45 protein-coding genes (2 of these 45 only partly in view) are annotated in these 57,671 nt (G+C 40.1%); 21 read left to right on the top strand and 24 right to left on the bottom strand.

Translation table 11 applies throughout. The annotated features are described in order from the left end of the window. The 3 genes from ATK78_RS03550 to ATK78_RS03560 form a co-directional block, all read right to left on the bottom strand. Positions 1–899, bottom strand: partial view of a sugar kinase gene (locus tag ATK78_RS03550; RefSeq protein WP_133574673.1) — the 5' portion only. It extends 97 nt beyond the left edge of the window; 899 of the gene's 996 nt are visible here — the first part of the coding sequence; it begins with the start codon at positions 897–899; the stop codon falls past the left edge of the window. A gap of 106 nt (positions 900–1,005) precedes the next feature. Beyond that, a complete protein-coding gene (locus ATK78_RS03555) occupies positions 1,006–2,037 on the bottom strand; it encodes a LacI family DNA-binding transcriptional regulator (RefSeq protein ID WP_133574674.1) in 1,032 nt (343 codons plus the stop codon). An 84-nt stretch (positions 2,038–2,121) separates the two neighbouring features. Next, on the bottom strand, positions 2,122–2,586 hold the full coding sequence (locus ATK78_RS03560) for an Lrp/AsnC family transcriptional regulator (protein ID WP_133575267.1): 465 nt from the start codon (positions 2,584–2,586) through the stop codon (positions 2,122–2,124). A gap of 193 nt (positions 2,587–2,779) precedes the next feature. On the opposite strand from ATK78_RS03560, the gene ATK78_RS03565 reads away from it, so the two are divergent. The 5 genes from ATK78_RS03565 (at position 2,780) to ATK78_RS03585 (ending at position 9,277) form a co-directional block, all read left to right on the top strand. Then, positions 2,780–3,829, top strand: coding sequence for a PLP-dependent cysteine synthase family protein (locus tag ATK78_RS03565; RefSeq protein ID WP_133574675.1), 1,050 nt, complete (start codon positions 2,780–2,782; stop codon positions 3,827–3,829). Between the two features lie 53 nt (positions 3,830–3,882). Continuing rightward, on the top strand, positions 3,883–4,329 hold the full coding sequence (locus ATK78_RS03570; RefSeq protein ID WP_133574676.1) for a protein-disulfide reductase DsbD domain-containing protein: 447 nt from the start codon (positions 3,883–3,885) through the stop codon (positions 4,327–4,329). 5 nt (positions 4,330–4,334) lie between these two features. Beyond that, positions 4,335–6,026 carry a protein-disulfide reductase DsbD family protein gene (locus ATK78_RS03575; RefSeq protein WP_133575268.1) on the top strand — a complete coding sequence of 564 codons (1,692 nt, stop codon included), beginning with the start codon at positions 4,335–4,337 and terminating at the stop codon, positions 6,024–6,026. A 121-nt stretch (positions 6,027–6,147) separates the two neighbouring features. Continuing rightward, positions 6,148–8,685, top strand: coding sequence for a zinc-dependent metalloprotease (locus ATK78_RS03580; protein ID WP_133574677.1), 2,538 nt, complete (start codon positions 6,148–6,150; stop codon positions 8,683–8,685). A 256-nt stretch (positions 8,686–8,941) separates the two neighbouring features. Beyond that, positions 8,942–9,277, top strand: coding sequence for a cupin domain-containing protein (locus ATK78_RS03585; protein WP_133574678.1), 336 nt, complete (start codon positions 8,942–8,944; stop codon positions 9,275–9,277). A gap of 81 nt (positions 9,278–9,358) precedes the next feature. Here the strand turns inward: ATK78_RS03585 and ATK78_RS03590 are convergent, their stop codons facing one another. Then, positions 9,359–10,081, bottom strand: coding sequence for a class I SAM-dependent methyltransferase (locus tag ATK78_RS03590; RefSeq protein WP_133574679.1), 723 nt, complete (start codon positions 10,079–10,081; stop codon positions 9,359–9,361). Between the two features lie 160 nt (positions 10,082–10,241). Here ATK78_RS03590 and ATK78_RS03595 point away from each other — a divergent pair, with 160 nt between their 5' ends. From ATK78_RS03595 to ATK78_RS03605, 3 genes are all read left to right on the top strand, one after another. Next, a complete protein-coding gene (locus tag ATK78_RS03595) occupies positions 10,242–11,612 on the top strand; it encodes a M16 family metallopeptidase (protein WP_133574680.1) in 1,371 nt (456 codons plus the stop codon). A 5-nt stretch (positions 11,613–11,617) separates the two neighbouring features. Then, positions 11,618–12,901 carry a M16 family metallopeptidase gene (locus ATK78_RS03600; RefSeq protein ID WP_133574681.1) on the top strand — a complete coding sequence of 428 codons (1,284 nt, stop codon included), beginning with the start codon at positions 11,618–11,620 and terminating at the stop codon, positions 12,899–12,901. Positions 12,902–13,038: 137 nt separating this feature from the next. After that, positions 13,039–14,814: an alpha-L-fucosidase gene (locus ATK78_RS03605; protein WP_133574682.1), complete on the top strand. Its 1,776-nt coding sequence runs from the start codon at positions 13,039–13,041 to the stop codon at positions 14,812–14,814. A 16-nt stretch (positions 14,815–14,830) separates the two neighbouring features. On the opposite strand, the gene ATK78_RS03610 is transcribed toward ATK78_RS03605, so the two are convergent. The 6 genes from ATK78_RS03610 to dinB all read right to left on the bottom strand — a co-directional run bounded on the left by ATK78_RS03610 (position 14,831) and on the right by dinB (position 23,730). Then, positions 14,831–15,457, bottom strand: coding sequence for a phosphatase PAP2-related protein (locus tag ATK78_RS03610; protein WP_133574683.1), 627 nt, complete (start codon positions 15,455–15,457; stop codon positions 14,831–14,833). Positions 15,458–15,534: 77 nt separating this feature from the next. Then, on the bottom strand, positions 15,535–16,674 hold the full coding sequence (locus tag ATK78_RS03615; RefSeq protein ID WP_133574684.1) for a cytochrome-c peroxidase: 1,140 nt from the start codon (positions 16,672–16,674) through the stop codon (positions 15,535–15,537). 6 nt (positions 16,675–16,680) lie between these two features. Continuing rightward, a complete protein-coding gene (locus tag ATK78_RS03620) occupies positions 16,681–18,213 on the bottom strand; it encodes a DUF6850 family outer membrane beta-barrel protein (protein WP_133574685.1) in 1,533 nt (510 codons plus the stop codon). After that, positions 18,213–19,547, bottom strand: coding sequence for a DUF4876 domain-containing protein (locus ATK78_RS03625; RefSeq protein ID WP_133574686.1), 1,335 nt, complete (start codon positions 19,545–19,547; stop codon positions 18,213–18,215). The genes ATK78_RS03620 and ATK78_RS03625 overlap by 1 nt, the downstream gene beginning before the upstream one ends. Before the next feature lie 10 nt (positions 19,548–19,557). Beyond that, positions 19,558–22,215, bottom strand: coding sequence for a TonB-dependent receptor (locus ATK78_RS03630; RefSeq protein ID WP_133574687.1), 2,658 nt, complete (start codon positions 22,213–22,215; stop codon positions 19,558–19,560). A 459-nt stretch (positions 22,216–22,674) separates the two neighbouring features. Beyond that, complete coding sequence (gene dinB / locus ATK78_RS03635) at positions 22,675–23,730, bottom strand: DNA polymerase IV (protein WP_133575269.1); 1,056 nt, start codon at positions 23,728–23,730, stop codon at positions 22,675–22,677. A gap of 121 nt (positions 23,731–23,851) precedes the next feature. Between dinB and ATK78_RS03640 the strand changes: the two genes are divergently transcribed. After that, entirely contained in the window at positions 23,852–24,106 is a 255-nt protein-coding gene (locus tag ATK78_RS03640) for a hypothetical protein (RefSeq protein ID WP_133574688.1), read from the top strand. 178 nt (positions 24,107–24,284) lie between these two features. Here the strand turns inward: ATK78_RS03640 and ATK78_RS03645 are convergent, their stop codons facing one another. Together ATK78_RS03645 and ATK78_RS03650 are read right to left on the bottom strand one after the other, a co-directional pair. Continuing rightward, positions 24,285–24,947: an HAD family hydrolase gene (locus ATK78_RS03645; RefSeq protein WP_133574689.1), complete on the bottom strand. Its 663-nt coding sequence runs from the start codon at positions 24,945–24,947 to the stop codon at positions 24,285–24,287. 353 nt (positions 24,948–25,300) lie between these two features. Beyond that, positions 25,301–27,085, bottom strand: a complete 1,785-nt coding sequence (locus ATK78_RS03650) for a glycoside hydrolase family 15 protein (RefSeq protein WP_133574690.1) — start codon at positions 27,083–27,085, stop codon at positions 25,301–25,303. Positions 27,086–27,354: 269 nt separating this feature from the next. Between ATK78_RS03650 and ATK78_RS03655 the strand changes: the two genes are divergently transcribed. Next, complete coding sequence (locus tag ATK78_RS03655; protein WP_133574691.1) at positions 27,355–28,260, top strand: prohibitin family protein; 906 nt, start codon at positions 27,355–27,357, stop codon at positions 28,258–28,260. Between the two features lie 184 nt (positions 28,261–28,444). Here the strand turns inward: ATK78_RS03655 and ATK78_RS03660 are convergent, their stop codons facing one another. Next, positions 28,445–30,646: a bifunctional alpha,alpha-trehalose-phosphate synthase (UDP-forming)/trehalose-phosphatase gene (locus tag ATK78_RS03660; protein WP_133574692.1), complete on the bottom strand. Its 2,202-nt coding sequence runs from the start codon at positions 30,644–30,646 to the stop codon at positions 28,445–28,447. A gap of 197 nt (positions 30,647–30,843) precedes the next feature. Between ATK78_RS03660 and ATK78_RS03665 the strand changes: the two genes are divergently transcribed. Then, the gene (locus ATK78_RS03665) at positions 30,844–31,587 is read left to right on the top strand and encodes a hypothetical protein (protein ID WP_133574693.1); all 744 of its coding nucleotides are present in this window, start codon (positions 30,844–30,846) and stop codon (positions 31,585–31,587) included. A gap of 1 nt (position 31,588) precedes the next feature. On the opposite strand, the gene ATK78_RS03670 is transcribed toward ATK78_RS03665, so the two are convergent. Next, entirely contained in the window at positions 31,589–34,303 is a 2,715-nt protein-coding gene (locus tag ATK78_RS03670; protein ID WP_166664812.1) for a PQQ-dependent sugar dehydrogenase, read from the bottom strand. Positions 34,304–34,487: 184 nt separating this feature from the next. Here ATK78_RS03670 and ATK78_RS03675 point away from each other — a divergent pair, with 184 nt between their 5' ends. From ATK78_RS03675 to ATK78_RS03690, 4 genes are all read left to right on the top strand, one after another. Next, positions 34,488–35,042, top strand: coding sequence for a thioredoxin family protein (locus ATK78_RS03675; protein WP_166664813.1), 555 nt, complete (start codon positions 34,488–34,490; stop codon positions 35,040–35,042). 213 nt (positions 35,043–35,255) lie between these two features. Then, a complete protein-coding gene (locus ATK78_RS03680) occupies positions 35,256–36,698 on the top strand; it encodes a 3-keto-disaccharide hydrolase (protein ID WP_133574696.1) in 1,443 nt (480 codons plus the stop codon). Between the two features lie 7 nt (positions 36,699–36,705). Further along, positions 36,706–38,691, top strand: a complete 1,986-nt coding sequence (locus ATK78_RS03685) for a hypothetical protein (RefSeq protein WP_243732427.1) — start codon at positions 36,706–36,708, stop codon at positions 38,689–38,691. Between the two features lie 121 nt (positions 38,692–38,812). Beyond that, on the top strand, positions 38,813–40,498 hold the full coding sequence (locus ATK78_RS03690; protein WP_208112312.1) for a sodium/sugar symporter: 1,686 nt from the start codon (positions 38,813–38,815) through the stop codon (positions 40,496–40,498). A gap of 219 nt (positions 40,499–40,717) precedes the next feature. Here the strand turns inward: ATK78_RS03690 and ATK78_RS03695 are convergent, their stop codons facing one another. The 3 genes from ATK78_RS03695 to ATK78_RS03705 form a co-directional block, all read right to left on the bottom strand. Further along, positions 40,718–42,076, bottom strand: a complete 1,359-nt coding sequence (locus ATK78_RS03695) for a Gfo/Idh/MocA family protein (RefSeq protein WP_133574698.1) — start codon at positions 42,074–42,076, stop codon at positions 40,718–40,720. 12 nt (positions 42,077–42,088) lie between these two features. Beyond that, positions 42,089–43,450, bottom strand: a complete 1,362-nt coding sequence (locus ATK78_RS03700) for a 3-keto-disaccharide hydrolase (RefSeq protein ID WP_133574699.1) — start codon at positions 43,448–43,450, stop codon at positions 42,089–42,091. Between the two features lie 196 nt (positions 43,451–43,646). After that, positions 43,647–44,681: a DUF6807 domain-containing protein gene (locus tag ATK78_RS03705; RefSeq protein WP_243732428.1), complete on the bottom strand. Its 1,035-nt coding sequence runs from the start codon at positions 44,679–44,681 to the stop codon at positions 43,647–43,649. Positions 44,682–44,861: 180 nt separating this feature from the next. Between ATK78_RS03705 and ATK78_RS03710 the strand changes: the two genes are divergently transcribed. Genes ATK78_RS03710 through xseB form a run of 3 tightly spaced genes read left to right on the top strand, consistent with a single transcriptional unit; the run spans position 44,862 to position 47,431 of the window. Further along, positions 44,862–45,887, top strand: a complete 1,026-nt coding sequence (locus tag ATK78_RS03710; protein WP_133574700.1) for a S66 peptidase family protein — start codon at positions 44,862–44,864, stop codon at positions 45,885–45,887. Further along, entirely contained in the window at positions 45,856–47,253 is a 1,398-nt protein-coding gene (xseA, locus tag ATK78_RS03715) for an exodeoxyribonuclease VII large subunit (RefSeq protein ID WP_243732429.1), read from the top strand. Before ATK78_RS03710 ends, xseA begins: the two co-directional genes overlap by 32 nt. Continuing rightward, positions 47,231–47,431, top strand: coding sequence for an exodeoxyribonuclease VII small subunit (xseB, locus tag ATK78_RS03720; RefSeq protein ID WP_133574701.1), 201 nt, complete (start codon positions 47,231–47,233; stop codon positions 47,429–47,431). The genes xseA and xseB overlap by 23 nt, the downstream gene beginning before the upstream one ends. Here xseB and ATK78_RS03725 read toward each other — a convergent pair whose 3' ends face one another. The 5 genes from ATK78_RS03725 to ATK78_RS03745 all read right to left on the bottom strand — a co-directional run bounded on the left by ATK78_RS03725 (position 47,432) and on the right by ATK78_RS03745 (position 54,066). Continuing rightward, positions 47,432–48,421 (bottom strand): NAD-dependent epimerase/dehydratase family protein, encoded by a 990-nt coding sequence (locus ATK78_RS03725; protein ID WP_133574702.1) that lies wholly within the window; start codon positions 48,419–48,421, stop codon positions 47,432–47,434. It lies immediately after the preceding gene. After that, positions 48,418–49,536, bottom strand: a complete 1,119-nt coding sequence (locus tag ATK78_RS03730; RefSeq protein ID WP_133574703.1) for a hypothetical protein — start codon at positions 49,534–49,536, stop codon at positions 48,418–48,420. Before ATK78_RS03730 ends, ATK78_RS03725 begins: the two co-directional genes overlap by 4 nt. 104 nt (positions 49,537–49,640) lie before the next feature. Then, positions 49,641–50,846, bottom strand: coding sequence for a serine palmitoyltransferase (spt, locus tag ATK78_RS03735; RefSeq protein WP_133574704.1), 1,206 nt, complete (start codon positions 50,844–50,846; stop codon positions 49,641–49,643). A gap of 568 nt (positions 50,847–51,414) precedes the next feature. After that, on the bottom strand, positions 51,415–53,565 hold the full coding sequence (locus tag ATK78_RS03740) for a multicopper oxidase domain-containing protein (protein ID WP_133574705.1): 2,151 nt from the start codon (positions 53,563–53,565) through the stop codon (positions 51,415–51,417). A 12-nt stretch (positions 53,566–53,577) separates the two neighbouring features. Then, entirely contained in the window at positions 53,578–54,066 is a 489-nt protein-coding gene (locus tag ATK78_RS03745) for a DUF3347 domain-containing protein (protein ID WP_166664814.1), read from the bottom strand. Between the two features lie 169 nt (positions 54,067–54,235). Here ATK78_RS03745 and ATK78_RS03750 point away from each other — a divergent pair, with 169 nt between their 5' ends. Both ATK78_RS03750 and ATK78_RS03755 read left to right on the top strand, forming a co-directional pair. Further along, complete coding sequence (locus ATK78_RS03750; protein ID WP_133574707.1) at positions 54,236–55,087, top strand: dienelactone hydrolase family protein; 852 nt, start codon at positions 54,236–54,238, stop codon at positions 55,085–55,087. A gap of 162 nt (positions 55,088–55,249) precedes the next feature. Next, positions 55,250–55,558, top strand: a complete 309-nt coding sequence (locus tag ATK78_RS03755; RefSeq protein ID WP_133574708.1) for an RNA recognition motif domain-containing protein — start codon at positions 55,250–55,252, stop codon at positions 55,556–55,558. An 88-nt stretch (positions 55,559–55,646) separates the two neighbouring features. On the opposite strand, the gene ATK78_RS03760 is transcribed toward ATK78_RS03755, so the two are convergent. After that, the gene (locus ATK78_RS03760) at positions 55,647–56,243 is read right to left on the bottom strand and encodes a hypothetical protein (RefSeq protein WP_208112290.1); all 597 of its coding nucleotides are present in this window, start codon (positions 56,241–56,243) and stop codon (positions 55,647–55,649) included. 263 nt (positions 56,244–56,506) lie between these two features. Here ATK78_RS03760 and ATK78_RS03765 point away from each other — a divergent pair, with 263 nt between their 5' ends. Beyond that, complete coding sequence (locus ATK78_RS03765; RefSeq protein ID WP_133574710.1) at positions 56,507–57,235, top strand: lysoplasmalogenase; 729 nt, start codon at positions 56,507–56,509, stop codon at positions 57,233–57,235. Here the strand turns inward: ATK78_RS03765 and pbpC are convergent. Next, positions 57,232–57,671: the final stretch of a penicillin-binding protein 1C gene (pbpC, locus tag ATK78_RS03770; RefSeq protein ID WP_243732430.1), read on the bottom strand. It continues 2,134 nt past the right edge of the window; 440 of the gene's 2,574 nt are visible here — the last part of the coding sequence; its start codon lies off the right edge, out of view — the gene reads right to left on this strand; the stop codon is at positions 57,232–57,234. The genes ATK78_RS03765 and pbpC overlap by 4 nt on opposite strands.

The raw sequence follows: 57,671 nt of genomic DNA on the forward strand, positions 1-57,671 counted from the left end.
ACCAATCCATAGATCAAACCGGCCATAAACGCATCTCCGCTTCCAATACGGTCGATGACTTCCTGGGTTTCATAGATTTTTGAAACATAATGATCATCCCTGGTATGGTAGGTACCATAAAACAGGTTATGGCTTGGATTGTCCATGAACCTGAAAGTATTGGCTACATGATTACATTGGGGAAATTTTGCAAATATTTCATTCGCACTTCCTGCTGCATGTTCTATATACGCTTCAACGGATGTGTTTCTGTTTAGTGAAGGATCGACCCCGGTTCCCAACATTTTGTTTGCCGCCCAAATATTACCCATGATCACATCGCATTGTGCAGCCAATTGCGGCATGACATGGATGGGCTCAACGCCATAATCCCAAAGCCTGTTTCTATAATTTAGATCTACGGATACGGTTAGTCCCTTTCTTTTGGCTGCTGTTACTGCTTCCAGGCAAAGTGCCGCAGTATGTTCATTTAGGGCAGGGGTAAGGGCTGTAAAATGAAACCAGGTATGTCCCTCAAGCACCTGGTCCCAATCAATTGTGCCTGGTTTTAATGTGCTGAATGAAGAGAACTTACGATCATACACGACCTCTCCGCTGCTCAATCCATTGGCTGATAATAAAAAATACAATCCAATTCTTGATCCGTTATACCAGATTTTCGAGACGTCAACCCCGAGTCCGGACAATTCGTCAACTGCTGTTTTCACCAGCACATTTTCAGGTACTGCAGTTAAATAGGTTACAGGCAATTCCCATTGGGCCAGGGAAGCAGAAACATTGGCCTCTGATCCTCCTGTAAATACCGATAATACATTGGAGTTATCTGCTAACCGGGCTGATGCTGCGCTTAGCCGGATCAATAATTCTCCAAATACAAGGATACTGTTCTTTTGCTGCATGAAATTTATATCAATTGCAATTATAATAGATATATTATGAATTTGCTTTACAACTTAAATATATAAAAACGCAAACGATTGCGTGAATCTCAGCGGCACAAAACTTTTATTTCTGTGTAGAGGCCCTTACATTCACCTTGGTTTCGAGCATGATCGTTTCAAATTCCGTTACCGGAATTTTGGCTTCTATCAGTGAGATCAACTTACTTGCGGCAATCTGTCCCATTTCAAATGCCGGCTGGTTCACGGTACTTAACGCTGGATTTAACGCATCTGCAAGATCGGTATTGGTAAATCCTATTAATGCAACGTCGCCAGGAACGTGATAGCCCATCTTATTCAATAGGGCCAAACACCGGGTACTGATCTGATCGGTAGCCGTAAATATGGCATCCGGCCGAACCTCTAAACTCATATAATAATGAATGGCTGCCTCGAGATCCTGGTGCAGCTTTTTAGGGTTTGAATAATCACAAGAACGCAACAACTCTGGACGGTAGGTTATGTTACGGTCGTACAGTGCCTGTTTATATCCGTTTAACCGCTCTGTAGCAATGCTTAGGATGGTGTTTGTATTTAAATGGGCAATGTTTTTATATCCATTATCTATCAAGTGTACGGTGGCATCATATGCTCCGCGAAAATTATCAGCACCAACTTTATGGGTATCAATGTGATCACTGAGCCTGTCGAACAGCACCACAGGTAATCCAGCTTTTTGTAATGTAACGAGATAACTAAAATCTACCGTTTGAGAAGCGGGAGAAATGAGGATCCCATCAACACCGCCCGCATACAGCAGATCCAGACACGCAATTTCCTGCTGTGCGGATTCTTTACTTTGCATGATAATGATCTGGTAGGACTTATTACTGCTGTAACTATCGATTCCATCCAGCATTTGTGCTACAAAATTATTTTCCAGCGAGCATACGACTACCCCAATAGACCTGCTTTTACCTTCTTTAAGCCCTTTAGCCATTCTATTTGGAGAATAATGATGGTACTTGGCATAGCTTAACACCTTTTTCTTGGTGTCTTCACTAATTTCATAACTATCATTTAAAGCCTTAGATATAGTTGAAATCGACAAATTTAATGCCTTGGCTATATCTTTTAAGGTTACAATTTTATTCATATGATTAATATCCGGTAGGTCAAAGGTATCATTAAATAGCTTATCAGCCATCCTGAACTGTTATGTTAACTGTTAATTATTGAATTATAGCGGGTATGCTGTATCACTTTTTGTTTCTGAAAGCACAAAGAAGCTCTGTACCGTACTTATATTTGGCAGCGTAGCTAATTTATTGCGTAGAAAGATGTGATACGTATCCATGTCACTTGTGGCAATCCGCAGGATAAAATCGAATGCCCCCGTCATTTGAAAGCATTCCATCACTTCACTAAACTTAGCTACCTCGTTCTCAAATTCTACCAGCGTGGTTGCGGTATGTTCTTTAAGTAATACCTGCGAAAATGCAATCAGGTTCCTGTTGATCTTTTTCCGGTCCAGTATGGCCACTACACGTTTAATGTATCCTTGTTCCTTTAACCTCCGGATTCGCTCATGAATGGTAGCAATGGATTTTTTCAGTTTAAAGGATAGTTCTTTATTGGTGAGGGTTGCATCAATCTGCAGCAGTTTTAAAATTTCTACATCAGTAGGATCCAGGTTGGCGGGCATATTCATAAGCGTATCATGTGATGAAGATTGAAAAAAGAACAACTAACAAGTTCTATTGAGTGATCAAACTGTAAAATAAGTAAAAAATATCCGATTATTCCATAAAATTTACGGTTATAATGACCACCATTGTTATTATAATTTATAATATTGAGTTTTATCAATTATTTATCAACGGTAATAATTGAAACTTATGCTTACAGATACCAAACAGGAGAGCGGTTTAACTACTGAACTTGCGAGTAAATTTGAACATTTATGGCATGTTGTTGGAAATACGCCCATGCTTGAGCTGTATTACGAATACCATGGAAAACCAGGAACGATATATGTTAAATGCGAACACTATAATTTAACGGGAAGCGTTAAAGACAGGATGGCTTTAAATATTATGCAGGAGGCTTACCGTACCGGTTCTGTTAAGCCTGGTGATACCATTATTGAAGCGACAAGCGGGAATACGGGTATTGCATTTGCTGCAATAGGAAAAGCATTGGGACATACGGTAAAGATCATTATGCCCAACTGGCTTAGCCAGGAACGTATAGATATTATCAGGAGCATGGGTGCTGAAGTGATTTTAATCAGTAAAGAAGAAGGCGGCTTTATCGGCAGCATCAGGTTATCTGAAGATTTGGCGGCCAATGGCGGTGTGTTTTTACCCAGACAGTTTGAAAACAGGTACAATGAAGAAGCCCATGAAAAAACCACGGGAATGGAAATCTGGAAACAGCTGGAGATGGAAGGCTTAAAACCAGATGCTTTTGTGGCAGGTGTAGGTACCGGAGGAACAGTAATGGGCGTTGGTAAATACCTTAAGGATCAAGACAAAACAATTAAGATACACCCTTTGGAGCCTGCAGAAAGTCCGACTTTAACAACCGGATACAAAGTTGGCAGTCACCGAATCCAAGGTATATCAGATGAATTTATTCCTCAAATCGTTAAACTTTCCGAGCTGGACGAAGTCATACAAGCAAATGACGGGGATGCGATCATCATGGCACAAAAACTGGCGAAGGAGCTTGGCCTGGCTGTAGGGATCTCTTCCGGTGCGAATGTGATTGGTGCAATTAAAATTAAGGAAGAAATGGGTGATCAGGCGGTAGTAGTCACGCTTCTATGTGACAGCAATAAGAAATACTTAAGTACGGATCTGGTAAAAGACGAGCCGGTTAAATCTTCGTATATCTCAAGTAATGTCACATTTACGGGTTATCAACCAATTTGTCGTTTAAAATAACAAGAATATATACAATAATACATAAGTTTGTCAACGCATAAATAACTAAACACATGAAATATCTATTTTTATTTACGGTTGGTTTGCTATTCAGCATCTCGGCCAGCAGCCAGATTTTAAACCCAGTGAAATGGAGTTATATGGCAAAAAAGACTTCTAAAACGGAAGCAACAGTAGTAATCAGAGCTACAGTAGATGAGGGATGGCATTTATACTCCCAATACATGGCTGATGGCGGTCCGATTAAAACAACCTTTACTTTTGCACCATCAAAAGCGTATAAATTAAACGGCAAAACCATCGAGCCTAAACCAATCGTGAAGTTTGAAAAAACGTTTGATATGAATGTAAGCTATTTTGAGAAAGTAGTTACTTTTCAACAAAAAGTAAAAATAACAGGTGCTAATCCAGTAGTTAAGGGAACAGTTGAATTTATGGTTTGTGACGATACACAATGTCTTCCGCCATCATCAATTGATTTCACTATCCCTGTTAAATAATGACAATGATCTTCATGAATTATAAGGCCAGTCTTAAAATGCTGGCCTTAGCACTATTTATATTTTTCAGTACTACTGTTGCGGCGTTTGCCCAGGAACCGGATACGACATTTGATGATCTGGAATTTACAGAGATCGTGCCCGATACCACTACTCCGGATTCTTTAGTACAGGCTAAGGATACCACGGTAACAGATACTGTAGTTAAAGCTGCGATAACTGCTCCGGTTAAATCAGATCAGGCTGAAAAAGAAAAAACCCTATGGGAAACTTTTATTGCCGGGTTGGTAGGTGGATTTCTGGCTTTTATTATGCCATGTATCTTTCCAATGGTTCCATTGACCATTAGCTATTTTACGAAGCGGGCGGGCAGCAGGAAAAAAGGCATTACCCAGGCCTTAATTTATGGCTTATCCATTATTGTAATTTATGTTGCTTTTGGGCTATTGATCACTGTTATTTTTGGATCTGCCGGCCTAAATGCACTTAGCAGCAGTGCCTGGTTTAATCTGTTTTTCTTTCTGTTATTGGTTGTATTTGCGATCTCCTTTTTTGGTGCGTTTGAAATTACACTACCAAGTTCTTTTGTGAACAAAATTGATGCTAAAGCCGATAATAGTAAGGGGCTAGGTGGAATTTTCTTTATGGCTGCTTCACTGGCGCTGGTATCTTTTTCTTGTACCGGGCCAATTATAGGAACTTTATTGGTTCAGGCAAGTTCTAAAGGGGAATTACTGGCCCCTGCAGTGGGCATGTTTGGATTTGCACTGGCACTTTCACTTCCTTTCACTTTATCTGCAATATTTCCTGGATTTTTAAGCAGCATGCCCAAATCTGGCGGATGGTTAAACAGTGTAAAGGTATGTCTTGGCTTTATCGAGCTTGCCCTGGCCTTAAAATTCCTTTCGGCAGCAGACCTGGTTTGGCATTGGCAATGGTTTGACAGAGAGGTTTTCCTTTCTTTATGGATCATCATCTTTGTTTTAATGGGCCTGTATATTTTAGGAAAAATCAAGTTCTCTCACGACAGTGATGTTCCTTATGTTTCTGTACCCAGATTATTTTTTGCCATCACTTCATTATCGTTTGCCATATATCTTGTGCCCGGATTATGGGGTGCTCCAGTGAATATTCTTAGTGGTATTGCACCACCGATGAATACGCAGGATTTTATATTAAGCGGAAATGGTTCATCTGCAAATGCAGCACCTACAGGTTTTCCAGCTAAAGTCAAGTACAGCGAATATTTGGAGCCACCAGTTGGTTTTCATGCATTCTTTGAACTGGAAGAAGGTTTGGCATATGCCAAAGAAGTAAATAAGCCTGTATTGATCGATTTTACCGGCCATGCGTGTGTTAATTGCCGTGGAATGGAAGATAAGGTATGGATCGACAAAGAAGTTGGCAGATTGATTAAAGAAGAATATGTATTGATTCAACTTTATGTAGATGAAAGAAATGCAAAAATGCCTAAATCAAAAATTCATTACTCTAAGATCTTAAGACATCAAACAGATGATCTGGGCTGGTGGAATGGTGATTTTCAAGCCACTAAATACAATATCAATTCTCAGCCGTTTTATGTCCTTGCCAATTCTGATTTGGTAACACTGGTTAAACCTCAGGGCGCGGAATTTGATGCTGCAAAGTATGCTGCATATCTTCAAAGCGGATTAGACGCTTTCAAAAAGCAATAATTTAACAATTAAATAAAAAAATAAGGCCGGCTAACCGGCCTTATTTTTTTATTGATGTAATAATACGACTAAACATTGATCTAACAATCTTATACAAATAACCACCACTGTAAACAAACAAATGAAGAAAGTAAGTTTAATTACGCTCTGCCTTTTAGGTATGACTACGTATGGGTTTGCACAAAAGAAAAACCCTAAGACCACAACGCCCGCTCCGGTAACTGCCCCAACACCGAACCCAAATGCAATGAACCGCCCTCAGGGTCCAACTACAGGACCTAAACCTTACAAAGAGGTAATCACCGCAAAAGCAAAAACTGACATCGGACTTTTTAAGGTCCACAGTCTGGAAGACCGCTATTTCTTTGAAATTCCTGATTCTTTATTAAGCAGGGACATCTTAACTGTAAACCGCATCAGCAAAGCTGCTGCCGGAAAAAGAGCCTCTATGCTTGGATATGGTGGTGACCAAATTGGTGACAACGTAATCAGCTTTGAAAAAGGCCCAAACAACAAGATCTTTTTGAAAAGCATTTCTTTTAGTGAGCGTTCAACAGATACAACAGAACAAGGTTTATATAAGTCATTAATGGCTTCGAATGTTCAGCCTCTTGTTGCTTCTTTTGAAATTAAAGCGATCTATACCGATTCAATTTCTAAAGCAAAAGCTTCAGTTATTGACGTTACGGATTATATGAATGGCGACAATGAAATCTTCTTCTTCAACCCACAGGTAAAGAAAATGTTATCTCTTGGCGGTATCATGCCGGATCGCAGTTACATTAAAGAGATCAAGGCGTATCCGATGAATATCGAAGTTCGTACTTTAAAAACGTATTCGGTATCTCCTTCGCCGGCAATGATGGCTATGGGTGCTGCTGCAAGCTCCATTCCGTTAACGTACGAGCTAAACAGTTCCATTGTTCTTTTGCCATCTAAACAGATGTCTGCCCGTTATTTTGATCCAAGGGTTGGTTATTTTGCAACCGGTTTTGTTGATTTTGATGCGAACCCGCAAGGCGTTAAAGAACTGGCTTTAATTACCAGATGGAGATTAGAGCCTAAAGCCGAGGATGTAGAAAAATACAAAAGAGGCGAACTGGTTGAGCCTAAAAAACAAATTATCTATTACATTGATCCTGCAACCCCCAAAAAATGGGTTCCATATTTGATCCAGGGTGTTAACGACTGGCAGATTGCGTTTGAAAAAGCAGGTTTTAAAAATGCGATCGTAGCTAAAGAAGCACCAAATGATCCAACCTGGAGCATTGATGATGCCCGTCATAATGTGATCGTTTACAAACCTTCGGATATTCCAAATGCAAGCGGACCGCATGTTCATGATCCACGTACTGGTGAGATCTTAGAAACGCATGTAAACTGGTACCACAACATCATGGAGCTGTTAAGAAACTGGTATTTTATCCAGGCATCTGCAGTTGATCCGGCAGCCCGTAAAATGAAGTTTGATGATAAATTAATGGGAGAACTGATTCGTTTTGTTTCTTCTCATGAAGTAGGCCATACTTTAGGTTTACGTCATAACTTTGGTTCGTCTGCTACGGTTCCGGTAGAGAAATTAAGAGACAAACAATGGGTAGAGAAAAATGGTCACACGCCATCGATCATGGATTATGCACGTTTTAATTATGTAGCACAACCAGAAGACAACATCAGTTCTAAAGGTATGTTCCCAAGAATAGGTGATTACGATCTATGGGCTATTGAATGGGGTTACAAATGGACACCTCAGTTCAGCACACCAGAAGCAGAATTGCCTTCTTCTAACCAAACGATCATTTCAAGAATTGGTGCAAACAAACGCTTAACTTTTGGTACTGAAATGGATCCGAATGATCCGCGCAACCAGAGTGAAGATTTAGGCGATAACTCCATGACAGCTTCTGCCTATGGAATTAAAAACTTAAAACGGATCCTTCCAAATATCTTAACCTGGAGTAAAGAAGCCAATGAGGACTACTCAAACGCAAGAACACTTTACAGTGAGGTTATTGGACAATACAGCCGTTATATGGGCCATGTGGTAAAAAATGTTGCCGGTATTTATTCAACGCCAAGAACGGTTGAAGAAACTGGTGCATCGTACCAGGCTGTTTCTTTTGCTAAACAAAAAGAAGCCATGACCTTCCTGAACAATCAATTGTTTGCTACACCGTTATGGTTGATCAACAAACCATTAATGGAGCGTACCGGGATGAACCCGGTTGATGTTTTCGGAAACGTACAGAAATCTATCCTGTCAAGACTTCAGAATACCTCTACCATTGGTAAACTGATCAATGCAGAAGCGATGTCTGGAAACAAAGCCTATACTTCTATGAATTTATTTGGTGATCTTAAAACCGGTATCTGGTCTGAACTTTACAGCCATAAAGCAATTGATGTATACAGAAGAAATCTTCAGAAAGCCTATGTAGACAATTTAAGCAGATTGCTTATTGCGCCAGCAGCCATTCCAGGATCTACCTTCAGACCATCTGATCCTACAAGTACAGATGTTTCCAGTATCACAAGAGCTCATTTGGCTGGTTTAGCTAAAGATATCCGTGCGGCAATTCCTGCTGCCACTGGCCTCAGCAAATACCATTTACAAGATCTATTGGTACGTGTAAATAACATACTTAATCCTAAATCGTAATTAGCTGATTTTAAGATTCGGTTTATCTAAAAAAAGCCTCCAAAAAGTTAAATACTTTTTGGAGGCTTTTTTATAGTACGTTTTTTATTATGCACATACAGATTCCTTATGATGCAAACATTTAAGTCAGCCTTATTAGACCTGTACCCATCTTTTAATAAGTTATGACAGATCAGCGTGGTCATTGAAAATCAGATATGCCAAATGTATTTGGTAACTTTAAACCACAATCAATAACTTAATACATTCAATCCATATGCAAAGTGACCTTTTTCAAATTGAACGTGAAACACCCTGGGAAGACCTTGGTAACGGAATTCAGCGCCAGATCTTTGGTTACGACGAACGCATTATGCTGGTAAAAGCAAAATTTGAAACCGGTGCTGTCGGTGTGCTTCACGAGCACCACAATACGCAGGTAACCTATGTTGACAGTGGTATTTTTGAAATGACCATTGGTGTTGAAACTAAGATCCTGAAAAAAGGAGACGGCTACTACGTTCCGCCTCACGTAATTCATGGTTGTGTTTGCCTGGAGGCCGGAACATTGATTGATTCGTTTACGCCACACCGCGAAGACTTTATCAAATAGCTTCAATATTCGCTGTCAGAATATTCGCTTATAAAGGCAGCAATTACTTATCCCAAGAAATCAACTGAGTTACGACAAACATTACTTAACACCTCCAAAGGCTGCAAAGCATAAATTTTTATGCAGCACTTCAACGTCTTTGAACCCAATTCGCTGCATCAGACTAAGCTGAAAGTTTATTGATCTTGGGGTATCTTCATATTCAATGTAATCGAATACCTTCTGACGATATTCCGGACCGCCTAAAGTTTCCAGGTAATCGCCATACTGCTTTTTAAACAACTTATTTAATGGTTCTGAATCATGCGTGATCAGATCAGAGATCCAAAAGCATCCCCCTGGTTTTAAGGCCCTGTAAAGCTTAGTAAAAACATGTTCCCAATCAGAATCTTCTCTAAGGTGATGCAGGGTGGCAGCAGCAAGAATGATATCATATTTTCCTGCTTCCAGGTCGAGCTCACGCATATCCAGCTGAATGGTTGTGACCGTTCCATTGGTTTTTCCGCCCACACGTTCCCGCGCTTTACTCAGCATTGGTCCGCTCAAATCATTAAGCGTACAGTTGAGGTTTGGAATCTTACTCAGCATTTTTAACGTATAATTTCCTGCTCCACAACCGATATCCAGTAACTCTGTGGCCTGCGGCACAATGAATTGTGCGGCATCGGTGCACAGTTCCATGGTTAATGGTGCATCAAGGGTAGTTAATTGTCCGGTATCCAGGTTAGAGAAACGCTCAACATCATTGTCAAACCGGGTTTCAATTTCATCATTTGTCGCTTTATTGGAATAATCTATGCTCATACCTCATTATGTTCTGTATTCTTCAAAATTAACTTTGTTTGGAACAATTAAAGAATTTACTGACCTAAATAAATCGTTTAAATAATAACAATTTTACTTGTTTTAATAAAAGATTTAGACTTAATTGTCGGACAAAATATACGGTTCTAATTTTATAACTATGCGCTTAAGATCATTTTTAATCCTGCTATTTATATGCGGTTTCAGTGCTGCTTTTTCACAGCAGAAACCGGGTGGGAATTTACATTTCAAGAAGCTTCCAAACGGGCTCGAAGTTATTGTGGTAGTGGACAATACGGTTCCATTGGTAACCATTGAAACCGCTTGCCGGAATGGTTCATTTACCGAAACAGATGAATATAATGGGTTGAGTCACCTGTATGAACATTTATTTTTTAAGGCCAACAAGGATTATCCAACTTATGAGAGTTTTACGAATAAAAGCAATGAACTGGACATTACTTCGAATGCAACTACCCGTGAAGAGGTAGTCAATTACTTTTTTACACTTCCTGCCGCCAACCTTAAACCGGGATTAAAATTCATGAATTCTGCCATCCGCTATCCTAAGTTCATCAAGGAAGATATGGTTATGGAAAATGAAATTGTAAATGCAGAGTTTACACGCCATGAATCCAGCCCCGTGTTTGCCCTGATTGAAGCAAATTCCAGGCACATGTGGGGATCAAATTATTCCAGAAAGAATGTGATTGGAAATCACGATGTGATCCTGTCTGCAACACCCGAAAAGATGGATTCCATTAAGAACAAATACTACTGGCCAAATAATTCAGTTTTGGTTATTGCAGGTGATGTGAAAGTTGAGGAAGCATTTAGTGCGGCAGAAAGTATCTTTGGAAATTGGAAAGCATCTCCGTTTGATCCTTTTAAGAAATGGCCAATACCTGAATTTAAACCACTGACTAAAAACGATTATTATATTGTGGAGTCAACCAATTCTCCGGTTCCGTACATGTTGTTAAGCTGGCACGGTCCGGATACCCGGAATGATGTTAAAGGAACCTATGTTGCCGACGTTTTTTCATTTATTGTAAATCAGAATGGTTCGAAGATGAAAAAGGCACTGATCAACTCCGGACTCGCACAAGCTGCAGATGTAAATTACTATACTCAGAAATATACCGGACCTATCAGCTTTATGGTTAATCCGAATCCATCAAAGGTCAGGGAATGTTATGAAGAGGTGTTGAAACAGATTGCGTTATGGGATGATGAGAATTATTTGTCTGACGTTCAGATTGAGCGTGCCAAACGTTTGCTTTCCATTGAACAGGTAGATCGCAGGGAAGTAACTTCTGATTATTCACACCTGTTGTCATTTTGGTGGGCTTCTGCATCCGTTGATTATTATACCAACTATGAGGAAAACGTCAATAAGGTAACGCGTAAGGATTTGATCGACTATGTGAAAAAGTACATCAAAGACAAGCCATTTTGCGCAGGATTGATGATGAATAAAGATGCCATCAGTACCATTAAGCCACAGGAATTTTTTAAATCAAGTAACTAGAACCAATGAAGCGATATCTATTAATAATTCCTTTTCTATCTCTATATTTTACAGTTAGTGCGCAAATAAAGGCAGTTTCTTTCGAAGTGAACGGTTTAAAGGTAATTCTAAGACCCACACAAAAAGAAACGTTCAGCATGAGTATGTTCTTTAGGGGAGGGGTAATGAACTATGGTCCAAAACAGGCTGGCATAGAAAACCTGGCCCTATCTGCTGCTGCATCTTGCGGAACAAAGAATTACAGTGTTGATGATTACCAGGAACTGGCTGATGAGTATGGTATCAGTATAGCCGGTGCATCGACTACCGATTATGGAATCATTGGCATGAACTGTATCTCCAAATATTTTGAACAGGGTTGGAAACTATTTTCTGATGCGGTTGTAAACCCTGCCTTTGATAAAGCAGAATTTCAAAATACGAAAGATCGAATGATCTCCGGTATTTCCCAGCGGCGTTCAGATCCTGAAGAAAGGATTGAACAGATGTCTATGGAAACGATGTTTAAAGGAAGTCAGTACAGCGTTGATCCAATTGGATATGAGGCAACCGTAGGCGGATTTACAGCAGACAGTGTTCGTAACTATTATCACAATCAATTGCTGAATGTAAATAGAATGTTTTTGGTTGTTGCCGGCAACATTACCAAAGCGGAACTGGAAAAGAAGATCCTTGCTGCATTTAAATCCATTCCCTCTAAACCATATACCGCACCTGATTATACGGTAAAGCCGATTGAAGGAGAAAGCGTTTATTTTGAAAACCGTGATATTGCAACCAATTACATGAGTTCCATCATGAATGCTCCTGTTTTCAGCAGTCCGGATTATCATCCGTTCATGCTGGTGATCAATGCCCTGAGTGGAAATTTAAACTACCAGGTACGTGTAAAACAAGGTTTATCCTATGCGCCAGGTGCGACCATTAAAACACAGCAAATGCCGTATATGTCAATGTATGTAAGTACTACACAACCTAAAAAAGCTTTTCAGGCAATGGTAGGGGTATTTAACAGCATTTCTGAAGGGCGTTACAGCAAAGAATTTCTGGAGGGTATTAAAAAAGATCACCGGAGCAGGTTTTACAGACACCAGGAAAGTTCAAGCTCTATTGTAAAGGATCTTGGTGAAGCTGAAATTCTAGGTGGTTATAAACTGGAAGAAGACATGATTACCAACATTGATAAAGTAACCTTAGAGAGTATGAAAGCGGCTTTTGACAAGTACATTAAAGGAGCCATCTGGCTTTACCTTGGCGATGAGATGCTGGGCAAGGAGGCCTTTAAATAAAACTGTCAATCAGTAAATAATTTAGGATAGAACTGAGATGATTTCCATTGTGCCAAAATTGCTTAATGATTTAACAAAATCGTTAAGCAATTTTTTGCGTTTGATCCTATCTTTGATTTACACCAGATGTGAATCAAATGATCAAGTCTATTTTTTCAAAAACCATCATACTTAGTCTTTCTGCAATAGTATGCACAAATTCTTTGTTTTCCAAAGACCAGCCGGCCAAAGCAAAATTACTGCCTGTACATGCTAAAGTTGATACTTCAAGGACTGCCTGGTGGCAAAAGGCCAGGTTTGGAATGTTCATTCACTGGGGCGTATATACTGTTCCTGCAGGATTGTATCAGGGCAAAAATATTCCGGGTCTTGGAGAGTGGATCATGCACGATGCAAACATCCCGGTTGCGGTATATAAAGAATATGCCAAACAGTTTAACCCTACAGAATACGATCCTGAAAAATGGGTACTGATGGCTAAATCTGCTGGAATGAAATACATTGTGATCACGACCAAGCACCATGACGGCTTTGCATTATTTGATTCAAAGGCTAGTGATTGGAATGTAGTTAAGGCAACTCCTTATGGAAAAGATCTGATTCGTCCGCTGGCAGATGCCTGCAGAAAATATGGGATGAAACTTGGGTTTTATTATTCACAGGCCAATGATTGGGGCAATAAAGGTGGTGCAGCGGCCCGGGGTCATTGGGATGATGCACAGAAGGGCAGTATGGATGAGTACATTGACCGGGTTGCCATTCCGCAGGTACGGGAAATATTAACCAACTATGGGGATGTAGCTGAGCTGTGGTGGGATGTACCGACGGATATGACTAAGGAGCGTGCAGCCAAATTTTTACCGCTTCTGGCGCTTCAGCCTAATATTATAACGAACGACAGATTAGGCGGTGATGTTAAAGGCGATTTATTTACACCTGAGCAGTATATTCCGGCAACCGGAATTTCAGGGTTATGGGAAACCTGCATGACGATTAACAATACCTGGGGTTTTAAAGTAAATGATCACAGCTGGAAACCTGCCAAACAGCTGATCCGGAATTTGATTGAAACCGCTTCAAAAGGAGGGAATTACCTCTTGAACGTAGGACCAGAAACCTCTGGTAAATTTCCTCAACCCATTGTAGAGCGTCTTGAAGCTATTGGCAAATGGATGAAGGTAAACAGCGAGTCTATTTATGAGACTACCCCGGGCCCGTTTAAGGTTTTACCCTGGGGAAGAGCAACAAGCAAGACTGGAACTAATGGTACTACAATTTTATACCTGCACGTTTACAATTGGCCTGAAGATGGCAAGCTCTTAATTCCGGGTTTAAATAATACCATAGTTAGTGCAAAGCTGCTGGCCAATGGAAATACTTTAAAAACAAGTAAGGCTGATGATGGAGTTCTCGTATCTGTTCCTGCTGTGGGACTGGATGATAATGCCACGGTGATTAAGATCACTATTAAAGGTAAAGCAGATGTAAGTCCATTTATCCAGTCACCGGCTGCAGATGGTTCAATAGCATTGGTTCCCGGCCTTGCAGATCTGCATACTGAAAAAGGAGGGGAGTCTATCCGTCCGGAAGGTGGTAATGAGCAGAACCTTGGATTTTGGACAGATGCTAAATCATATGTATCCTGGCAGTTCCAGGTTAAAAAACCAGGAAATTACGTCATTGAAACGTGGGTAGCCACGCCTGCAAGCTCAACTACTTTAAAATTAAGCGTTGATAAAGAAACGATTCAGAAGGAAATTACCAATACAGGTGGTTATAATGAATATAGAAAGATCAGTTTGGGGACAATTAAAATTGATAAAGCAGGATTGAATACCCTTACCTTATCCGCTGACCGCGCTAACTGGAAACCTGTTAATGTGCGAAAATTAGTACTTATCCCAAAAGGATAGGTACTTAGATCAGTTTTTAAGTATCGGTTTTTGCCACTATCCTTCCAAGGTACCAGCAGATGACGCTAAAGAATGGTGCCATTAATACATCGACTGTATAATGAACATGCTGTACCAGGAGCAGACAACCTATAATGAGGGCCGCTGCAAAGACAATTACTCTATCTGTTTTTTTCTTCATGCACAATCCGCCAACGATGAGCGTAGCAGTATGACCAGAAAAGAACAGGTCTTTTGTAATTATGTTTGAGCGGTAGAAAAGAATTGAACATGGATCTGCAAGCTCAACCATATTTAAAGGTGGGTTTAGCGGCACCAGGGTAATGGTAATGATTCTCGCGATGCATAAGAACACGAATGACCAAACCGCAGTTAAACAGATGAATGTATTTCCAGACATCCTTACTAAAAACAACGCAACCATGGAATAGAGCACCAAAAAGATGTATAATGAAACATCTGTTGGCGGTATTGATGCCAAAAGCTTATCATTTAACACATGACCTTCCCGATCTTGTATGTGATTAAAAAATTGAGGTATAAATAATAAAATGGCGACCAGGATGATTAATCCGAGTACTAATTTAATCCTGAATGCCGGGTAATCCCAGGCAAGTGACCAGGAAAATTGTTTTGAGTGCATTTGGTTGTTGCTAAATTACGTTTGGTTGATGGGTAAAATTAAGCAAAATAATGGGTTTTTAAAGCCCTGTATGAATTTTACTGCGGAAGTTCTGGTGCCCGGTCTTTCCAGGGCTGTGTACTTATCGCACCTAAAAAGGCTACAACCGCATCTCTTTCCATTTTACTCATCATTAATCCCCTTAGCAGCTTATCATTTGTAGGATATAAAGGGTCATTTTCTTGTTCAGGTTTGCGTTTTTGATTGGGCATGCCTACGTTGTACATGTTCATGATCCCATCCATATCACCAAAGATCCCGTTGTGGAACCATGGGGCGGTACGCATTACGTTCCTTAAGCCTGGTGTTCTGAACTTGCCTACATCTTCTGGTTTTTTAGTGATGTTGTACAGACCCAGATCTTCGTATTTTCTTCCATAATAGGTAAGTCCCACGTTATGAAATTCATTATCGGTAAATAAAGGGCCGTTGTGGCAATTTACGCACCTTGCCTTGGTCCTGAATAAGTGGAGTCCAAGGATCTGCTGATCAGTGAGTATTTTCTTGTTTCCTTCCAAATACCTGTCGAAGTCTGATTTCCTGCTTACGATGGTACGCTGAAATATGGCCAGGCTTTTTAATATTCTTTCATTGTTTATTTTATCATCACCAAATGCAGCGCTGAAAAGTGGCTGATATCCTTTTATTTTTTTTAATTTCTTAGGCAGCGCCTTCATATCCTGATGCATTTCTATGGTTGAAACCAACGGGTTCTGTGCCTGGTCTTCCAGTGTTTTAGATCTGCCGTCCCAAAACAGGTTTTTCATGAACCATATATTTTCCAATGATGGTGCATTCCTGGTATTTTCTGCATGGTCATGACCAACGGAAAACTGCTTACCATCTGCCCAGTGTAAATCAGGAGCATGGCAGCTGGAGCAGGAGATCTGATTTGATTCAGATAACCTGGGATCGAAGAAAAGTATTTTACCCAATTGAACCATCTCCTTTGCCTGAGTTGTTTTCAGATCAACAGGAGAAGGAGGGAGAATACCAAGTTCAGTATAGTTTACCCCTTTATCTACATTTGGCTTTGGCCATTTTTCCGGAGACTGCGCATAGACCTTTCGAAGTGAATCGATAGTCAGTTCATCACCTTCTTCATATTGAAAAGAACGGAAAGAGATAAATGACAGGATACCTATTGTAAAAATGGTTAAGGCAATGGCTTTCTTCATAAGGGATCAAAAATAAAGATTTAAGGAGAGATTTGAGTTAAAACGATACTTTCCGGGTAAACTATAAGCAGGTAACTGGATTTCAGGTCGTTTAAGTGCGCTTACTACACTGGTATTCAGCGTAATTCCGGTTCTGAAAGATTTATTCAGCGTAGTACTAATATAATTCAACTTTAGATTTAACATTCCTGAAGTGCTGAGATGATACGCATAATCCGGATACATTACACCTTTTGTAAAATCTGTTTCCTGCGTTAAGGGAGCAGATGCACTAACATTAAATGGCAAAATTAAAGAAGGGGAGAGTAATACCGAGAACCGGTCTTTATTTTCCGATGTATGATAATAGGCACCATGTATACCTGGATTAACATTACTATATTCAAATAGGTGAGATGATAAAGCGTCTTTCTTATAGGCGTGATTGTAATTTACCTCAGTTCCCCACTGAATAGCATGATGACCAGAAAAAGTAGAATTCATGAAATTGATTCCTGCATTCTGATTCTTCGCCGTGTAATTTTTACCCGAATATTCATAGATATAATCCTCTCCGTTTAAATCAGAAAAGGTAAGTTCTATTTGATTTATATTGTTTCTGCTTCTTTTGGTTAATAATAGACTACCTGTTATTTTCTTACTTGTATAATCAGTAAACACTTCAGTATTCACCGATTTATCCAGTAAACTTTGGTTCTTATCAAACGAGTTTAAATAGTCTATACTTAACAATAGATCCCAAGGCCCACTATTTCCAGTAACATGCATACCTAAACCTTTGTATTGCTTTCTTCTGGAAAATCTATTATACTTACTTCTTTTGTAAAACCCATAACCATTATTGACGTACAAAATACGATCCGGATACAATACGCCCGCCGCATAATCATTATTCTTAAAACCAGTGCCAATGGTTTCTGTTCCGTAACCTAAAGTACCACTTATGCCAACATTGATATTTTTAGTGAGCAAGGTAAGCTCGGGACTTGCCTTAAAATCAAACCAATCCAGGTTCATTCTTGGATCTGTAGACCTGTAAGCCAGGTAATACTTATAATTGAATCCTGACGAAAGGTATAGCTTATTTTTTAGCAATTGATAACTAACGATTCCCTTGCCGTTGTAATTTTGTCTGCTAAATTTACTTGCGTATCCTGCAGAATAATAAAAAGGCTGATCGTCTATTTCTTCTCCTCTCAATGCATACGCCAATTCTTCTTCTTTAATACGCTGATACGTAAAATTACCATACAGGTTAAATTTGCCAATTTTCTTAATGCCATCAGCACTAAACGTAATGACATTTGCACTGCCAGCAGTTTGGGATTTCTTAAAAGAACCATCCTGATAGTCATAATCAAGACTTACGAGACTGATTTGGTCTGATTTATTTTTTAACAGAAATGTTCCATTTGACTGGTGTAATTTTAAATTTCTGAGCGCATTATCGTAAAAATAGATACTGTCAGCAGGTTTACTCTCTTGCGAAAGTAAACGTACCGGCAGCATCATTAAAAGAAATAATGTCTTTAATTTCATTATTTAAATACAGTTTTTGTTGGATCTGCAATTGTTAAGAAATCGAAGTCTAACGAAGAGTTGTTCGAATCTTTAAGTACTCTTCTATTATTAACTGTTTTACTTGTTTTTCTGATCACAGACTGAGAAGAGTAAGAACCTCCTGGAACAAATGTAAAACCAGCATCAATCTCTGCAGGTAAGCGATGTGCTACACGTTTGGTTTCTACTGTTTGCGCCAACTCAACACCGTCGATAATTAGTTCTTTGGAGATTTGCGGATATTGAACAGTTGTACCAATAATTGTTGTTATATCTGGAGTTGCAAATTTAAGGAAAGTAGAAGCATCCGTAATTGATTTAAAGATAACAATTGCTTCTTGTCCCCGGCTATCTAAAATAAGATCTCTATCTGATGCTCTAAACACAACTTGTACATTTGGAACCAATGGATTGTCGATATCTGTTGGATAAACATTAATTCCAGGCAGATCACCATAATACCCTTCAAAATCAGCCTTGCTTAGATCGATCGTTAAAGCTGGGTTTTTAACGGTTACTTCTTTTCCCGTGTTATTTGTAAAAGGTGTTTTATGATTTAATGCATTTTGAGCAATAATAAGACTTGCGCCTGGCTGTACCGGGTATTGTTTTCCTGTACCCGGGATACGTAAAATAGTAGTTGCATACACGTAATCTGTATTTGCTTTACTGTTATTCATATTCACTGCTTTTGTCCAGTCGTACTGACCTGTAGGCAGAAACCAGTTTTTTAAAAGATCCGGGCTTGACGTATTTACGCCATTTACCAAGGCAATGTAAAGACTATCGGCATATAAAACTTCTGTTGAATTGTTATAGATTTCCAGAAACTGATCTCTGAATACCGCGCCATCTGTAGTGCTTGATCCACCGTAGTAAATTTGCTTGATTACCCAGTCACCCAGTCTTCCAGATTTCATTTCCAGTTTCAGCGTACCAGAAGCATTACTGATCACACTGTTTAAATTGGCATTAAAAACAACATCCTCATCTGTATATGCACCAGTAATTGTAGTATAATCAGCCGCCGCAATCGTTAACGACGAAACTACCGTATAATTTCCAGGAATAACGCTTGCAAAGTTAACCAAACCACTTGCGTCTGCTTTTGCCTTATTGATTTGACCATTTACCTGGTTGGTGATTGTTACTTCTGTATTTAATGGCGTAAGGCCTAATCCGATTGCTTGTTCATCAAACACGACCTGGAAAGTAACCGATACTGCGGATAACTCTGCATTGTCGTCTTTTTTACATGCTGTAAATACGCTGGCCAGCGCCAGTATTACAATTAATAGTTGATTTTTTTTCATTATATTTTATTTAGAATTTAACTGAAAGTTCAGCGCCTACGCTAACCGGATAAGTATAGGTAGTCACTGAATCTGAATTGGGGTTATAGTATCTGTTTCTGATGTTGAATACATTGTATGCGTTTACGGACATCCGTATGTTTTTGCCGATTTCCTTTGCTACACGGACGGAGAGATTTGCATATACGAAGGGCTGTTTGGTTGTACTATTTGCTCTGGAGCTAGTGGCCAAATAATTATAGTCTTTGTCATTCGCGTCAAATACCGGGATCTCATAACGTACAAGATTCTTGTCCAGGTAAGCTATCGGCAAATAAGATGCATTTAATGTTCCGCTCTGTTTTTGCCAAAAAACATCTGTTAACAAATTAACTACAAACCCTAATTTTGGAATATGGGTAGTGGTTGTCAACTTACTCATAATGGCATAACTCTCTGCTTTATCGGCATTATAGATCCCAAACCAGGCTTTATTGTCATCATTGATATATAGATCGTTGGCTTTTATTACACTTGTAAATTGATTTTTTGATAAGGAATAGGAAAAGGAAGTATTCAGGCTAAAGCTTGTTTCTATAGCTTTTATCTTTTTTGTACTGATAGACCACTCGGCACCATAATTATCACTATTTAAATCATTAGCTGAAGTAAAATAGGAAGTAACCCAATTTTTATATAATCCGTTTTGATAATAATCCGGGCGTTGTCCCTGGTTATAGACATAAGTATATAATGGAGTTGTATAGGTTCTAAAATTGTTCTGGTTACTAAAACCATCTTTGCTTTCCTTGTAATAGGCAAATAAGGAGCTCGTGATCATCTTGCTGGTATAGTTTAAGCCAAATTCCAATTGATTGGTCTTAGATGGATGCAAACTGCTGTTGTCTGGAGTAATCTTATCTGTATAGACCAGGTAAAGGCTTTCGATGGTATATCCCGTATAGGAATTGTGAACAGGAAGATCAAAATATATTGGTGCAGGATAGCGCATGGATAACGACGGGGCTTTCGTTGAAATACCAAATGCTGCATTGAAGTCAAGACTCTTAGATAGATTGTATCTTAGATTTAACCTGGGTTGTATCGTTCCCCAATTATTTTGAACATCATAACGGAGTCCCGCATTTACGTTCACGGATCTTCTTAAGAAATTGAACTTAAATTGATCATCAACGTACAAACTGTAATTGAATGTTGAAGGTACAGACTCATAATCGTAAGGTCTTTCATTTTGATATCCCTGATTTTCCCAGCGTTCTTTTTCAGGATCCACAATTACACCTTTTCCATTATTTTCTGAATAGTAAATATTACTGCCAAGACTAAGCTTATGAATCAACCTGCCTGTTTTTAGCTCACTGTTTAAACTCAGGTTTCCATTCATATTTAATGGCCTTCCTATCAAATGCTCTACTGCTAAGTAAGAACCAGGAGCATAATACCCTTCGTATAATCCAATGGTATCCTTATCTGCTACCGGATAAGGTGCACCATTAATATATGACTGGTTATAGGTTTCCTGGTAACCGGAGCTATACCCAAAGCTTAAGTTTACGGATTTTAGAAAATCTGAATTGAATGACAATGAAGAGCGGTTTGAGATGGAAAGGTTCCTGGATTTGGCATAAGTCATATAGTCCCTGCCAACATCCGGATCTAACTTAACGTCATCAAGTCGGGTACTGTAATCTGCAGACAATGTATTTTTAAAATTAGAAGACAGATAAGATGTCCACATTACATTTGTACCCACTCTTTCATAGGATTTTAAAGGATCACTTGGATCTTCTTCACTATTCAGATAATTCATAGAGAAATTGACCGCACCAGCTTTCTTACCAATTACATACCCTTTAGACAAGGAGAAATTTGAAGAACCTGCATTGATCCTGGAACTGAATTGGTATTTCGTATTACCAGCTTGTCTATTGATGATGATTGCGCCATCCGTTAGGTCACCGTATTTAGAGGGGGCTATTCCTGATATGACTTCAATACTTTCAATATTGTCTGCAGGAATTTCACGAATATCAATACCACCAAAGGGAACATCAAAGCCCCCAAAACTGCGGCTTTGGATTCCGGAAGATGCTATTCCAAATTTACCAACGCTTCTGTTCTGCATGTTGGCATTGTTAGAAAGCTGAATATCATCCAAAACGATAGCCGTTCCAAATGCATTATTTAATTCGTGTATACCACCAGCAAGACTTCTCAATGTGATATTCTTCGGATTTTGAAGACCGGGAGGGGTGACCGTCTTACCGGGAAGGTTATTTAATACATCAGCCAGACTGAATGCCTGAACCTGCTCAATGGCCTGTCTGTCAAACACGATAGAAGAATTGGAAGATTGTGCTTTTCTAACTTCAGTAACCTGAATTTCATCCAGACTTAAGTTAAGATCTTTAAGTTCATATTTTAAAGCTGAAAAAGTAGAGAACGAAGAAATGATGGTGGAGACAGTTTGTTTTCCGACCATTTTTATTTTTAGGTCAAAAGACTTATACCTGGAAGTATCTACGCGAACCTGAAAAAATCCCTGTTCATTGGTATAGGTACTTAATCCGAGTGTTTCCGATTGTACAGTAACAAATGATAGTGGCTTCTGCTGCGTATCAACAACTTGCCCTTTCACATTGATAACTTGCGCGGAAGCCTGCTGCATCAATATGACAAAACAAAAAATATAAAGGTATCTCAAATTAATCCCATCCTGATTGAGCCGCAAAGGTGCGACTATTGCTTTTAGGATGCAAGTTATTTAGAACAATTATAATTAAAGATAGTGATTTAACCTTTTAGTAGAAAAATTGTTATACGACAAAAGCCGAATTTCTTCGGCTTTTGAATGGTTTTCACAGAGCGTAGCATATGCGATTTGATCAGTTTGAAACTTAGAAACAAAGTACTAAAAAGTATCTGGCTTCAAATCTGATGTTTTAATTTCTGCGTCAAAGATAATCTGGGGGAATTTAGAAATCAACTGTGTAATTACGCAGTTTTGAATCAGAAAATCACCATTCCGATTCAAAACTGGCTTGAATCAAAAGATTCCCAGCAGTACTGAATAATAATTTCTCATCATTGGCTCGTATTTTGGTTCCAGCTGAATGCGATTAGCGGATCAATCGAATAGTTCCAGCTGATATGGATTACCTGGCTTGGGCTGGGAGAGAAGCACCCCGAAATTTGATAATGATATGCCGAGAAGGCGTACCGGTTTATCTTCCAGATCTACATTATCCAGTAGTTCCTTTGCTGTGTCAATAATAGTTTGGTAATCAGAAATGGGTTGCGTAAATGAATGGTTCCTGGTAATTTGTTTAAAATCACTGAACTTAATTTTAAGGGTGATTGTCCGGCCTTTTAACTGATTACGGCTAAGCCTTAAAACTACTTTTTCAGTAAGCTTACTCAATTCAGTATACATCTCTTCTAAAGTGATGAGGTCGTGCTGAAAGGTATCCTCAGCAGCAAGCGATTTTGTTTCCCGCTCTGCATGAACGGGACGTTCATCTATGCCACGTACAATGGAATAGTAGAATTTACCTGCTTTACCAAAATAACGGACCAGCTGCTGCTCAGATAATTTTTTAAGGTCTTCGCCCGTATGCAGGTGCATACTTTTCATTTTCTTAGCGGTTACCTTTCCGACGCCAAAAAACCGCTCTACAGGCAGCTTTTCCATAAACGCTTCGATCTTAGACGGACCTATAAAGGTTAGCCCATCTGGTTTATTCATATCGGATGCGATCTTGGCGACAAACTTATTCGATGATACACCCGCAGAGGCGGTGAGGTTCAACTCATCTTTAATAGCCTGTTTAATTTGTTTGGCGATCTCCATTGCTGATCCAATGTTCAGCTTATCAACAGTAACATCCAGGTAAGCCTCATCCAGCGAGAGCGGTTCTATCAGATCGGTATACCGGCCAAAGATTTCTCTGATCCCTGCCGATACCGCTTTATAAGCATCAAACCTCGGCCTTACAAAGATTGCCTCCGGACATAACTGAATGGCCTGACGGGATGACATGGCTGATTTAACCCCAAACTTACGGGCTTCATAGCTTGCTGTAGCCACCACACCGCGTCCGTCCGGAGAGCCGCCCACCACAATGGGCTTACCCCTGTATTCGGGAAAGTCGCGCTGTTCAACCGATGCATAAAATGCATCCATATCAATATGGATAATTTTTCTTGCCACCGGTTAAATTTAAGAAATACTTTGTATAGGGATCAGGGAATGAAACAATAACTATAAAACATTGTTTTCAAACTACAAACAATACCACACAATTATGGAAAATACGCAGGAGAAGGATTTAAATCCTTATGAATTTACTTTAGAAATAGATGGCGAGCCCAATGCAATACGTGTTGAGTTACCCAAACCAGGCGACTACATCATTTACATAAATGGTGAGCGTACTGGACATATCTTCCCTGAAACAGGAAATACTACATTACAGTGGAGATCCAAAGATGATATTGACCAGAAACTGGTTGATGAACTGGGTGCACGTATTGAAGCTATAGAATTAGGAAGCCTTTAACAGGCTTTCTAATGACCGCTATGATCCGCTTTGCTTTTTCTGATAAAAGAAAGATAAAAAGCTGTACAGATCACAATTGCTACTAAAATTAATAAAGCAATCATAATTTGGGTTCCGTGTGCAGATTGATGATGTTCCATTATATAAATTTTGGTTGAAGGTAAAAAAAAAGTTTTACTTAAAATAATTGGTTTAACGCCGGATCATTATAAGTACTGATAAATGCAATGACATTGGTATAGCTTGAAAAATCTTCCTGACCATGCATTGTGGTGAGTACCACGCATTTCATGCCTGCATTTTGAGCGGCTTCTACACCCTTAGGTGCATCTTCAAATACGACACAATTTTCTGGTGCTGATCCCAATAGTTCAGCCGCTTTTAAGAAAGTTTCCGGATGTGGTTTACTAACCTGTACATCATCTGCACTTACCACAGCTTTAAAATAATGCCCGATAGCTAAACCGTCCAGCACGAAATTAATATTAAAGGGGATGGCAGCAGAGCCAATAGCCATAGAAATACCTGCTGCTTTCGCTTTTTCTAAAAAACCATCCAGTCCATCGATAAGGGATAAACTTGAACGGTATGCTGCCTGGTAGCGGTGTTCTTTCTCTAAAGACAGCTTATCTTCCTCTTCCGGCGTAAAGCGCTTATCACCAAAGATGCGGTGCAGCAGTTCGCTGTTCTTGCCATACATTTGTTTTTTTACTTCCTCATACGTTAATCCAGCTTTAAGGTCGTCGTTTATAATAGAACTCCAGGCTTTGCCATGAAATTCCATATCATCTACCATGGTTCCGTTAAGGTCGAATATGAAAGCGGTTGGTTTTGTAGTCATCAGGGAGTGTCTATCTTTAAAATGCGTATTTGTTGTTTAAGAGGCTAATATAACTCAAATACTATTCTTATAAAAAGAGTGCACTTATTCAAGAAGCATTAATTCCGATAAAGAATCGGAAAGAACGCTGAGGTCTTTCGTTAAGCGCGCTCTTTTTATTGAAAATAATACCAACAAGATTTTGGCGTCTATGTTTGTTCTATATTGTAATTAAAAAAGGAACTCTTGTTCAAGACTGCATTAATTCCGATGAAGGATCGGAAAGAACGCTGAGGTCTTTCATTAAGAGTTTCTTTTTTATTGAAAATACTTACACATTTGCATAGCGTATATTTCTTATTTAACGATTACCATTACAGGAATATAGGACGATCCAGTTTAATAGCAATGCGATGTGCTGCGTTCATTAAGCCGACATGACTATAAGCCTGCGGAAAATTACCCCATTGACTTCCATCATTTTCATCTACATCTTCGCTGAACAGTAACAGGTGATTGGCATATTTAATGATCGATTCGAATTCTCTGATGGCATCGTCTAATCTACCTACGCAGGCAAGTGCTTCAACATACCAGAAGGCACAGATCAGAAAGGTTGTTTTAGGTTTACCAAAATCATCAGTATGCAGGTATCTGTAGAACAGGCCATTTTCTGCTTTAAGTTCTTTTTCTAGCGCAATCAGATGGTCTTTAGCTCTTTGAGAATTAGGATCTAAATAATTCATCAGGATTAACTGCAGGGTACTGGCATCTAAGTGCGGACTTCCAACGGCATGATTATATACTTTCCTTTCTGGGTCATAACAATCTTCGATGTGCTGGGCAGCCTTATCAATTAAGATTTGGGCTCTTTGCTTAAATTCTTCATTACCTATTTTGGTGGCTATTTTTAAAGCGGCATTGGCACCGGCCCATTGAAATAGATTGGTGTAGCAATGAATATTGGCAATGTTCCTGAATTCCCAAATCCCGGCATCCTTTTCATCAATGGTCCGCTCTATCTTTTTCAAAAGATAGTCGAGCCATTTTTCTGAATCCTGGCGTTCTTTGGAAATAAAGCGCTGATCATTGTATAAGGGAAGCATAGAGACAAGAACTTGTCCATAGATGTCGTTCTGGATATGTTCGTAAGCTTGATTTCCGATCCGTACAGGCTGATTGCCCTGGTAACCTGCTATATCTTCCAGAATCCGTTCTGTAAGTACGCGCTCGCCGCCAATACCAAACAAGGGCTGATAACGCTCGTCGTCTCTAAAGGAGATATCAGTTACGTAGCCAAAATACTTTTCCATTTCTTCAAAGTGACCAATGTGGCTTAGCGAAGTAATTACGTAATAGGTGTCACGCATCCAGCAATACCGATAGTCCCAATTCCGGGTACTTCCTGGTGATTCCGGTAAACTGGTTGTGCTGGCTGCTATGATCGCCCCGGTATCTTCGTATTGGTGGATCTTTAAAACGAGGGCAGAACGGATTACCAGGTGCTGATAGAATCCGGCAATATTAGAATGCTTGATCCATCGTCTCCAATATTTAATCGTTTCTGTCAGGAACCGTTCGGCAGTACTCGCTATTGGGGCATCCAATTCATGTCCATAAGTTAAGATCAGGTATTTGGTCTCATTTAATGCAAAATGTCTTTCGTCTTCAATGTAGCTCAATGAAATATCCGTACTTAAACGCATAAATTCATCGCCTCCAGTATATTGAATGTGATTGCTTCCGCGATGGGCTTTTTGCTTCATTGCGCCGTAATCGCATACGGGATTGCATTTTACACGGATCCTGGGATTACCTTCTAAGGGCTCAATCTTCCGGATTACCATTAAAGGCTTATAATACCGCTCATACTGATGAAAGCGCGGTGCAAAATCAGTGATCCTGTATTTACCTTCGGGGCTGCTGATCTCTGTGCAGAGCACATTGGTATTTTCAAGATAGAATTGTCTGGAAGTATATTCGCCATGTGGGAGAATTGAAAATTCGCCACCCTTTTCTGTGTCCAGTAAACCTCCAAAAACGAAAGTACTGTCGAATCTTGGCCAGCAAAGCCAATCAATATTTGTATTCTTATTTATGTGTGCCAGATAAGCACAGTTTCCAATAATACCTGTTTGATAGGTATGTCTTTCTGCCATATATAAATTTAGATTGTGGTACTTAAATACAACAGGATAATGCATATTTTGTTGTTATTATTCTCATATAATCATTCAGTAGCCTACCGTTATGAAAAAATACCCTACCATAATGAAAGGGTTTTTTATTTCGATTATTGACGCCTTTTGACAAAAACCTTCAATTTAAGATATTTAGGCCCTATTTGAGGCTTAAAATCAAATCCGGCATTTCAGTTGCCGCCATACTTACTATAAATTAATCAAATCAAAATTTAAACTTAAACATCATGTTTTTAATTAGTATTGGTATCATCGCTTTAATAGCCGGTTTCGTTTTATCTGCACAACAAAATCAAAGTTCCCGCTACGGAATCATTGCCCGGGTTGCTGGAATTGTCTTGATTGGGCTCGGGATCTTTACAACCATGTTTAAAACGATTGATACGGGACAGGTAGGTGTCAAAACATTATTCGGTAAGGTTGAAGATGACGTCTTATATAGCGGTTTACATGTCGTTAATCCTTTGGTAGAAATTACATCCTTTGATGTAAAAACACAAAACTATACGATGTCTGCCGTGCACGATGAAGGTATGAAATCTGGTGATGATGCTATCCGCGTATTGTCTGCTGACGGACTGGAGGTAACCATTGATCTTTCTGTTTTATTTAAAGTGAGTGCGTCGAAAGCACCAACCATATTGCGCCAGATTGGTGATGATTACCTGGATAAGATTGTCCGCCCCGTTTCAAGAACTGCCATTCGTGATAATGCCGTTTCTTATGAAGCTATTGCACTGTATTCTACCAAACGCGAAGAATTTCAGAACCGCATATTTAACGCGATCAACAGCAGCTTTGCAAAAAGAGGTTTGGTGCTTGAGCAATTGCTGGTGCGAAATATAACCTTACCAGAGTCTGTAAAAAAGACCATCGAATCCAAGATCAATGCAGAGCAGGATGCGCAGAAAATGATCTTCGTGCTTCAGAAAGAAAAACAGGAAGCAGAACGTAAGCGTGTTGAAGCCCAGGGTATAGCCGATTATCAAAAGATCCTTTCTACCGGGCTTAGCGACAAACAACTACAATATGAAGCCATTAAAGCTCAAAAAGAAATTGCATTATCGCCAAACTCAAAGGTAATTATTATGGGAAGCACTAAAGGAACACCTATTTTAATCAATGGAAATTAAACGGGATAATAGCATGTGCTAAAACTTCCAGATTATTTTCAATAAAAAGAGTGCGCTTATTCAAGACTGCATTAATTCCGATGAAGGATCGGAAAGAACGCTGAGGTCTTTCATTAAGCGTACTCTTTTTATAAGAATAACTCGAAGAATCAGGTATCACAACACAAAACTTATACGCTTATACTCAATAAGACGTTATTTTTTGCGTAGAAATAAAGCTTTTCAGCAATTCACGCACTTCTTTAAAGTCTCTCAGATAATACTGCGCTGCAGAGATGTTGCTACCGACTTTAATCGTATAGGCTTCCGGGGGCAAGGTCTTAAATATATCTTCATCCGTATGATCATCGCCTAGCGCAATAATAAAATCAGGATTGTTGTTGTACAGCCAATTCTGTGCAGCTTTCCCTTTATTTACTTCGATGTTCTTAAATTCTATGACTTTATTGCCTGGCATCATTTGTAAGCCTTTATCAGCAATCATCATTCTAAGGTGGTTACTGATCTCATTGGCACGAAGTTCCCCAAGACCTTTTTCTACTTTGCGATAGTGCCACACCAGCGAATAGCTTTTCTCTTCGACAAAAGAGCCGGGTGTACGGTCTGTGTAAGTATCGAGAACTGTTTTAACATCCTGTTTCCACTTGTCAGTAAGCAGGGGCAGTGCTTTCCAATCTTCATTCAGGTGTTTTTGCCAGGCACCATGCTCGGCAATCATTTCCAGATTTAAGTGGCCAAACCACTGCTGAAGGGTTTGGTACCGGCGACCGCTGATAATAACTACTCGGTTAGCAGGGTCTGCAGACAGCTGCCCCAATATATCATAAAGCTCCTGATCTGGAGATGCCTTATCAATATCACCATGAAAGCCGACCAGTGTACCATCGTAGTCTAAAAATATGTACCTGTCTTTTGATTTTAAATAGTCATCTGCCATGCGCTCCCGTACAGAAAGCACGGCATGTTTTGTTAATAAAGATTGCTGTATCTCTTTAACTTCAAGTAATTTATCCATAAAGTTTTTAACCCAAAGGTTGATGTCAAATTTTTTAACGATGTGCCTCATGCTGGTCATCCGGGTATTCTGCTCGTCTGGCGGCATATTAATTGCGCGATTGATGGCACGCATCACATCACCAATGTTATTTGGATTTACGATCAATGCATCATTAAGCTCTTTAGATGCTCCGGCCATTTCACTGAGAATCAACACTCCATCATTTTTAGTTCTTGATGCTACATATTCTTTACTTACCAGGTTCATGCCATCACGCATGGGGGTAACGATACAAATATCCGCTATGCTATATAGTGCTGATAAGAACTCAACGGAGAAGGAGCGGTAGAAATAGTGGATAGGAACCCAGTTTAACGTTCTAAACCTGGAATTGATGTTCCCTACCAGCTGATCAATCTGATCACGCAGTTCTTTATATTTAGGAACGGTATCCCTGGAAGGAACAACGATCATAAAGAGCGAGATCTTATCGATGTATTCCGGATGCATTTGCAGTAATAATTCCAGTGCTTGTAATCGCTGAAGAATCCCTTTACTGTAGTCCAGCCTGTCAATGGAGAGCATTATTTTAGTATTCTGGTGGCTCTCTTTAAAGTTTGCTGTATGCTTTGCTACTTTCTCATGCCTGGTAAGGGATTCAAACTTTTGGTAATCTATGCCCATTGGAAACGACTCCACAACGATTTGCCTGTTTTTGTGCATGATGATGTTTTCCGATTGCTTGCTGGAAGACAACATGGATACAGCACTTAAGAAGTGCTTTACGTCATCAAAGGTATGAAAACCCAAAAGGTCTGCACCGAGCATACCGGAGATGATCTCCTCCCGCCAGGGGATGACCCTCAATATTTCGTAAGAAGGAAAAGGAATGTGCTGAAAAAATCCTATGGTCACGGCAGGTCTTTCCGTGCGAACTAAGCAGGGAAGGAGCAGCAGCTGGTAATCATGGACCCAAATGGTATCTCCATCATTGATATTTTGGATCACGGTATCCCTGAATTTTTCGTTTACAGACTTATAGGAATCCCAATACGTTTGCTCAAAGTTAGCATATGTAGTAAGGTAATGAAATATTGGCCACAAAACTTCATTGGAAAAGCCTTCATAATAAAGGCTGATTTCTTCATTGGTAAGGAAGACGGGGATGAGGTTAAATTCAGCTAATTTCTGCCGTACTTCATCCTGACGATCTTCGGGAACTTCTATTCCGGGCCAGCCGATCCAAACGTTATTTCCTCTTTTATAAACCGAGCCTAAACCGGTTGCGAGACCTCCTTCACTGGGCCTTAATCTATATTCACCGTTGTGTTCTGTGATCTTTACAGGTAAGCGGTTGGATATGATTATGGTTTTGTTATGAACTGTCATATATTATAAAACAACGTGTTAAAACAACAATTGTTTGATTTAAATCAGATTAGGGGCGTTATTGACTGATTACCAGAGTCCTTTGCAATGTTAAGAATCGCATTTATATTTAATTGAGAAGGCAATCTGTTTATCTGCTATGCTTGGCTTTAAATTTGTTGATGGATGGGATATACTTAAAATATCCAATCTCATTTATGATCAAAAAATCCGGATCCATCTTAATTACAAGCCTTCTATTTCTGTGTTCCTGTTCCTCTGTTTATATGCCTAACGTACCCAATACACCCATGTTAAGTGCTGCAGGAGAATTTAGTGGTGGCGCACATATTTCATTAAGGGGTAATGCAAGTTTAAACGGTGCCTATGCAGTATCGGATCATTTCGGTGTACTTTTTAGTGGATCGACCATGAACCAGGAACGTTATGCAAAGGACTATAAGCACAAGCTGATCGAATTTGGAGGCGGGTATTTCAATACCTTTGGTCCGGATGATAACCGGATCCTGGAAGTATATGCCGGATATGGCGGCGGTAAGACAGACCGTGTGTATCGTGAGTTTGATGACAATGATGTGCTCTTCAATACGAATGTTGAAGAAGTTACCTACAGCAAGACCTTTTTACAGGTTAATTATAGCTCCAGGAAGTCGAACGACCTGAAGCTATTTGGTAAGAATTTTCCGATCAATTATGGTACGGCACTCCGCATCAGTCATGTGGACATGAAGACCTTTATGCGCAATAACATCGGACAAACCCGTGAGGGAAATGTATTTTTTGAACCCATCTTTTTCACAAGGATGCGTTTGAGTGATGTTGTACAGCTTCAATATACCTCCAGCGCGAACTTCGGCCTGAATAGCCGAAAGTTCATGAGTGCTGGAAATTCTATATTTACAATTGGTGCCGTTGTAAATGTGGGTGGTAAGATCAAATAATCTATTTTGTTTTAAACTGTATTGATTTTAGTGAAGGTCTGTCTTTTACAGTGGCGTCCTTTGCTTTTACCTTGATATAAACATCATGAAACTTAGCATCCGTAACCGGGCTGATTGTTATTGGCGTGCCTATGCCAGCTGCTTCACCAATAAGCTGACCATTCTCAGTATCTAAACGAACTTCAAAAGCGTAGCCTGGATTACCTGCTGCATCAACTACGGCTGTACCAATTGAAGCAATATTTGTCAGATCAATTTGTCTCAGTCTGATCCATCCGCCATTTTCAGGAAAGATCAGCGATTCATTACCATTTGACTCTTTACGTGCAAATCCGGATATTCCCTTAAGGTTACTGGCGTCGATCTCATTGCTTCTCAAATTAAGCATGTTTGAAGCCGTTAAAGATTTTAAACCTGCAGAACCAAGATCAGAATAGCTGGCTTTTATTTCAAGTACCGGCTTATTTTTGTTGACCTCAGCAGGCGGGGTAATCTTACCCATTGCAGGAAGCGAAGGCTTTGTACTTGCCGTTGCACTTAAGCTCATGATCCATTCTGCAATTTGCCTGGCTTCAGATTCTTTCATTGCCGGGTGTGCAGGCATTGGAACCTCGCCCCAAACTCCTTTACTGCCTTTGATTATTTTTGAAGACACATAAGCAACCGCTTTAGTATTCGATTGGTATTTTGTTGATACCTGTTTAAATGCAGGTCCGATTGATTTCGTATCTGTTTTATGGCAGGCGCTGCAATCCGATTTCATCATTAACGATCTTCCAACAAGGGTTTGTGCAGCAGCCTGATGTCCAAGTTGTGCGCCGGCCATATCCAATCCTTCTGTATAGGTACTGGAGATGTAGATCCTGCTTTTATCAACAACAGCGCCTTTATCAGTAACTGTTACCTGGTAATTTACTGGCGTACCCGGAAAGTAAAAGCTTTTATTGCCGGTTGTTGCAATTTTTACTGAAGGATGCTCATTACCTGCAAAAACAGGAATTACAGCACTTGCAGAAGATGCTTTGCCCGGATCAATTACCTGCACGCTTATTGGATATTCACCAGCTTTGGTAAAGGTATACTGAAACTCAGGTATAGTTGTGGTCTTTTTAACCCCTTTACCCAGGTTCCATACGTAAGTTAAGTTGTCACCGTCCGGATCTTTGGCTTCAACTTTAGCTATCAATTTAAAAGGAAGAAGACCGCTTGTTTTCTGAATGTCGAGTTTTGTGATCTGAGGAGGCCTGTTGCCGGCCAGGTAATCAATCCTGACGATACCAGCATCGGGGTTCTTGGTGAACCATCCCTTACCATATTCCAGAATATATAATTTACCATCGGGTCCCAGTTCCATATCTATTGGCGCTGCCAGGGAAATATTACTTAGAAAAGGTTCCATGCTGATATAATCACCATTTGGAGCCATGGTCACGGCTTTAACCCAACCGCGGACCCATTCATAGATCAATAGTTTTCCTTCGTAATAAGCAGGGTAGGGTGACGCTCCCGGTTTACCGTAGTACACCGGTCCTGCCATCGCCGTGCGACCGCCTGAACCTACCTGTGGAAATTCTTTAGACTCGCCATAAGGATACCATATATAAGCCGGCTGTGCCTTTGGAAGCTCATTCAGACCAGTGTTATTTGGCGAATTATTTACCGGCGCAGAAGGATTAAAAGCTGCTCCATTTGTACCGTTAGTAAAATCATAGGCACGATAAGGATAATTATTACCTATAAATAATGGCCAGCCAAAGTTACCTGCTTTACGTGCCTGGTTTACCTCATCGTAACCCCTCGGGCCTCTTAATTCATCGTCATTTGATGCATCAGGCCCAACTTCCCCCCAATATAAAAACCCGGTTTTCTGATCTACCGAGATCCGGTATGGGTTTCTGTTCCCCATTACATAGATTTCCGGCTTGGCCTTAGGATCATTTTTTGCAAATAGGTTATCATCAGGTGTGGTGTAGGTACCGTCTTCATTTATTTTTATCCTTAGTATTTTACCACGAAGGTCATTGGTATTTCCTGCAGATCTTCTGGCATCGTACTGGTGCAATCCTTTGCGGTTATCCAGCGGCGCATATCCTTTATTTACATATTGCTGGTTGGGAACATCAAACGGGGTAGAGTTGTCACCTGTGGAAATATACAGTAAGCCTCCAGGGCCAAAGGCAATCGATCCACCAGTATGGCAGCAAATTTCACGCTGCGAATAAAATTCCAATATGACTTTTTCTGAGGCTACCGTGATCTTATCATCAATGAGCTTAAACCTCGACAAACGGTTAACAGATGTCTTAAGGGGACTATAGAATGCATAAACATATTGATTTTTTGCAAAGTCAGGGTCGATGGTTACACCCAATAATCCTTCTTCTGCATTTACATCGGGCGTATTGGTCTTCGCATATACATCGAGTTTACCTGCCGGCTTCAGGGTCTTGGTTTGATTTTTATAGAGTAGAAACTCTCCGCGCCGCTGCGAGATCAGGATATCGAGATTTGGCAGAACGGCTATTTCTGTTGGCTCAGTAAACTGACCCTGAACAAGCTTCACCTTGATGAAACGATCCTGGTCTGGTGTATCAATTTGAAGTATCTTTTTTGTTGTGGGGTTAAGATTGCTTAGAACAATGGCTGCAGGTCGTGTTAACGGGGTTAAGATCGTAAATGCAATACCGGAAACCAATAAGGCAAAAGGTGTTTTCATTAAAATTATAGTTTGTGTGTATATCATATAAAGATATAGCATATCCGTTTAACATTAAAACAATAAAAACGAATTCGGGTAATATTCTGAATACCTTTTTATTTTCATTAAAGTTTCAATGCAAATTCTTTCTTATTATTTAATTAAAAGCCTTAGCTTTATAGTAACCATTAACTCCTGCAAAATGAAACTAAGAACATTTACACTCCTGTTGATTACTACATTTTTTATCCATCATGCTTCAGCGCAAAATGCAGTCCCTACTGCAGAAACTGTTTTAAATGCGGCATTGAAAAAGGCATCCGTTGAAAAAAAGAAAGTATTGGTTGTATTCCATGCGTCCTGGTGCGGCTGGTGCCGTAAAATGGAAGCCAGCTTAAACGATCCGTCGGTTAAACCTTTCTTCGATAAGAACTATGTAATTGCAGACCTGGTGGTGTACGAGTCAAAAGGAAAAGAGAACCTGGAAAATCCGGGAGCTGTAGATCTGCTAAAGAAATACAACAATGCAGATCAGGGTTTACCGACCTGGCTGATCTTTGATGCACAGCAAAATCTGCTGGCCGATTCTCAAATGAGGCCAGAAGGAGCGAAGCTGGGTACTAAGGGAGAAAACACAGGCTGCCCATCTGCAGAAAAAGAAGTACAGCACTTTCTGCAATCGCTTAAAAAATCTTCAAACCCTACGCAAGCAGATCTGGATAAGATCGAAGCACGGTTCAGAAAAAACGCTGCGTAAAAAATAGGGGCTAAAATTTATAATTCCAAGAAGAAAAAGGGTACTTAATTTTAGGATTTTTAAATGTTGAAAAATAGTTTTAGCAAATAAAACAAGGCTTATTTGTTGCTTAGAACGGGTTATTCTCCAATGTAACAAAATCATTATTTTTCAATGCTTTTAATAATCCATGAAATTGCTACTTTTAATTTTTATTAAACCAAAAAACACAATATGAAGCTTAATTATTTAAAGTTCGGAACAACGGCTTTTGTCTGGATGTTAGGAACTGCACTTGTGTCTGGTCAGCAGCTTGCTGATCAATCAGGAATTGATCTCAAAGATCTTTCTTCGTTTAAAGATCCAGGTCAAACATGGTCTCTGGCAGGAGGGGTAACTGCCAATCTAAATGAGGCAAACGTATTTAACCTGACTAAGGGCACAGGAGTTCTGGTTAACGTTCCCACTAAAAAAAATGCAGGTTCTGACCTGTTCACTTTAGCTCAGCATGGAGATCTTATTCTTGAACTGGATTTCTTAACTGCTAAAGGTTCCAATTCAGGAATCTATCTTCAGGGTAACTATGAGATCCAGCTGGGAGATTCATGGGGAGTAACCGTTCCTACTTCTTCCATCAACGGTGGTATTTATGAGCGTTGGGATGATGTAAGACCAAATGGCCGTCAGGGTTTTGAAGGCTATGCACCACGTCAGAATGTTTCTAAAGCACCTGGATTATGGCAGCACATCAAAATTATCTTTAAGGCACCTGTATTTGATGCTTCGGGCACAAAAACAGCCAACGCAAGAATCGTTTCTGTTGATCTTAACGGTGTACAGATCCATGATAACGTAGAACTATCAGGTCCAACACGCGGCGCAGCAAGTGCTGAAAAAGCAATTGGTCCTTTGCGTTTACAAGGTGATCACGGTGCTGTTGCATTCAAAAACATTAAAATAGCTAAACTTCCGGTACAGGATGCAGCTATGGCAGGCAGACAACAAAGAGGTAACGATACAGATCCGATCTATATCGATGCTCCTGTAAATACAATGATCCGTAGTTTTATTGACATTACTGGCGGACCAAGAGTAGTACATGCCATTTCTATCGGCAGCCCGCTTAAGGTTCATTATAGCTATGACCTGGATAACGGTTTATTATTTCAGCTTTGGAGAGGTGATTTCATTGATGCTACACCAATGTGGCATGAAAGAGGTAACGGTTCATCAAGACCACGCGGAAGTGTAACTACATTTACAACTACTCCGGCACCGGCATTGGCTAAATTAGCTACTGCTGATGCAGCATGGCCAACCGACACCACCGGAACAGGCTTTAAAACTAAAGGTTATACCATGGACACCGAAGACCGTCCTACATTCACTTACAACGTATTTGGTACAACAGTAACAGATGCAGTTCGTGTTTTGGAAAACGGACAGGGTATAAGCAGAGAAATTACGCTTGTTAATCCTGTTGAAAACGTTTATGCGCAATTGGCTAACGGCAGCACAATCGAAGAGATTTCAAAAGGATTTTACCTGATCGATGGTCAGTCTTTTTATTTAAAATTCGAAGATGCTAAAGACAAACCTGTAATCAGGGATGTAGCAGGAAAAAAACAACTTGTTGTTTTGGTTCGTGGCAAATTGAATTATTCTATTTTATTATAAGGGTTAGATGATGAAGTATACTTTTAAAACGCTGGCAATGCTGGCTTTAAGTTTTAGTGTTTCAATGGCTGTTGGTCAGGAAAAAGAAACATCAAAAGAAGAAGATTATTATAGGGTAGTGAAGGTTAAGGTACCTGAAGGACCAATATTAGAGGTTGGCGGATTAATCACGTTGCCTAATGGTGACTTAGGTGTATCAACCAGAAGAGGTGAGGTTTATATTGTAGAAAATCCTACAACAAGCAGACCATACTGGCGCAAATTTGCGACAGGATTACATGAAATCCTGGGTCTTGCTTACAAAGACGGTGCGCTATATGTAGCTCAGCGTGGTGAGTTAACCAAACTGATCGATAAAAACATGGATGGTAAGGCAGACGTTTATGAAACGATCTATGCATGGCCTTTAAGTGGTCACTACCATGAATATAGCTTTGGTCCTAAAATAGCACCAGACGGAACATTCTTTGTAACTGCCAACGTAGCCTTCGGTAACGAAGAGTGGTGGCGTGCAGAAAGCCGTGTTCCAATGAGAGGTTGGGTTATGAACATCTCTGAAGACGGTAAAATGAAACCATGGGCTGCCGGTGTACGTTCTCCAGCTGGATTAAACGTAATTGACGGTCAGTTATTTTATACAGAAAACCAGGGTGACTGGGTAGGTTCTGGTGGTATCTGGAAAGTAAATGAAGGTGATTTCTTAGGAAATCCTGCAAGTTTAGTATGGACTACAAGATCTGACTCTCCTTTAAAATTAACTTCTGAATATTTTTATTCAAAAATTGATGAAAGAAGGATTAGAAATGAGCAGGGAAGATCCATTAAACCTGAAAACAGGGTGAATGAAGAATTCAAGACCTTGTTTGACATGAAAAAAGAATTCCGCGATCTAAGATTGCCTGCAGTATGGCTTCCTTACGGAATTTTAGGTATCTCCAGTTCAGAGCCTGTTAAAATCCCGGAAAATGCTTTTGGTCCTTTTGCCGGTCAGCTTTTAGTAGGTGATCAGGGTATGAGTATCATCTCCAGGGTATTTATGGAAAAAGTAAATGGTGAAGAGCAAGGTGCATCCTTTTTATTCAGAAGCGGTTTCCGTTCTGGTGTATTGAGAATGGCCTGGGGTACTGACGGTTCTCTTTTTGTTGGTGAAACCAATCGTGGATGGGGATCTGCCGGTGATGCCAATGAAGGCCTTGAGCGTTTGGTATACAACAGTGCAAAAACCCCGTTTGAGATGAAAGCGGTTAGAGCAATGCCTGATGGTTTTGAAATTGAATTTACTCAGCCGGTTGATTTAAAATCTGCTAATGATCTGGCTTCTTATTCTATGGAAAGCTATATCTATAAATACCAGCCAGTTTATGGATCACCTCCGGTAAATAAAGAAACACTAAAAATTAAAGGTGTTAAAGTATCTGCTGATGGAACCAGAGCCAGACTTATTGTAGATAACCTGCGTCAGTATTACATCCATACCATTAATGTGGATGGTGTACGTGAAAAAAGCAATGGTACCTTATTGATTCACCCAACGGCTTATTATACCTTAAATAATATCCCTGCAGGTGAAAAACTTTCAATGACTGAAGTAAGTACAAAAAATTCTGCTGATGCTGTACCAGCAGTTAAAGGCGGACCTAAAACTACTGCAGACATTAAAGCTAAGGTAACTGCACCTTCTAAAAATGCACCTGAAGCGAAAGCAGTTGCTACTGCTCCTAAAGTAGCTATTGCACCAACCTATGCACAGGTAAAAGGTATGTTGACCAGCTACACTTGCTTAGCTTGTCACAACACGACTAAAAAACAAATCGGACCTGCGTTTACAGAAATTGCAAAGCGCAAATATACAGGCGAAAAGATCGTTTCACTGATCCACAATCCTAAACCAGAAAACTGGCCTGGATATTCGACTGAAATGCCTCCAATGCCTCAGGTAACCAAAGCAGACGGTTTAAAAATCGCTGCCTGGATTAACTCCCTAAATAAATAAAAAACGATTCTTTCTTGTTTTTATTTAAAATTATTCGGCATAACTATTAATTTATGATAGTTATGCCGAATTAATTTATATTTTAGCCTCTCAAACAAATAACCAATAACCAGTATAAATGATGAACAAACTCGAAACCTACGACTACATTGTATTTTTCATATACTTTATAATCGTATCCTCTTATGGCTTTTGGATCTATTACAAGAAGAAGTCTGCAACATCCGATTCTAAAGATTATTTTCTTGCTGAGGGCTCCCTGACGTGGTGGGCAATTGGGGCGTCATTAATTGCATCTAATATTTCTGCCGAGCAGATGATTGGAATGAGTGGTTCAGGTTTTAAGCTTGGCCTTGCCATTTCTGCCTACGAATGGATGGCGGCTGCTACATTGATCATTGTGGCCATCTTCTTTATGCCGGTTTATCTGAAAAACAAAATATTTACCATGCCTCAGTTCCTGAGTCAGCGTTACAATGAAAAGGTAGCGATGATCATGGCTGTATTCTGGCTGATGTTGTATATTGTTGTAAACTTAATGTCTATCCTGTATCTGGGTGCATTGGCCATCAGCGGTATATCTGATCTTCCGATTACCACCTGTATATTGGGACTGGCCATATTTGCAATCTTAATTACCCTTGGCGGTATGAAAGTAATCGGTTATACCGATGTGATCCAGGTCTTCTTTTTAGTTTTGGGCGGATTGGTTGCTACCTATATCGCATTAAACCTGATCTCTAACGGTGGCGGTATTGTAAAAGGCTTCTCTATCTTAACGGGCGGTGCTTCTGAACATTTCCACCTGATCTTTAAGAAAGACAATGCAAATTATAGCGATCTTCCGGGATTAAGTGTATTAATTGGTGGTATGTGGATTGCAAATCTAAGCTATTGGGGCTGTAATCAATACATCACCCAACGTGCGCTTGGCGCATCGCTGCCTGTTGCAAGGTCAGGTCTTTTATTTGCAGCTTTCTTAAAAATGCTGATGCCGGTAATCGTGGTGATACCAGGTATTGCCGTTTATTACATCATCAAAGAAAAGATCCCTGGAATCAGTGGTAGCGACTTGTTAACCAGTTCTGGTGTTCAGGATCCAAATAAAGCCTATCCTGCATTGCTGGGTCTATTGCCAATTGGTCTGAAAGGTCTTTCATTTGCGGCACTTACCGCTGCAATTGTAGCTTCACTGGCTGGTAAAGCAAATAGTATTGCAACCATCTTTACCCTTGATATTTATAAGAAAGCATTTAATCCTGCTGCCGAAGAAAAAACATTGGTTAACGTAGGTAAGATCACCGTAGTCGTATCTATGCTTCTTGCAGTAGTATTGTCCCTAATTGTTGGTGATGCATTGATGGGAGAGGGTAAACAAGGGTTCCAGTACATCCAGGAATATACAGGATTTGTATCACCTGGTATCTTTGCCATGTTCATCTTAGGATTTTTCTGGAAAAAAACCACTTCAAATGCAGCGTTGTTCGCTACCATAGGAGGGTTCCTTGTTTCAGTTGTGCTTAAATTCTTACCGGGCTGGATCGATTTGTCTCCATTATATGAATACGGATGGGCTGTTGCTGATGCTTCTGGTGTATTCGCTATTCCGTTTATGGATAGAATGGTTATTGTATTTGCCTTTTGTATTATCGGGATGTACTTTATCAGTATCTATGAAAACAAAAAAGGTGTGGTACCTAATGGATTGGAGATTGACGCGAAAATGTTTAAGGTATCTACCTCATTTGCCGTTGGATCATTGATCATTGTTACCATGCTTGTTGCTTTATATTCAGCATTCTGGTAGGCGAAAAGTAAAGCTGGAAATAAAACCAGTACATAAAAAAGGAGCTTTGATTTAAATCAAAGCTCCTTTTTTATGCTTCTTACTTTAAGAACTGGCAATTGTTTCATTATATAAATTGACAGGCAATCCAAGTATAATTACTTTAACTGTTGAAGTATAGCGATGATCAGTTAACAGGAACCGGGCAAGCAATGAAAATACAATTACTTCAGAATAGTCTTAATATTTGAATACTTTTCCGCCAACCATCACTTCTTGTTTGGCCTCATCAAAGGTGGCTTTCATACCCGTCCTTGCTGCTGCATTAGTCATGATCGTAGCAATAGAATGATAATATCCAGCTTCAACAGGGGCATTGGTTGGCTGTCTGCTCCGAATACATTCCATCCAGTTGCGCATATGGTTTGAAGTTAACTTATCGCCACCCGTATTGGCAGATGCGGCAACCTTTTCTACCTGTTCAGTTAATTTCAATTCAGGCAGCAGATTTGGCTGCATATTCATGGCTTTAGCCGCATTGGCAGTCATACCGCCTTTTGGCGAAACCTTGCTGGTATTGAGGTTTAGTTCACCACCATTTGAGTAATAGATCTCTGTAGGGTTTTCATCACCATTGTGCATTCTTGATGAAAATACAACCTGAAACCCATTGTTTGGATCATTTTCTTTTCCATAATCAAAAACAGCGGTTGTAGTATCCCAGTTTCTGCGTCCGTCTTTCCATTGATAGATGCCGCCATTGGCTACCACACTTCTTGGATGTTTTAACCCGGTAAACCAGTGAACCGTATCAATCTGATGTGACATCCATTGTCCGGGCATGCCAGATGAATAAGGCCAGAACAAACGATATTCCAGGTATTTTCGGGGATCCCACTCTTCAAACGGGCGGTTAATGAGAAAGCGTTTCCAATCGGTATCTTCCTGTTTTAATTTAGCTACCAGCTCTGGTCTGCGCCAGCGTCCGGGCTGGTTAACATTCCAGCTCAGTTCTACCATGGTAATATCGCCGAACTTTCCATCTTTAATAAATTGTGATGCCGCTTTATAATTGCCGCCGCTTCTGCGCTGCGAACCGATCTGAATGATCTGGTTGGATGCCTTAATTGCTTTTAATGCAGCACGGGCATCTGACATGGTTTCAGCAAAAGGCTTTTCGCAGTATACGTCACATTTGGCATTTACCGCTTCAATGGCATGTGTAGCATGCTGAAAATCAGCCGTACTGACAATTACTGCATCAATATCTTTCAGGTTATACAATTCATCATTGTTGCGGCATGCGGTAATATCGTGGCCAAACTTGGATTTCAGCATCTCTACCCCAAGGCCCCTGCGATAATTCCAAAGGTCGGATACAGCAACCATATCAAAATTCAATTCTTTATGGTGATTTAAGAAGCTGGGCAGCAATGAGTCTTTGAAACGGTCAGAGAACCCAACAACGCCCACTCTAACGCGGTCATTGGCACCGATAATGTTTCCATAGCTCTTGGCACTTAAACCCATTGTGCCGAGGTAGGTACCTGCAGCTGCTATGGCAGACTGCTTTAAAAATTTCCTTCTGGATTCTTCCATGATTCCGTTATGTTAAAGTTGTTTAAGTTTTATGCTTCTAAAAGATACTTTGTCGCCATGGTCCTGGATCAGGATATGACCTGTAGGGGCCATTCCAAAATCTTTCCAGTCCTTATATTTGCTGCCGGCAACCAGGGCTTTAAATTCATCTGTTCCGCGGGTAAATTCTGTGACCTTGAATCCATTTAACCAATATTCTATTTTGTTATCGGGATAAACGCGGATCAAACCACGGTTCCATTCACCAATTTTACGCTGTGCGTTGGCAATCTTTTTACTTGCTATGAGGTCATACAAAGAACCCAGGGTACGGTTTCCATTTTTACCCAGTTTCGCATCCGGATGCCGCTCATCATCAAGAATCTGGTATTCCATTCCAATAGCCGATCCTTTGGTGTTTTCAGACAGCGTTACAAAGTATTTAATGCCGCTGTTTGCGCCTTCAGTCAGTTTAAAATCAAACTTCATTTCAAATGCCCCATATTCCTTAACTGTTACAATGTCTCCGCCATTGGTAGATTCTGCCCCGTTAGATTTCTGAACACTCAGTTCACCATCCTGAATAAGCCATCCATTTGCAGGAAAAGTAGTTTTATGTGCACCAACCCATCCGTTTGTTGTTTTACCATCCCAAAGCAGTGAATATCCTTGTTTTTTTTCTTGTGCAGAAAGGTCATTTGGAACCATATTTACTACAAAGATATCATCCACTTTAGAAGGCTTGAGGTTATTGGTCTGAATGCGGACATTTCTCCAGCGGATCTGTTTACCAGGTTGTTCATTTTTACCTATAGCATGAACTTGTAGCGCAATAAAGCCGGCAGGGGTCATGGCATCAACCACGTTGGCCGTAGGAATACCATTTAACCAGACTCTGATAGAATTACCAATACATTCGATGTGGTATTTGTTCCAGGCACCTTTTTTAAAGGCAGCCTGACCTGTCGGGTTAATATCCATTGGATATAACCAGCCGCGTCTGGCTTCATCATATAATCCACCGCTCCATTTCCGATCCGAAGGGTCAACTTCTACCTGGTAACCATGTACACGGCCATTCTGATAATCGGCCTTACTTTCACTTCTGATCTGAATCCCTGAATTCATAGAATTGTCGACCAGCAAATCCACTTCTAAAATAAAATCACCATAGTTTTTTTCGGTAGTCAAAAAGGAATTGGGTTCATCAGATACCGTGGTTCCTACAATTTCTCCGTTAACCACTTCATATTTAGCTTTGCCGTTTAGCTGTTTCCATCCGCTCAGATCCTTTCCATTAAAAAGATTCTGCCATTTACCAGACTGGGCCTTAACTATTGCTGGGGTGGTTCCGAGCATTAAAGCAACCAGGATCAGTGCATGTGTTTTTTTCATTTGTATGTTCTTATTATTTAGTGTTCTTTATTTTATTAAATTCTTTATTTTACTGTATTCCTTATTTTACTGTATTCTTTATCTAAACGTACCGTTAGCTGGTTCTGCTGGTAGTTGGTGCAATTAACCATCTTAATCCTGCTCATTATGTGCTTTTGTTAATTACATGGACAAGCTAATTATTTTACGAGGATAATTATTTGGTCGTGCTAAAATCAAGTGCCTGCTGGTTCAGCACATCCGTATTCATTTTCACATCAGATGTAATGATCAGCCGATACCTAAAAGTAACCGATTCTCCGGGCTTTAAACTCAGGTTGAGTTTTTCCTTTCCATTGCTGAACACCTGCTGTCCAAGTGGATTGGCTGCAAACAGCCCGTAATCACGTGCATGCCAGTAGGTAGGGTAGCCTGGATTTTTTGGGTGATCGATCATGGCCACAGAAATTGGCTTTCCATCTTTCGTTCCCCATAACAGGCACCAGTTACCACGGGTACCCCATACGTCATTACCAGTCTTACCTGCACTGCTGGTATAGCTTCCGTTTGCACCATTGCTCGCTGCCGATACTCTAGTCACGTTTCCTTTACTATCTGTAAACTCTTCAGTCTTATCTGATGGAAATTCAAGTTCTTTGGTCACTCTAAGTCCCACCATACCATCTTTAACATCTTTAAAAAGAACAGGTTCATTTTGTGCCGTTAAGGTAGTAATTCTATCGATGGTCCTGGTGCTATCCGTTCCGGAAAACAGGAATGTAGTTTGTTCCTTTAACAGGATATTTTTGGACTGACTTTCCCAATTTGCGCTGTAGCTGAGTTTCCCGGCTTTCTTTCCGGCACTGATCTGATCAACCTTTACATTTCTGATCCATCCATAGTTTACTTTTTTCTCTGCAGGAATGTTGTATGAATTGTTCCAGAAGTCCAGTCCGTTTACGCTTTCATAATTTAGCCAGTAGCCAACATGATGTGGGTGATCTATGCGTTCACCATCACGGCTGCTGAGCGGAAAGCCGCGGGTAACGGTTAAGCCATTTGCTGCAATTAAAGGATATAGAACAGGTTTCTCCAGCGCTACCGGAAACAGCAGGCTGGTAAAAAAGGTATCTCCAATGAGGACGTCTACCTTATTCTCGGTTTTACTTTTTACAAAATCAACCTTTTTAGTCTGCGCATAAATGGACAGGCTAAATAAGCAAAATATCAATATCAGGAATTTGTTCATCATATTTGGTTAAACAGCCGGATCCATAAGGATCAAACGTTAGTTAAATATACTGCTCTTAAAACACAATTCGGGCAGGAAATTACAATTTACACTATAAAAAATACGAAAACGATTGCGTTAATATCCTGCAGATTTCAGCAATAACCCTTATTATTGCATAGCCATATCAGCTGCCTTAAAATGAACCGTAAATACTTCTTATCTTTCTTTTTAACTGCCGGAGCAACCATGTCTGCCTTTAAGGGATTGACGATGACCTCGGATCCTGCTTTTTCAAGATCCGTCAAAATACCACCTTACCTTAAACCGGGAGATACGATTGGAATAAGCAGTCCGGCAAGCTACATTTCTCTGGAAGAAATCCAGCCATCTGTTCAATTGATGCAGTCCTGGGGTTTTAACATCCAGGTTGGAGATTCGGTTGGAAAAAAGGATTTTACACTTGGCGGAACCGACGCAGAGCGACTGGCTGATTTTCAGAAAATGCTTGATGATCCTGCTGTTAAAGCAATTATGTGTGCCCGGGGGGGCTATGGTGTGGTACGGATCATTGACCAGCTTAATTTCAAAAAATTTAAGTCTAAACCAAAATGGATCATTGGTTTTAGTGACATCACCGTATTTCATTCGCACATCAACAGCAAATTGGGGATTGCAACCATTCATTCTAAAATGTGTAATAGCTTTCCGTCCGACTGGACATTGGCCAAACCCATACAAATAGAAACCATATTATCTATACGTCAGGTTTTAAGCGGTTTGCCTGTAAAATATACGGCAGCCTGGAACAAAGACAACCGAACAGGCCGAACGGAAGGGCTGCTGGTTGGTGGAAACCTGAGCATTATAGAAACCCTGGCAGGAAGTGATTCCGACCTGGATACAGCTGGAAAAATACTATTTATTGAAGATACGCATGAAGCACTCTACAGCATAGACCGTATGCTGTGGAACTTAAAGCGAAGCGGTAAGCTGGATAAGCTGAAAGGACTCATTATCGGTGGTTTTAAGCTGAAAGAGGATAGCCCTGGTGATGAATTTGGGAAATCAATCTATGAGATCGTTCTGGAGAAAGTGAAGGAATTTAAATACCCGGTGTGTTTTGACTTTCCTGTAGGTCACCAGGTTAATAATTTTGCACTTAAATGCGGTACAGACCATATACTTAATGTTGATGAAAATGGAAGCTACCTCGTATCCATCTAAGCCAGATTCCATTCGCCTGTCGGAACTCAGCCAGCAAATTCAGCAAACGCTGGACGGGGCTTTCGGAACGCGGACATTTTGGGTCATTGCAGACATTACCAATTATACATTTAAACCGCAAACCAATTACCATTATTTTGAACTCGTAGAGAAAGACCGCTCTTCTGCACGGATCCTGGCCAAAATTTCCGGAAGGGCATGGGGCAATGCCTCCGTAAATATTTCCAACTTTGAACAGGCAACCGGACAGAAGTTTAAAAACGACATCAACGTACTGATCCAGGTTACTGTTCAGTATAACCCGGCCTTTGGCCTCCAACTGAACCTGATTGACATTGACACAAACTTTACCCTCGGCTTGTTTGAGCAGCAGCGCAAGGAAACGCTGGAGAAGCTGGTACGGGAGAACGGAGATTTTATACAAAAGTCTGGCGAAAGGTACTTTACCAGGAACAGCGGTCTTGAATTTAACCGGGTTATTCAAAATATTGCATTAATATCATCAGATACCTCTGCCGGATACCTGGATTTTAAACATACCCTGGAAAATAATGCGTTTGGTTACCGGTTTAATATAGATAACTATTTTACCCTGGTGCAGGGAGAGGTAAATGCCAGGCAGTTTCTGAACCGGATCATTGATGTATTTAAATCTGAAAAGCAGTACGATGCTTTGGTGATCATTCGTGGCGGCGGCGCACAGACCGACTTTCTGATCTTCGACAATTATGAGTTGTGCCGGGCTATAGCTAAGTTTCCAGTTCCGGTAATTACAGGAATCGGGCATCAGAAAAACGAGACCATTGCCGATCTGATGGCACATACGTCGACTAAAACACCCACTAAGGCCTCAGAACTTATCATTGCGCACAACAGGGCTTTTGAAGATTCCATGACTGGCATTCAAAAAATGATGCTGATCAAAACCTATCAATTGATTAATCATCATAAAGACAGGCTGGCTCACATGAATCAATCCACCATCAATACGGCACGCAACCTGCTTCATGGACACCAGAGAAACATTCAGAATCTTTCCGGATTAATCATCAGCAATCCTAAGCTATTGATTTCAAATAAGCGTAAGGATCTCAGTAACCTAAGCAATAACCTGGAATCTTACAGCCGAATCTACTTTGCAAACAAAAGAGGCTATATTGGTCACTTTCAGTCCATCGTTAAGTTAATGAGTCCGCAGAATATTCTGAATAAGGGATTCGCAATTATAAAGGTGAACGGCGCGATTATCAGTACCGCCGATGCCATAGAAGCAGGAACAGAGCTAACCATCAGTATGGCATCTGCAGAAATAAAAACAACAGTAAAATCTAAAAAAGTAACCAATGGAAACGAATTTAACCTATGAGGCGGCCTATAAAGAATTGTCAGAAATTGCGTACGAAATAGAAACGGAATCTGTTTCTGTAGATGTGCTTGCAGAAAAAGTAAAGCGTGCGTCTCAATTGATTGAGTTTTGCCAGACTAAGCTTCGTGCTACCGAAACAGAGGTTAGCAAGATCATCAAACAGATGGAAAACCAATAACTACAACCAGTGGTTTTTTTTACTCCACCGTACCGTTTCTATAATGCCCTGTTCCAGATTATATTTGGGTTCAAATCCAAGATCTTTACGGGCATGATCAATGGTACAATCCCAGTTTATGGCTGTTAATTCGGCCATTTTTTCCTTGTTTAAGGTAGGGGTAGACTTGCTCTTTGTATAAAGAAGATCCATCACTGAGGCAAGCGCACCTACCAGGGAGATGGGCAGGTTAAACTTTAGGGTCTTTTTATTTAAGGCCTGCTTAATCCGGTAGGCCAGTATATACCGGTCGTAGATCTGTCCATCAGAAATATTGTAGGACTGTTTTATTATGGAACTAAACAGTGATTTAACAATAATCTCTGCAAGATCAGTTACGTAGATAAAACTAAGCTGCTGTTTAAAGCTGCCAATGTGCGGCTCTATACCACGACTGATGCTTTTAAATAGAATGAAAATATCCTTTTCCCGCGGACCATACACAGCCGTTGGACGGATCACGATTAAAGGCAGGTTTTCAATTTCAGATAAATAGCGTTCGGCAAGCAGCTTGCTTGCACCATAATTGGTTACCGGATGACCAACGGTATCATCATTGATCTTTTTATTCAGATCTGACAATGGACCCAATGCGGCCAGACTGCTTACAAACACAAATTTCTGCAGCTTTATAGCTGCTGTACTTGCAGCAATAGCCAGATTCCTGGTATAACCTGCATTTACCTTGTCGTAATCCGCTTTGGTTTTTGCTTTCGTAATGCCGGCAGCATGAATAATATAATCGTATTGTTTTTCTTCCAGCTCTATTTTAAGCGCTTCTACAGAACTATAATCCAGATCAGTATACTGAATATCAAAAACTTTTAAATGTGCTACATCACTGCTCAGACGAACTGCTGCGTATACATCAAGTCCGGATTCAACGGCTTTTTTAATCAGATGGTATCCTACAAAGCCTGTTGCACCGGTAATTAATACCTTTTTGCTCATATTGTTTTCTCGTAGATCCTGTATTTTTTATAAGGATCTCCTTTAATCGCAATAATGGCATTGTTAACCAGGTCGTTATGCTCCAGTGTCCATCCCGCTTCTGCATATTTTAAGCCTTTTGCACGGTATGCTTTGATAATACCCCCATAGATACAGGCTTCAATGCCTAATTTACGGTAACCATCTACCACACCCAACAGCAATATACGGATACCGGTAACTTTTTTCTTGCCAAACAGCAGTTTAAAGATACCTGTTGGAAATAATCTGCCTTTTTTAATTTTGATCTGGATCTGGTTCATATCAGGAATGGCAGCGCCAAAGCCAACCAGTTTACCCTCATGCTCAGCAACCAGGCAGAAATCAGGATCTAATACCAGTTTAAGATCCTTAGCCTGGTAATCAAACTCTTCGTCATTTAGCGGCACAAAACCAGTATTTTTATCCCATGCCTTATTGTATACTTCACGCAGGCTGTTTGCTTCCTGCTTAAAGTTTTTCATATTGATCTTACGGATGGTGATGTTGCTTCTTTTTAAGCGGTCTTCCAGCCTGTCCATCAGCTTTACAGAACGATCATCATAATTATCACCAGTAAAGCGCCATGCAATCAGGTCTACCTGTTTTTTCAAACCAGTACCTTCCAGCAGGGCAGGGTAGTAGGATGCATTGTATGGCATCATAACAACAGGTGGAGAATCAAAGCCTTCGATCAGTAAACCACAGGATTCATTGGTAGAGAAATTTACCGGTCCCATGATCTTGTTCTGAACTCCTTTTTCTTTAAGCCAGTTTATGGCAGTATCCATTAAAAGATCTGCAGATGCCTGATCATTGATACAATCAAAGAAACCAAAAAAGCCATCACTGGCATTGTTCATGGTATTGTGACTGTTGTTCAGGATCGCTGCTATCCGGCCAATAATCTGATCGCCATCAAATAACAAAAAGCATTGCAGTGAAGAATGCTTATGGAACGGATGTGTGGTTAACAGATCTTTCTGAGCGATAAATAGTTCGGGAACGTAATTTGGATCTTCTTTATAAAGCTCGTGCGGGAAATCGATAAAGCTTGCCAATTGCTTTTTGCTGGTTACAGCAACTATATTTTTCATCAATATATATTATTAAGAGATCATAAAGCTATCCTGGTTTAATTCAGGATAGCTTTAGGTATACTGTATTTGCAATTATAAAGAAAGTATAGTGTAGTTGTTTATCATATAGTAACCTGTGAAGTTTTAACATCAACTTGTTTAGCCGCAGCAGATAGTTTTTCTATGGCTTCATCAATTTGTGCAAAGGTGTGGGTTGCCATTAAAGAGAAACGGATCAATGAAGCATCTGAAGGAACAGCCGGAGAAACTACCGGGTTCACGAAGATGCCGTTTTTACTCAATACATTGGTAATCAGAAATGTTTTATCGTTATCCCTGATGTAAACCGGAATGATCGGGCTGTCGGTATGGCCGATATCAAAGCCTGCTTCCAGCAATAATTTCTTCGCATAATTGGTATTTGCCCAAAGCTGATCGATACGTTCAGGTTCAGATTCAATAATATCAAGGGCTGCAATTACACTGGCAACAGCTGCCGGAGGCATACTTGCACTGAACATCAATGAACGTGCGCGGTGTTTAACAAATTCAATGGTTTCTTCAGTACCTGCAATAAAGCCGCCTAAAGAGGCCAGTGATTTGCTGAATGTTCCCATGATCAGATCAACCTTATCCGTTAATCCAAAGTGAGAAGCCGTTCCGGAACCATTTAATCCAATAACACCAAGGCTATGTGCATCATCCATCATGATGTTTGCACCAAATTCATCGGCTATTTTAACAATTTCAGGTAAGTTAACCAGGTCACCCTCCATGCTAAAGATACCATCAGCTACAATAAGCTTTGCAGCATCTTCCGGTAATCTGCTCAGCTTTTTGCGCAGATCATCCATATCATTATGTGCATATTTTATAGAGCGTGAGAATGATAATCTGCTGCCATCAATAATAGAAGCATGATCGTATTCATCAAGGATCAGATAATCATTTCTATCCAGTAAGCAGGAAATAACGCCAAGATTAACCTGGAAACCGGTACTAAATAAAACCGCAGCTTCCTTACCTACATAAGCAGCAAGTCTTTTTTCCAGTTCTATGTGAATATCGAGCGTTCCATTTAAAAATCTGGATCCGGCACATCCGGTACCATATTTATCAATAGCTTTTTTAGCTGCTTCTTTAATCTTAGGATGATTGGTAAGTCCGAGATAAGAATTGGAACCAAACATTAGCACTTTCTTCCCATCTATGATTACTTCTGTATCCTGTCCAGATTCAATTGCCCGGAAATATGGATACAATCCTCTTTCCTTAATTGCTGTAGCATCTTTGAAAGCTGCTATTCTATCGTGTAATTTTTTGCGCATGCTAGTACTAGTATATTTTGGTTTCAGAGCTGGTTAAAGTTGCTGTTCAGTTTGTTTTAAGATATTACGCGCTCTGCATTTAATAACACCTTGTTTATTTAAAGTTAAAAAATCAACATCTATGCCAATAAATAAAACTCCCCCAAAAGTAAGCGCATAAAAACATAAAACAAAACTAAAAGTCAACCAAGTTTCAATATATTACTTTTTAAAATAAAAATTACAATTTACTTATAAATTTTCACGCTTTTTTAAGCATCTGAGCAAGAAAATAATAAAAAGTGTTCGAGAATCAGGAAGTGCAAAAAAAAACGGAGATAAATCTTTCGATCTACCCCCGCTAAATTAACGCTCTCAATCATACTTACGAAAAGAAGTTTTCAACGGTTTTAAAAAAAATGGAAAGATCTTAAAAGAAACAGGGGCTGATCTGAAAAGAGCGCCCCTGTTATAATAGACGGTTGATCCACCACAGATCAACCTAAACCAAACAAACTACAGCTATAACGGATCATATTGTGATATAGTTTCAACTAAAAAAAAATAAACATTATCATGACAAAACAGGTCAATAAGTAAGTGTAAATCCGGCCCCATAGCCCATATCGCTATCATAGTGCGTAGAGATTCCAAACCTTTTGGTCACATTGTACCTAAGCCCGCCCATATATTCTCTGTCTGTATTTGCCATGATGGCTAACCTTAATCTGCTGGTAAGCGGAATATCTTCCCTTCCAAGCCTAAGCCTTACCTTCCCCTTCATATCTAAACGTGCATCTGCAACAAAGCGCATCGGTAATGTATATTGAAACCCAACGAAGAACACATTTCGCTTATCTTTGGTATCAGGTGCTCCATCCTTTCTATACCTGTAATCCCAGCCAATAAAAGGGTAGAGGTACTGCATATTCCCTATATATCTGCCCAGGTAAGTTTCGCTCTCATATCCCATCATGTCATCAGTACCTAACCTAAATTCGGTCTGCAGTTTATAACGGGTATTGGCCAGCATAATTTCTCCATCAATACCTGTGCTTTCAAAACTCGCATTTCCCATCAAATGAAAAGCCTGATCATCTTTATAGATCATCTTTAGCGCCATTTCAGGATCTTTGATTTCCGGGTTAGGCGGAGAGTTTTCATAACTGAAGATCCTGCCCATACCGCTCATCATGTGATATAAGATATGGCAGTGAAAAAACCAATCGCCGCTTTCAGTTCCCGCAAACTCAATGGTATCGGTTTCCATTGGCATGATATCAAGCACATTCTTAAGTGGAGAATATGCTCCCTGGGCATTGATCAGCCTAAAAAAATGGCCGTGCAAATGCATGGGATGCCGCATCATCGTCCCATTATAAAGAACAATCCGTACATTTTCTCCTTTTTTAATATAGATCTTATCTGTTTCAGAAACTGTTTTATTGTTGATCGTCCACACATACCGGTTCATGTTACCGGTAAGTTCAAAGTGCAGTTCTTTAAAGGGGGCTGGCGGAAGCGTAGTTTTTGCCGGAGCACGGAGCATATCATAGTTCAGGGTGGTAATCTCCGCAGCAGAGCTCGTTAGTTCAGGGTACATCACTGCATTCATGTCCATCTTCTGGTTGGCCATGTTCATTCCCATATCGTTCATGCTGCCATCCATATTCATCATCCCATTCATCATCTTCATGCCTTCAAAATAGTCAAGCTTCGGAAGCACAGGGGCCGGAACTGTGTTAGCGGCAATGCGATCTGGCCGAACACTTCCAGATCCCGGTTCTGAATTTTGAGCCTGAAGCCATAGGGAAGTATGTTTGGTACGATCCTCAGACGTAGCTCTAAACTCATAATCTTTATTTTCCGGAACAGAAACAATGACATCGTAAGTTTCTGATACCCCAACAATAAGCCGGTCTACCACAACAGGCTCCACATCCATTCCATCATTGGCCACAACGGTAATCTTACTGCCTCCATAGGTTAACCAAAAATAGGTAGAGGCACTACCATTGATCACCCTGATCCGGATCTTTTCACCCGCTTTTAAACCAGATCTGTAGGTTTCAGGCATCCCGTTGGACAGAAATCGATCGTAGTATACGTCACTTACATCCATGGCCAGCATCCTTTTCCATTCATTATGCAGCTTGGTTTTAAAGTGACCTTCTTTTATGGCTTCGAGATAATTTTGTGTGCTTCCTTTCTTAATGGCGTACCAGTCTGTTGCGCTTTTCAGGCTTCTGTGCACTTCTGCAGGTTTTTCATCCGTCCAGTCGCTCAGCAAAAGCGTATGTTCTTTTATTGAAGCAGGTACTTTTTTGTGGATGATGAACGCGCCATATAAGCCACTTTGTTCCTGGAGCATGGTGTGGGAATGGTACCAGTATGTTCCATTTTGAACCAATGGAAATTTAAACAGTTTAGTTTCTCCGGGTTTGACCGGAGCGGTAGTCAGATAGGGAACACCGTCATATTTGTTTGGTAAAATAAGTCCGTGCCAGTGTACGGAGGTCTCTACTTTTAATGAATTGTGCACATAGATCACCGCGGTATCACCTTCTGTAAAGTGCAGCTCAGGACCCGGGATACTGCCGTTAATAGAAATAGCCTTCCGTTGTTTACCGGTATAATTAACCAGGGTATCTGCAATGTTGAGCCGGTAAACAGTTGTTTTCTGCGCAAATGCTTGGGCTGTAACCAGCAGAAACACAAAGAAGATACCCGAAATTCTCATTGATATTACCGTCTAAAGTGTTTCTTTAACCGAGCCGCAGGTAAGCATTTGTTTACCATAATATGGATTTTTAATGTCTTTTTCTGAGCTTAACCAGGATGCCTTTTTCATGGGGCAATACTGCAGATAGATTTCCTGATCACTAAGTTTAGCGGCTTTTGCCAGAAGGATCATATTGGCCGAAAGTGTTTCAAAGCGACTTCTCTGGTCAGATATATTATCGCTTTTTGCAATAAGACCTGCATCGGCAACCAGTTTTTCTTTTAATGCATCAAATACTTTCTTCCCATCCGCAGTTAGAGAAACCGTTTTAAAGGTTTGTATTGACTTTCCAAGTTCAGCTGATCTTTCCGCAGCCAGTTTAGCGTCAGAATTAACCAGCGCATCTTTTACCAGCAAATATGATTGCAAAGACGGTGTGGTCACTTTTTGTGCGTTAACAACAGACAAGGTCGTAACCGATAAGAGCAGTATTAAGCCTAAAGAGATTAATGATTTCATAATGATGTATTTATACCGTTTATATTTTAGGTAAAGTTCCATATAACCCGATATAAATAATTATATAATTCTGATTAAAATTTATAAGATCTTGTTTTGTAATGTAATTGATAGAATATGATCTCCATAACCGGAAAGCGTTATCTTAGGGATACTAATTTAATAACCTATGGATCAGAAAATAATCACCTTATACGATCAGTATACACACAGTGCGCTGAGCAGAAAAGAGTTTATGAAAAAACTCGCCATCTTAACCGGAAGTACCGCGCTCGCGTTAACGGTATTGCCACTATTGGAAAACAACTATGTGGCCGCCGCGGCCTTTACAGATGAAAATATCATTACAGAAAATATTACCTTTCCGGGGGTGGATGGTGATGTAAAATCGGTTTTGGCTAAGCCTAAAGATAAAAAGAACCTGGGTTGCGTGGTGGTGATCCATGAGAACAGGGGATTGAACCCACACATTATTGATGTAACCAAAAGGGTTGCTGCAGAAGGTTTCCTTGCTATTGGTATTGATGCATTATCGCCATTGGGCGGTACACCTGCCGATGAAGATAAGGGGAGGGAGCTGATTGGAAAATTAGATCCCGAAAAAACATTACAGAATTACTTAAAAGGGTTAGAATATCTAAGAGGCCGAAAAGACGGTAACGGTAAAACCGGATGCGTTGGTTTTTGCTGGGGTGGGGCAATGGCAAATAAACTGGCTGTAAATGATCCTAAACTCGGAGCAGCAGTGGCTTACTACGGATCGCAGGCAAAAGCAGAAGATGTTCCAAAGATCAAAGCTTCGTTACTCCTTCATTACGGTGGACTGGATGAGCGGATCAATGCTGGCATTCCTGCTTATGAAGAAGCACTTGCTAAAAATAAGATTGATTACAAGGTTTATATATACGATGGGGTTAACCACGCCTTTAACAACGATACCTCACCAACTCGGTACAACGAAGCGGCAGCTAAACTCGCCTGGTCAAGAACGATAGATCTGTTTAAACGCAAGCTGCAATAAATCAATAAGCGGCAATTATTTAAATTGCTGATGTTTAAAAATGCTAAACAAAATAGCCAACTGGTCTGTTACTATAATAAATTGATAATTATACATATAACTGACACTTACATTGGAATTTAAGCAAAAAATGCTTACATTTGTACAAATTTTTAAACATTAATGAAGATATTTATTACAGGACTTCCTTTAGAAGTAGGGGAAGATGAATTAACAGCCGTATTTGGTGATTTCGGTCAAGTAAAATCACTTAGGATTATCAAAGATCGTGAGACTGGTCAAAGTCGTGGTTTTGGTTTTGTGGAAATGCCGGTTGATGAAGAGGCAAAAGAAGCAATCAAGCGCATGAACGGTGGTGATTACAATGGTAACCGCATTAAGGTTGCAGAAGCACAAGAAAAACCTAATACTGGCGGTGCTGGTGGCGGTGGTGGCTTTAAACGTAACAACCGTACAGAGAAAAGCTATTAATTAGCTTTTTTCAATTTCTTATTTACACGTATATTTGATATATATAAAGGCAGTGTCATGAGTAAAATTATGGTACTGCCTTTTTGTTTTAACCGTTATTTCTAACCAATCCATCTACCAGACTTTGCCATTGCGGAAATGAAAGACCTACTTTTGCACTTAGCCCAATTATCGTATTCCTGATTCGATCAATGATCCCGCTAGAATCTGTATTGGCTATTTCATTTCTTCCGTGAACTTCTGCATATACTTCATTGCCAATCCGCGTTACCGTAAAAGTAGAAGTAGCCTTATCTTTAAAGAAGTGTGCTGTTTCTTCAGATTTATGAAGCGGATTTGATGATGGCCGTACCCGGATCAATGTCAACTGATTTGCCGCCGAACTTTCTTCGTAAACCTGCTCTACAGTTACCCAATCGTAACCATCTCCAACTTCAGTGCCCGGACCTGGAATATCTATTTTAAAATGATCACCTTCGGCAACCGCCCTTTTAACCGGATTACCAAGTTCATCTGTAAGGATAAATGTTGCCGAGGGGAGGTTACAAAGCTCATCCCAATTGTAAACTTCCAGTAAACGCATTCTCGCGATATTGTAAAACACCTTTGCTGCTTCTACATGATCAAACGCTGTTTTGGCAGAAACATCCATCTTAGATCCTTCTTCTTGCTTAGGAATATCCATACTCATCAGGTTATTAGTTAAGGGTTACAAAATGGGTTTACCCATTAAAAATCAAGCTGTCAATTACTCAATAAACTACAACTTTAACATAAACCCCTATATTTTGTTTCTTATACTTAAAAAATAATTAAAACTTTTTGATACGGTACTATTGAGGATTTTAATAGTTTTGTTGTTTGACTTTCCAATCGGTTACCAGGTTATATTTTCAGGCTTGCAGGATCGTCTCCATGGCCTGGTCTGTAACTTAAAAATAAACCCAAATGCTGAAGAAACACCTGAAGTTTAACCTCCTGTTTTTACTAATATTCCTGTTATACATCCTGGCAGATCTAACCCATCAAACCACTTTATTATATATTTTAAAGCCTTGCATTGCCTTATCCTTACTAATCTGGCTTTATATAAGCACCCGGTTAAAAGGCCGTTTTCACCGCAGGATATTTACCGGACTCATCTTCGCTATGGCAGGTGATGTATTACTCATGCTTGTTTGGAAAAATGAATCCTTCTTTATGTACGGGCTTATTGCATTTTTAATCTGCCATATATTTTATACCCGTGCTTTTTACCTCGATTTTCTTTCTGCACCAGAACTGGATAAAAAAGGAGCAAGGATCGCCATTTTGCTCTGCGCTGCATTGAGCATTACTTACTACCTTTTTATCAGAGCACATCTTGGTGCTATGAAATTGCCGGTACTTGCTTATACCATAATTATCAGCATCATGATGATGATGGCCGCATTTAGAAACCAGCGTGTAAACTCACTAAGCTTTAAACTGATCCTGGCCGGGGCAGTGCTGTTCGTTATATCAGACGGTGTATTGGCCTGGTACAAATTTGTTGATCCAAACCTTACGCTCGCCAGAACCGTGGTCATGGCCACCTATATGGCTGCGCAATATTTAATCACCCTGGGTGCAGTAGAACGTCAGCTGTTACTTAAAGACGAACGTGATCTGAAAGGCGAGGGTATTCTAAAAGATTAACGTCGTTCTTTTTCCCGGTTAAGTACCGTAAATACCTGTACCAGACGGGCACCATCTTCATCTACTAAGGTTAAGGTATGTTTTCCGGGTGTGGGACTAACAGCAAGCTGGTGATAATTTTGCGTAGTGGCTATATATTCCTGATCTATATGCCAGTAAATCTTTGCACTGCCATTTCTATGGGTGGCATTCAGTACGATCTTACCCCGTGTACCATCAAGTTCTATTGGGATGTAAACGGTAGCGTTATTTTTAGGATAGATCATATCCATTACATTGTTATTTACCGCATCACCGCATCCGGGTTTAAAGGTAGGTAGTTCTCTATATTCACTATGCTTAATTTTATAATAGTATTCCATAGATGGCGGCAAAACAAACCAGGACTGATGGATCATATTTGATGGCGATTCACATTGATCAGTTACCCGATAAA

The sequence above is a fragment of the Pedobacter metabolipauper genome (genome assembly GCF_004362715.1).
Taxonomy (GTDB): Bacteria; Bacteroidota; Bacteroidia; order Sphingobacteriales; family Sphingobacteriaceae; genus Pedobacter; species Pedobacter metabolipauper.

What these genes read in the sequence shown, in the direction of transcription:
- dinB (WP_133575269.1), bottom strand. Translation starts at nt 23,730, where the DNA reads ATGGATGCATTTTATGCATCGGTTGAACAGCGCGACTTTCCCGAATAC.
- ATK78_RS03760 (WP_208112290.1), bottom strand. Translation starts at nt 56,243, where the DNA reads ATGGATATTCCTAAGCAAGAAGAAGGATCTAAGATGGATGTTTCTGCC.
- ATK78_RS03570 (WP_133574676.1), top strand. Translation starts at nt 3,883, where the DNA reads ATGAAATATCTATTTTTATTTACGGTTGGTTTGCTATTCAGCATCTCG.
- ATK78_RS03710 (WP_133574700.1), top strand. Translation starts at nt 44,862, where the DNA reads ATGAACCGTAAATACTTCTTATCTTTCTTTTTAACTGCCGGAGCAACC.
- ATK78_RS03665 (WP_133574693.1), top strand. Translation starts at nt 30,844, where the DNA reads ATGATCAAAAAATCCGGATCCATCTTAATTACAAGCCTTCTATTTCTG.
- ATK78_RS03580 (WP_133574677.1), top strand. Translation starts at nt 6,148, where the DNA reads ATGAAGAAAGTAAGTTTAATTACGCTCTGCCTTTTAGGTATGACTACG.
- ATK78_RS03645 (WP_133574689.1), bottom strand. Translation starts at nt 24,947, where the DNA reads ATGACTACAAAACCAACCGCTTTCATATTCGACCTTAACGGAACCATG.
- xseB (WP_133574701.1), top strand. Translation starts at nt 47,231, where the DNA reads ATGGAAACGAATTTAACCTATGAGGCGGCCTATAAAGAATTGTCAGAA.
- ATK78_RS03565 (WP_133574675.1), top strand. Translation starts at nt 2,780, where the DNA reads ATGCTTACAGATACCAAACAGGAGAGCGGTTTAACTACTGAACTTGCG.
- ATK78_RS03700 (WP_133574699.1), bottom strand. Translation starts at nt 43,450, where the DNA reads ATGAAAAAAACACATGCACTGATCCTGGTTGCTTTAATGCTCGGAACC.
- ATK78_RS03670 (WP_166664812.1), bottom strand. Translation starts at nt 34,303, where the DNA reads ATGAAAACACCTTTTGCCTTATTGGTTTCCGGTATTGCATTTACGATC.
- ATK78_RS03740 (WP_133574705.1), bottom strand. Translation starts at nt 53,565, where the DNA reads ATGAGAATTTCGGGTATCTTCTTTGTGTTTCTGCTGGTTACAGCCCAA.
- ATK78_RS03750 (WP_133574707.1), top strand. Translation starts at nt 54,236, where the DNA reads ATGGATCAGAAAATAATCACCTTATACGATCAGTATACACACAGTGCG.
- ATK78_RS03675 (WP_166664813.1), top strand. Translation starts at nt 34,488, where the DNA reads ATGAAACTAAGAACATTTACACTCCTGTTGATTACTACATTTTTTATC.
- ATK78_RS03685 (WP_243732427.1), top strand. Translation starts at nt 36,706, where the DNA reads ATGATGAAGTATACTTTTAAAACGCTGGCAATGCTGGCTTTAAGTTTT.
- ATK78_RS03600 (WP_133574681.1), top strand. Translation starts at nt 11,618, where the DNA reads ATGAAGCGATATCTATTAATAATTCCTTTTCTATCTCTATATTTTACA.
- ATK78_RS03650 (WP_133574690.1), bottom strand. Translation starts at nt 27,085, where the DNA reads ATGGCAGAAAGACATACCTATCAAACAGGTATTATTGGAAACTGTGCT.
- ATK78_RS03560 (WP_133575267.1), bottom strand. Translation starts at nt 2,586, where the DNA reads ATGCCCGCCAACCTGGATCCTACTGATGTAGAAATTTTAAAACTGCTG.
- ATK78_RS03660 (WP_133574692.1), bottom strand. Translation starts at nt 30,646, where the DNA reads ATGACAGTTCATAACAAAACCATAATCATATCCAACCGCTTACCTGTA.
- ATK78_RS03680 (WP_133574696.1), top strand. Translation starts at nt 35,256, where the DNA reads ATGAAGCTTAATTATTTAAAGTTCGGAACAACGGCTTTTGTCTGGATG.
- ATK78_RS03690 (WP_208112312.1), top strand. Translation starts at nt 38,813, where the DNA reads ATGAACAAACTCGAAACCTACGACTACATTGTATTTTTCATATACTTT.
- ATK78_RS03625 (WP_133574686.1), bottom strand. Translation starts at nt 19,547, where the DNA reads ATGAAAAAAAATCAACTATTAATTGTAATACTGGCGCTGGCCAGCGTA.
- ATK78_RS03655 (WP_133574691.1), top strand. Translation starts at nt 27,355, where the DNA reads ATGTTTTTAATTAGTATTGGTATCATCGCTTTAATAGCCGGTTTCGTT.
- ATK78_RS03730 (WP_133574703.1), bottom strand. Translation starts at nt 49,536, where the DNA reads ATGAAAAATATAGTTGCTGTAACCAGCAAAAAGCAATTGGCAAGCTTT.
- ATK78_RS03610 (WP_133574683.1), bottom strand. Translation starts at nt 15,457, where the DNA reads ATGCACTCAAAACAATTTTCCTGGTCACTTGCCTGGGATTACCCGGCA.
- ATK78_RS03595 (WP_133574680.1), top strand. Translation starts at nt 10,242, where the DNA reads ATGCGCTTAAGATCATTTTTAATCCTGCTATTTATATGCGGTTTCAGT.
- ATK78_RS03575 (WP_133575268.1), top strand. Translation starts at nt 4,335, where the DNA reads ATGATCTTCATGAATTATAAGGCCAGTCTTAAAATGCTGGCCTTAGCA.
- ATK78_RS03620 (WP_133574685.1), bottom strand. Translation starts at nt 18,213, where the DNA reads ATGAAATTAAAGACATTATTTCTTTTAATGATGCTGCCGGTACGTTTA.
- ATK78_RS03765 (WP_133574710.1), top strand. Translation starts at nt 56,507, where the DNA reads ATGCTGAAGAAACACCTGAAGTTTAACCTCCTGTTTTTACTAATATTC.
- ATK78_RS03640 (WP_133574688.1), top strand. Translation starts at nt 23,852, where the DNA reads ATGGAAAATACGCAGGAGAAGGATTTAAATCCTTATGAATTTACTTTA.
- ATK78_RS03555 (WP_133574674.1), bottom strand. Translation starts at nt 2,037, where the DNA reads ATGAATAAAATTGTAACCTTAAAAGATATAGCCAAGGCATTAAATTTG.
- ATK78_RS03705 (WP_243732428.1), bottom strand. Translation starts at nt 44,681, where the DNA reads ATGATGAACAAATTCCTGATATTGATATTTTGCTTATTTAGCCTGTCC.
- ATK78_RS03630 (WP_133574687.1), bottom strand. Translation starts at nt 22,215, where the DNA reads ATGCAGCAGGCTTCCGCGCAAGTTATCAATGTGAAAGGGCAAGTTGTT.
- ATK78_RS03615 (WP_133574684.1), bottom strand. Translation starts at nt 16,674, where the DNA reads ATGAAGAAAGCCATTGCCTTAACCATTTTTACAATAGGTATCCTGTCA.
- ATK78_RS03725 (WP_133574702.1), bottom strand. Translation starts at nt 48,421, where the DNA reads ATGAGCAAAAAGGTATTAATTACCGGTGCAACAGGCTTTGTAGGATAC.
- ATK78_RS03755 (WP_133574708.1), top strand. Translation starts at nt 55,250, where the DNA reads ATGAAGATATTTATTACAGGACTTCCTTTAGAAGTAGGGGAAGATGAA.
- ATK78_RS03605 (WP_133574682.1), top strand. Translation starts at nt 13,039, where the DNA reads ATGATCAAGTCTATTTTTTCAAAAACCATCATACTTAGTCTTTCTGCA.
- xseA (WP_243732429.1), top strand. Translation starts at nt 45,856, where the DNA reads ATGAAAATGGAAGCTACCTCGTATCCATCTAAGCCAGATTCCATTCGC.
- ATK78_RS03585 (WP_133574678.1), top strand. Translation starts at nt 8,942, where the DNA reads ATGCAAAGTGACCTTTTTCAAATTGAACGTGAAACACCCTGGGAAGAC.
- ATK78_RS03590 (WP_133574679.1), bottom strand. Translation starts at nt 10,081, where the DNA reads ATGAGCATAGATTATTCCAATAAAGCGACAAATGATGAAATTGAAACC.
- ATK78_RS03745 (WP_166664814.1), bottom strand. Translation starts at nt 54,066, where the DNA reads ATGAAATCATTAATCTCTTTAGGCTTAATACTGCTCTTATCGGTTACG.
- spt (WP_133574704.1), bottom strand. Translation starts at nt 50,846, where the DNA reads ATGCGCAAAAAATTACACGATAGAATAGCAGCTTTCAAAGATGCTACA.
- ATK78_RS03695 (WP_133574698.1), bottom strand. Translation starts at nt 42,076, where the DNA reads ATGGAAGAATCCAGAAGGAAATTTTTAAAGCAGTCTGCCATAGCAGCT.